We start from the raw sequence: 57,046 nt of genomic DNA, 5'->3' as shown, positions 1-57,046 counted from the left end.
TGGCCGCGGCGCGTCTCGCCCGCCATGCCGGGGTCGGCGGGCCGTCCGGGAGATGCGGCGTCGGCGGCTCGGTCCGGCGGCCGTGCGGCCTCGCGCACCGCGTTGGCGAGGGCTTCCAGGTCGTCGCCGCTGGGGCGGGAGGGGGCTGAGCCGTCCGAGAGGCGTACGACGTCCCAGCCGCGCGGGGCGGTCAGGCGCTCGGAATGTTCGGCGCACAGGTCATAGCAGTGCGGTTCGGCGTAGGTCGCGAGGGGGCCGAGGACTGCGGTCGAGTCGGCATAGACGTACGTCAGTGTTGCGACGGCAGGGCGACCGCACGCGGTGCGCGAACAGCGACGTACAGGGCTCACGACGTTGGACGGTACCGCACTCTTGAGCGGGCCGCGACGACTCTCCAGCAGCTCGCCGCCCCGTGTCGTGGCGCGATCCTTTCCCTGATGAGTCGCGGGATGTGCAGACGGACCCGGTGGGTGCGGGGCGTACCCGGTTCGGCGACGGCTGGTTTCGGTCACCGAGCGGTGCTCGTGGCAGCGCTGGGACAGCTGCCCGACGGTGGGCGGGGTGCCCCTGGTCTTGACGGCGCACCGTACTCCCGGCCCGGACACGGCCGCGGGCACCGCCCTTGTCCCGATCACCGGCGGGCGCACCTGGCGCTACCCTGCGTGGGTGATGGACAGCGCTGTACCGCCTCCCCCGCGCGAACCGCGCCCCCGGCGCCGCGACCGGCACGGCCGCGGGATGCGCGGCCCTGTCGCACCGCCCCAGGTCCCGCTGTCGGCCTCCCGCAGTGAGGTGTTCGGCGATCTCGTCCAGGACTCGGTGGAACGCCTGGAGCGGCGTTGGCCGCAGCTGGCGGACGTGGACTTCGCCGTGCTGGAGGTGCCCCGGGCAGGTGGTGCGCAGAGCGGCTGGAACGACGAGGCCGTGCCGTTGGGGGCACTCATCGTGGCCGGTGAGGGCAACCCGGCGCGGATCGTGGTCTACCGGCGGCCGGTGGAGATCCGCACCAAGAGCCGCGACGAACGGGCCCTGCTGATCCACGAGATCGTGGTGGAACAGGTGGCCGAGCTGCTCGGCCTGGCACCGGAGTCGGTGGACCCGCGGTACGGACAGGACTGATCGGCGCCCCTCACTCGTCCAGCACGGACAGTTCCTCCACGGCCTTGGGCACCGTGACGGTGCCCCGGTCGTCGAGGAGGGTCTGCACGGTGAACATGGGGATGCCCTCGGTCGGCACCTCAAGGGTGCGCGCCGCGTAGACCGGGCCGCCGCCGGTGGTCTCGACGGTCAGCGCGTACGCGCCCTTGAGGCCGGACGGGACCGGTGGTTCGACGGCCTGGGTGGTACCGGCCTTGATGGTGTACGTCTTCGAGACCGCGGTGCCGCCGCCGGTACCGGCGGACGCGGTGACCCGCACGGTGCTGTCCGCTCGGGTGGCCGTCAGCGACAGCGTGGAGCCAGCGGAACGGTTGTCGGCCGCGGTGGCCCGCTCCCCCACCGGCGAGGCGGCCGGAACGAAAGCGAGCTCCTGCTTGGCCCCGCTGCCGCGGGTGATCCGCAGGGCGGCGACCACGGGCGTGGGCTGGCGCGGGTTGGTGGGGGTGAGCAGCAGTGAGCCGGCTTCGCCGCGGGTGACGTCCTTGAGGTCGGCGGTGGCCGTCATCCCCGCCTTGATGTGCAGGTCCTCCGCTTCGGCCGGGGTGAAGGAACTGCTGGGACCGGCGAGTTTGAGCGTGAGGTCGGCGTCCGTCTCGCCGGGGGCGAAGGCGATGAGTCGGACGGAGGTGGCGTCAGCCGGGATGCCCGGCAGGACGAGGCTGTTGGAGGGCGTGGCCGAGGCCGGCAGCCAGTCGGCGCCCACGCCCTCTTCCCGGGCCTGTACGGCGGCGCCGACACGGCCGGAACGTGTGCTGACGTGGACGGTGAGGTCGGCGACCGGGCTGGAGGTGAGGGTGGACAGCAGAACCGGCACCGAGGACATGGCGGGCACCGGGATGCCCTCTCCCGACTCCGACTTGATGACTCCTTCGGGACCGTAGAGCTCCACGTCGACCACGGCCGGGCTGTCGTCCGGATTGGTGATGTGGAGGTAGTCCTGGCGGGACTTGGCGGTGCTGGTGCCGGGGAACCAGAACTCGGTGTCGGGCGGGGTGCAGCTGATCCCGAGGACTCCTCGGGTGGTGCCCGCGGAGATCACCGTGGTCTGCTGGGCAGCCCAGCCCGGTGCCAGTCCGCCTTCGGCCGCGCCCACCAGCGCGGGGGCTTCGGCACCGGTGGCGGTACCGGCCGCGGGCTTCCCGGGTTCGGTGAGGGTGACGACTGCTTTGGGGGCGGCTTTGGTCTTGCTCTTCTGCGGCTCCCCGGTGGAGCCGTCGGGAGCGGGCAGCAAGGTGGCCCTGCCGGCCCTGGGCTTGCCCTTCGCGCCGTCCCCGCCGAGGGGCGTGATGGAGGTGTACGCGGTCTCGGCGAGGTCGGAGCCACTGGGCGCGGGGCACAGCAGCGTCGACCGTTCGACGGGCAGGCGGGCCGCTGCGCCGGCAGCCGCGGCGTCGGGGGCCGCGGGCTTGGTGAAGGTGGCGAGGCCTGCCGTCACGGCGAGGGCCGCGATGCCGGCGGCCAGGGAGAGGGGGGCGCGGTTCACTGCTGGTTGCTCCCGTCGGAACGCTGGTCCTGCTGGCCGTGTCGGTCGTACTGGCCCGGAGGGTACGGCGGTGAGCCGTGGCCGAAGGGGTCGAAGGCGGCGTCCTCATCGACGGTGCCCCCGCCGGATTCGGGGTGGCCGCCACCGTGATGGGTGCCGTTGGTCTGGTAGGTGCCGTGGGCGTCACCGGGGTGGACGGTGCCGTCCTGGTAGGGCTGGGTGCCGGCGGAGTCCGGTTCGGACAGCGGGTGGCCTTGTGCGGTGTAGGGGTCGGAGTAGCCCCCGGGGCCGTTTCCAAAGGACCGCGCGGGGTCGCTCTGCTCGCCGTAGGGGCTGGCGTCCGCGGCGCCGTAGGTAGGACCCGCCCCCTGGTACCCGCCCTGGGCGCCGTCGTACCCGTAGCCGTAGCCGTCCTGGGTGGGATGGGCTTCGGTGGCGTAGGCGGGAGACTCCCATTCGCCGTAATTGGCCTGGTGGGGCACGGCAGTCGCGTACGGGTCGGCCTGGGTCGTGTAGTCCGGCGTCGGGCCGTCCTGCGAGGCGTCCGGTCCCTGGGCCGCCTGCGCTTCGGCGCGCAGCCGGCGAGCTCGCCTGCCCTCGCCGTCCGCGGCCTGCTGCGGCACGGCGACGGGCTCGTCCGGCAGGTCGTCATCGAGCTGGGTGCGGCGACCGGGCAGGGCGAGGACGAGGAGCAGCAGGGCGAGGGCGCCCTGGGTCCAGTTCCAGGCCGTGTGGGAGAGGGGTGCGTCGTAGCCGAGGACCAGCTTGCCGCCTTCGGCGGGCAACGCGAAGCCCTGGGCCCAGCCGTCGACGGTCTTCTTCTTGAGTGGCTGGCCGTCGAGGGTGGCGCGCCAGCCGGCCGCCGCGGTGTCGGCGATGCGCAGGGTCCGACCTGCCGGGCCCGCGGGGACCTCGGTTTCGGCCCCTACTGCTCTTGAGGCGACGGGGATCGGGTCGTCGCCCTCCCGACCGGAGACGATCACCACGCGGGACACCTGACGGTCCACCCGCCACAGGGCGCTGCCTTCGAGCTGACTGAGTCGACTCAGTCCGGGGGTGGCGTCCAGGACCCGGCGCATCTGCTGCGGGGCGCCGTCGCGCACCAGCACGTAGCGGATCGCGAAGGAACCCAGCTGACTGGTCTGATCGGCGCCGGAGCCTGCGACCAGGTTGGAGACCACCTTGTCGAGCCGGGCGTCGTCGCCGGCCGCGGCGGCGAGTTCGGCGTCACCCAGTCGGGCACCGGACCCGCGGACCAGCGCGTAGGAGACCTCGGCCGCGAAGCGGCCACCGAGCACCAGGGTGCGCGCCTGGTCGCGGGTACCACTCTCCTCGGCGACGAAGGCGGGGACCTGGACCGGGTCGCGTCGCTTGATCGGGCCGTCGGCCCCCGAGAGCATCCAGCCGGCCGCGGCCAGCAGCGGGCCTGCGGCGGCGGCGAAGGCGATCAGGGCGGCGAGGGGTTGACGCCAGCCGAAGTTCTGGGCGGCCACCCGTTCACGGGCGCCGTCGGCGCCGAGTACGGCCGCCGCCAGCAGGGCGATCCCGTACACCAAGGTGGCGGGTCCGGCCCAGCCCGTGCGGTTGACGAGTACGGCGCAGAGCAGCCCGGCGACGGCGACCGCCCAGGCGGTACGGATGGCGAACTGCCGCTGCCCTCGCAGGAGGGCGGCGAGGGCGGCGAGGACGATGCCGATCAACAGCACCCCGCCGGCTGCCTGCGGGCCGCCGGGACTGATGCCGATCAGGTCGAGGGCGCCGGCCGGATCAGTCGGGTAGGGCAGTCCGGCCTCGCGCAGCAGTTGCGCGGGGTCGGTGAACAGCGTGAGCGACCAGGGGGCCAGGACCACCAGCGGGGTGGCCAGGACAGCGAGGTAGCGCGGCCCGTAGCTGGTCAGCTCCCGTCGGCGCAGCAGCAGCGCGGTCAGTCCCAGGGCGGCGCTGAGCGGCCACAGGACGGGGGTGAAGGCGGTGGCGACGGTGAGCAGCAGGGTGAAGGTCCACACCGCCCGCCAGGAGCCGAGGCCCTCGTTCGGGGCCACGCCGCCTGAAGCGGGCCGGGTGGCGTCGAAGCCGAAGGCAGCGACACCGGAACGGGCCAGCAGGGGCAGCAGCACGGCCAGCACGGCGGTGCCGATCCGCCCCTGGGCGAGCGCTCCGGTGGCCGCGGGCAGGAAGGCGTAGGCGACTGCGGCCCAGGCGCGCAGCAGCTTGGAGGTGACCAGCGGCCGGGAGGCGAAGTAGGCGCTGAGTCCGGCCAGCGGGACGGAGCAGACCAGCAGCAGGGTGAGGGCGACCTCGGTGGAGCCGAACAGCAAGGTGGCGAGGCCGGCGATCACCGCCAGGTACGGCGGCGCCGACTCGGTGGATCCGGTGCCGACCGGATGCCAGTGGCCGAGGTAGCTGCTCCACAGGGTGGAGGCACTGCCAGGGGCGGGTAGCAGGGCGCCACCGGCGAGGGAACCGCCGGCCAACAGGGCGCGAGAGGCGACCAGCGAGACCAGCAGGAGCAGGGCGAAGAGCACCGGCGCGGGTTTGCGGGCGATTCGCTTCACCCGCGCGAACTGCTCGACTTCCAGGAACTCGACCTCGTCGCCGCCGGGCCCCGTCTCCACCGCTCCGTGGCGGCCGGCGCCGGGCGTGTCGTTGTCGGAGCGCGCGCCGAGGTAGCCGGCGATCTGTTCGATCGCCGCTCGGACGGTCGCTCCGGGCGGGGGGAAGAGCGGGCGCAGTTCGGCGGCGGGGGTGCTCGGCCGGCCGCGCCGGCGGCGGGCGGCGAGGATGCGTCCGGGGCGCAGCAGCGTGGCGACGAGGCCGCGCGCTTCGTCGACGGCCTGGCCGGGGGCCTTCATGACCAGGTAGGCGAGGGTGCGCAGCAGGGTGCCGAGGACGATCCGCAGCAGCGCGTAGGGCAGGGCGGCGGCCCGGGCGTTGACCAGCACGGTGTAGACGGCGCCCGCCTTGTCGACCCGGTGTGGGGAGGCCGCGCGTCGGCCGAAGCCCCCGCTGGAGCGGTTCGGGTCGGTGGGGGTGCGGGAGCCGCGCCCCACACAGTCGATGGGACGGCGTTCGCGGGCCGCGGCCTCGGCGTGGCGGAGCACCGCGTCGGGGGCGATCAGGACGCGGTGGCCAGCGGCGTGGGCGCGCCAGCACAGGTCGACGTCGTCGCGCATCAGGGGCAGTCGGCGGTCGAAGCCGCCGAGGGCCTCGAAGACCTCGCGCCGGATGAGCATGCCCGCGGAGGAGACGGCCAGCACGGGGCGGACCTGGTCGTGTTGGCCCTGGTCCTGTTCGCGGCGGTCGAGGCCGGTCCACCGGCGCCCGCTGCGGGCGATGGAGACGCCTGCTTCGAGGAGTTGCTTGCGGTCGTACCAACCGCGCAGCTTGGGACCGATGATCGCGGCGTCGGGGTTCTGGTCGGCGACGCGCAGGAGTTCGGTGAGTGCGTCGACCGCCGGCGCACTGTCGTCGTGGAGCAGCCACAGCCACTGGACGGGTTCGCCGTGGGGGAGCTCCGGCAGGTCGTAGGCGTCGTCCCGCCAGGTGCGGCTGACGGGGTCCCAACCGCTGGGGCGCTTGAGGTAGGGGAGCTCCTCGGGGGTGAGGACGGCGGCGCCGCGTACGGCCTCTTCGACGGCGGTGCCGAATCCGGTACGGCGTGCGAGGTGCAGGACTCGGTCGTCGCCGAGTGTTTCGGCGAGCAGCCGCGCGGACTCGTCCGCGCTGCCGGTGTCGGCGGCGACGACGTTCTGCACGGGGCGTTCCTGGCCGGTCAGTGCGGCCAGGACGTCGGGCAGCCAACGGCCACCGTCGTGCGCGACCAGTACCGCGGTGACGACATGCCGCGGGAACTCGGGGGTGGCGGTCTCCGCATGGGGGGCCGCCGAGTGGCTGTGCACGGACATCGCGGTAAGGGCCCTCCGGCCGGGGGTCCGGGGAGCTTCCCCGGGAGGCTGCTGGACAGCGCCCCACACTAACCGCTGAGCACAAAGCGGTCCGCCTCCTGCGGGGAAGGTGCAGGAGGCGGACCGTGCCTGAGCTCTACAGCTATCACTATTTGTACTTTTCTGGAAGGAGTTGCAGTTTCGCTCTGTTCTGCGCCGATATGGGGAAGCCCAGTCGATCGACGGTCGGGTACGGCGGCCACCGCGGTGACCACCCCGTCAGGGTGCGACTCTCCCGGCGCTGGCCGGTCACCTCAGATCGCGGCCTTCTTCAGGCGGCGCCGCTCACGCTCGGACAATCCACCCCAGATGCCGAACCGTTCATCGTTGGCAAGGGCGTATTCCAGGCATTCAGAGCGGACTTCGCAGGCGAGGCAGACCTTCTTGGCCTCTCGGGTGGAGCCACCCTTCTCGGGAAAAAAGGACTCCGGATCGGTCTGGGCGCACAGAGCGCGCTCCTGCCATCCGAGTTCCTCGTCCGCCTCCTCGACCAGCAGTTCCTCAAACAGCTCGGTCATGTGCGCCCCTCGTCTGTCTTTTGCGTCCCCGTGATGAGCCGTCACCGGCCAGCAGTCCAGCGGCGGAACGACACGAGTGAAATTACAAGTGTGCGATCCGGGGCAGTCAAGCCGAGATCTGCTATTAGGCCCCTTATTCACTCTGCGGAACCAAGCGTATGCAGTAAGTGTTGATATCGCCAAAAATCGTGACACTTTCCATACACCCGATCCCCCACACTTGGCGTGCGGACGGAGCGCCACATCCCCGCACTCGAAGTGCACAAACCTTTCTCCGATCACAGTAACCGGATGAGGTGAAAGATTTCCCCCAAACCGGACATTGGGTTGACAGTCGCCCCCGTGAGCCGCTCTCCTTGTCTGCATGCCAGCGACCGCAGCACTCCACGCGACCCCCCACCGTGGGTTCCGCAGTGCTGTTCAGGCGCGCTGTTGCTGTTCCAGCTGTTGATGCCCTAGCGCTCCAGCGTCTCCGTGGCCCATGGCTCACGCAGCCTTGCCACCCCCTCGCAACGCCCCCCGCAACAGACCCTTGCGCCCCTTGCGCCCGTCCCTGCCGAGGACCTCCGCACATGAACAGCGACAGCGACCTCCAGATCGCCGGCGATATCCTCGCCGTCCAGCACCTCCTCCAGCCCGCCCGCGAACACCCCTCGACCGTGGCCGAGTTCATCGGTCTCGCGCGGGAGATCGCCACCGACCGCCCCCAGTGGGAACACCTCGTCCAGTACGACGCGACCACCCGCTGGTACCACCGGCTGCGCACCGGTCCCGGCTATGAGGTCTGGCTGCTGAGCTGGCTCCCCGGACAGGGCAGTGGCCGACACGGCCACGGCGCGTCCACCGGCATCATGACCGTGCTCGAAGGCGAGCTGGCCGAACGCACCGACAGCCGACGACGCCCGCTGGTGGCGGGCAGCCAGCAGGTGCTCGCCCCCGGCCACGTCCACCACGTCGTCAACGACTCGATCGAGGGCGCCGTCAGCCTGCACGTCTACTTCCCCGGTCTGACGGAGATGCCCATGCACGCAACGACGGCGGACACCGCCGCCCGGAGCGACACGGCGGACGCCGTACCGGCCTGACCGCCCGGAGCACCGGCCTGACAGACTGCGGTGCATGCGCATTGTTGTACTGGCCGGCGGCATCGGCGGCGCCCGTTTCCTCCGCGGACTGAAGTCGGCCGTGCCCGACGCGGACATCACCGTCATCGGTAACACCGGCGACGACATTCACCTGTTCGGACTCAAGGTCTGCCCGGACCTCGACACCGTGATGTACACCCTCGGCGGGGGCATCAACGAAGAACAAGGCTGGGGGCGGGCCGAGGAGTCCTTCGCGGTCAAGAGCGAACTCGCCGCCTACGGAGTGGGCCCCGAGTGGTTCGGGCTCGGAGACCGGGACTTCGCCACCCACATCGTCCGTACCCAGATGCTTGCCGCCGGCTACCCGCTGAGCGCGGTCACCGAGGCGCTCTGCGACCGCTGGAAGCCTGGCGTCCGACTGCTCCCGATGACCGATGACCGCGTCGAGACCCACATCGCCGTCGATCTGGACGGCCAGCGCCGGGTGATCCACTTCCAGGAGTACTGGGTAAGGCTGCGGGCGTCGGTGGCCGCGCACGCGATCGTGCCGGTCGGAGCCGAAGAGGCCAAGCCCGCGCCCGGGGTCCTGGAGGCCCTCGCCGACGCCGAACTCGTCCTCCTCCCACCGTCCAACCCGATCGTCTCGGTCGGCACCATCCTCGCCGTACCGGGGATCCGCGAGGCGGTGGCCTCGACCAGCGCCCCCGTCATCGGGCTCTCCCCCATCGTCGGCGGCGCCCCCGTACGCGGCATGGCCGACAAGGTGCTGGCGGCCGTGGGTGTCGAAGCAACGGCCGCGGCGGTGGCCGCGCACTACGGAAGTGACCTGTTGGATGGCTGGCTGGTCGACACCGTCGACGCCGACGCGGTCCCGAAGGTGCGGGCCGGCTCCATGGCCTGCCGTGCGGTACCTCTGATGATGACCGACCTCGAAGCGAGCGCCGCCATGGCCAGGGCCGCGCTGGAACTGGCCGGGGAGGTCCGGTGACGACGGCGAACGACTACCCGGAGGGCTCCCTTCATGTCTGGGCCCTGGCGGGGCTGCCCGAGGTCCAGGAGGGGGCGGACCTCGCGAAACTGATCGCCGGGGCCGCTCCCGACCTACGGGACGGGGACATCCTCCTGGTCACCTCGAAGATCGTCTCCAAGGCGGAGGGCAGGGTCGTCACCGCCGACTCCCGGGAGGCGGCCATCGACGCCGAAACGGTGCGGGTGGTGGCCCGCCGCGGCCCGCTGCGCATCGTGGAGAACCGGCAGGGGCTGGTCATGGCGGCGGCGGGAGTGGACGCGTCCAACACCGCCGCCGGCACGGTGCTCCTCCTCCCGCGGGACCCGGACGCCTCGGCTGTCGCCCTGCGTGCGGGTCTGCGCTCACTGCTCGGCATCGAGGTGGGCGTCATCATCACCGACACCTCCGGTCGGCCCTGGCGCAGTGGACTGACCGACATCGCCATCGGAGCCAGCGGGGTGAGGGTCCTCGAAGACCTGCGCGGCGCCACCGACGCCCACGGAAACCCGCTGAACGCCACCGTGGTGGCCACCGCTGACGAGCTCGCCGCCGCCGGCGATCTGGTCAAGGGCAAGGCCGGTGGGCTGCCGGTGGCCGTGGTCCGTGGGCTGTCGGCCGCTCTCGGTGGCGGCTCGGCCCGCGAGTTGATCCGCCCGGCCGCGGACGACATGTTCCGGTTGGGGACCTCCGAGGCGATCCGGGAGGCGGTCGCCCAGCGCCGTACGGTGCGCTCCTTCACGGACGAAGTGGTGGACCCGGGCGCCGTGCGTCGCGCCGTCGCCGCCGCCGTCACCGCTCCGGCCCCGCACCACACCACACCCTGGCGGTTCGTCCTGCTGGAATCGGCCGGCGCCCGCAGGGAACTCCTGGACGCCATGGAGCAGGCCTGGATCGCGGACCTGCGCGAGGACGGCAAGTCTGCGGAGTCCATCGCCCGGCGGGTGAGCCGCGGCGAGGTACTACGCAAGGCCCCTTACCTGGCGGTCCCGTGCCTGGTCATGGACGGCTCGCACCACTACGGGCACCAGCGGCGGGACACCGCCGAGCGCGAGATGTTCGTCGTCGCCACCGGCGCCGGCGTGCAGAACTTCCTGGTTGCCCTCGCGGCCGAGGGCCTCGGATCCGCCTGGGTGTCCTCGACCATGTTCTGCCGCGAGGTGGTGCGCAAGGTGCTGGACCTCCCCGACGACTGGGACCCCATGGGTGCGGTGGCCATCGGCCGTGCCGCGGAGCCCCCCAAGGAGCGACCACCGCGCGAGGCTTCCGCGTTCATCACGGTGCGCTGATCGGACCCGGGCCGATCTCACGCCCCGGGTCAGGCCTCAGATCCGGCCGATGTCGTTGCGGTACATGCGCGGGGCCCGGCGCGGTGGCGCGGAACCGGCCAACAGGATCAGGCGGGCGGCCCGGTGGCGTTGGCCCTGGTAGGGGGCGAGGAGTTCCAGCATCGCCGCGTCGTCGGTGTTCCGCTCGCCGGTCAGCGCGTGGCCGATGATGCGCGGCAGGTGCAGATCACCGGTGGTGACGGCGTCCGGGAACCCGTTGCTGCGCTGGAGGGTTTCCGCCGAGGTCCAGGGCCCGATGCCGGGGATCAGTTCCAGGCGTGCCCGGGCTTCGTGCTCGGGCATCGATGCGGCCTCTTCGAGTCGGGCGGCGGCGCGAACGGCCCGCAGGACGGTGCCGGAGCGCTTCGCGTCGACGCCTGCCTTGTGCCAGTCCCAGGAGGGGATGCGGGCCCAGATCTGCGGGTGCGGCATCGCGAACATGCCAGCCGGGGCCGGCCCGGGGGCCGGCTCGCCGTAGCCGCGTACCAGCAGCCGCCAGGCCCGGTAGGCCTCGTCCGAGGTGACCCTCTGCTCCAGGATCAGCGGGATCAGTGATTCCAGTACCAAGGTGGTGCGGCACAGTCGCAGGCCGGGGCGGCGTCGGTGCGAGGCGTGGACGATGCGGTGGCGGGGGACGAACGCCCCGGGGTCGTCCTGTTCCCCCAGCAGCCCGGGCAGGGTGTCAAGCAGCCAGGCGGCGCCCGGCCCCCACGCCTCGGCCTCGATCCGACCGTCGCGGGCGGCGACCCTGAGCGTGCCGGGGCCGGCCGGCGTGAGGCTGGCCCGCCACACGGAGCCGTCCCCGGTGGTACGGAAGGTGGGGTCGGCCGGACCGCGGCGCAGCGGGCCGAGCACCAGCCCGAGGTCCAGGGGGCCGGGCGGCGTCCACTGACGGATACGCCCGGTGGGGGTGGGGGTGGGGACGGTGCTCGGTCGCACCGCGGTGCGACCGCCGCGTACCGCGGTGCGGTTCATGGGATCGAAGCGGCCGGCCATCCTCCGAGGGTAGCGGCCGGGCCGCTACTGGTCGGAGGAGAAGCGCAGCGCAGCCGGTGGCAGCTCGGCGTCACACCACACCCGGGCGCCGGAGCAGAGTTCGTTGTCGGCGCCGACCCGGGCCCCGTCGCCGATCACAGCGTCACGGACGACGGTACGGGCACCCACCCGGGCGCCGGCTCCGATGAAAGAGTCCCGGAGCACGGCGTCCTCCTCGATGACGGCTCCGTCGAGCACGGCGCTGCCGTGCACGCGTGCACCGGCGCCGATCCGCGCCCCCGCCCCGACGACGGTACCGCCGCTGAGTTTGGCGTCCGCGGCGACGTGCGCGCCGGGCAGGACGAGGGCATCGGCTGTGGTGTCGGGGACCGCGGGTGACGGGGCGAGGCCGAGGACCAGGTCCGCGGAGCCCCGGACGAAGGCCTGCGGAGTGCCGAGGTCCAGCCAGTAGGTGGAATCGACCATGCCGTGCAGATGCCGGCCGGCTGCGAGGAGTCCGGGAAAGGTTTCGCGCTCCACGGAGACCGGGCGGTCCGCGGGTATGGAGTCGATCACCGCGCGGCGGAAGACGTAAGCGCCCGCGTTGATCTGGTCCGTGACGATCTCCTGCGGGGTCTGGGGCTTCTCCAGGAACGCGGTGACCCGGCCGTCGGGGTCGGTGGGTACCAGTCCGAAGGCGCGCGGGTCGGCGACCCGGGTCAGGTGCAAGGTGACGTCGGCGCCGCTGTTCCGGTGCGCTGCGAGGAGTGAGCGGATGTCGAGGCCGGTGAGGATGTCTCCGTTGAAGACCAGGACGGGGTCCTGCGGCGCCGATCGCAGCCGGTCGGCGACGTGCCTGATGGCGCCTCCGGTACCGAGGGGCTCGCGTTCGGTGACGTACTCCAGTTGGAGTCCGAGCCGGGAGCCGTCCCCGAAGTACGGTTCGAAGACCTCGGCGAGGTAGGAGGTGGCGAGCACGATGCGCTCGACACCGGCGGCCCTGGCCCGCTCCAACTGGTGGGTGAGGAAGGGCACGCCGGCCGCCGGGACCATCGGCTTGGGGGTGCGCGCGGTCAGTGGGCGCAACCGCGTTCCCTTGCCGCCGACGAGGAGTATCGCTTCTGTCGCTCGTACCGCTTCGGTCAACGTGCTGTCTCTCTGCTACCGGATGTGGGCTGTCCAGTATGCAGAGGGCCTTTCGAGGTCCGTCACCGTCCCTGGAGCTTGGCCGAGGAGGTGCGGGTGGCACCCAGCTTGCCGTACAGGCGAGTTCCGGGGCATTCCGTGGCAAAACCGTCACGGTGACCGGAGATGACGTTCATTTTGACGCTCTTGCCCTTGGCGTAGCGTCCCCCGCCGGCGGAGACCAGCGTGGTCTTGGCAGCTGGGTTCGCGCCGAACAGGCCCAGCTTCCAGGCCGTCAGTTTCGCGACCGATGTGGTGGCCGCGGCCGAGGGGCTGGTCGAGGTGTACGTGCCGAGCACGACGACGCCCATGCTGTTGCTGTTGAATCCCAAGGTGTGGGCGCCCTGGACTGCCTTGGCCACGCCCCCGGCGCGACCCTCGTAGATATTGCCGCACTTGTCGACCAGGAAGTTGTAGCCGATGTCCCGCCAACCGCTGCTGACCACGTGGTAGCGGTAGATGCTGCGGATCACCGCGGGCGCTTGGGCGCACGTGTAGTTGTTGCCGGTGGCACTGTGGTGGACGAAGGCCGCCTTGACCGAACCGGTGTAGAGGAAGCTGCTCTCGCGGAGTTTCTCGTCGGCCCCCCAGCCCTTGCGGGTGATGATGCGCGGCCGGGGGCCGATGTACGGCTTGGCCCCGAAGGTGACGCTGCCGTCGGCGGCGAAGACCGCGTCCGCGGTGGCGTCCGCCTTGTTCAAGGGCTGGATGGCGTCGGCGCCGAGGGTCGCCAGGGGGAAGTTCGCGGCGGACGCCTCGGCGGCTGCCATGCCGAGGGCCGCGTTGGACGCCTGGTTCTTGCTGTCGTCGGCCGGATCGCCGGCGGGCGGCGGAGTTCCGGCCGGATCGCCTCCGGCCGGGGGCTCGGGTACCGGGCTCTCGCCCGGGTCGATCAGTTCGATGCGCATGCCGGAGGGCAGCCGGCCGGGCCCGGTCTGGTCAGCGGCCTCGGCTTCGGCTTCGGCTTCGACACGCACCTCCACGGCGTCCGACGGCCCGACCCACAGGGGGGCGGTGCTGCCGCGCACCCGACCGCTGGCCCGCTCGACGTCGTCGGGATCCGCGGCGTGCTCCCGGTTGTGGGTCTGCAGTTCCTGCCAGGGGGACCAACCGCCGCTCTCCGCGTCCCGGGTGCGCACGTGCACCTGGCCGTGGAGCTCACTGGCCGCATCGTCCCAGACCACGCCGACCATGGAGAAGGTCTCCACATCGCGGGCGGGCAGGCCCTGGATGTCGGGGGCGGCGAGGTGCCCGCCTCCTGGTGTAGCTGCCATGCCCCGGATGGGGCCGACGAGAGGCGAGAGGGGGACGAGGGGGAGCGATTGGGTAGTACCCCGCACGGCGGAGCCGTGCGGGGACACGGATGCGGCGGGCTTCGCGGGGGCCGCCGGAGCGGCCATGACGGGGGACGCGCACGCGAGCGGAAGGGCCAGTGCGGCCGTGCACACGACGCCGATCGAGGAAGCAAGGAATCCACGCATAATGTGATGTTGAGTAACGTTTCGGCATCCCGCCACTCGAATCTGACGGTCCATCTGTTGACGGAGCGCCACTTCTGCTCCGTCCGGGGGAGCCCCGCACCGCCCGAACGGAGCAGGCACCCGCAGTGGCCCGCGTACCCTAGCGCGGGTGAACTCCAACGACCGCACCCCCGCCGACCTGCTGCGATCCGCGCTGGCCGCGGATCCCGGCCGCCCGCTGGTCACCTTCTACGACGACGCCACGGGCGAACGCGTCGAACTGTCCGTCGCCACCTTCGCCAATTGGGTGGCCAAGACCGCCAACCTCCTCCAGGGAGATCTCGGCGCCGAACCGGGTGACCGGCTCGCGCTCCTGCTGCCCGCCCACTGGCAGAGCGCGGTCTGGTTGCTCGCCTGCGCCTCCACGGGTGTGGTGGCCCAGATCGGCACCGCGCCCGCCGATGCGGACCTGGTGGTCAGCGGTCCGGGCACCCTGGAGGAAGCCCGGTCCTGCACCGGCGAGCGGATCGCGCTCGCCCTGCGTCCGCTGGGCGGACGCTTTCCTTCGCCGCCGGCCGGGTTCCTCGACTACGCAGTCGAAGTGCCCGGCCAAGGAGATCAGTTCGCGCCCTTCACCCCGGTCGACCCGAAGCAGCCCGCCCTGGTCGTGGACGGTGCCGAGCTGACGCATGAGCAACTGGTCGTCCAGGCACGTGCTGACGCCGGCGCACGCGGCCTTGGGCCGGGCTCGCGCATCCTCTCCACACGGGGGTACGACACCTGGCAGGGCGTCAGCGCGGGCCTCTTCGCCCCGCTCGCCTCGGGCGCCTCCGTGGTGCTGTGCCGTCATGCGGACCAGCTCTCGACCGAGTCGCTGGCTCAGCGCACGGCCAGCGAACGGGTGACGCACACCGTGTGAACCGAAGCCGGGCACACGCATGACCGGCCCGCCCGGGCGGGCCGGTCATGCGTGTGCCCGCAAAGCCCCCGGCACAAGGTCAGTTACCGGTGACCGTGACCTTCTGGTCGTTCTGGATCTGCTGGACCAACTGCCGCACCTTGGCCTTGTCCCACAGCAGGTTCCCGCCGCGGCTACCGCTGATCGGAATGTTCATCGAAGTCCCGTCACCGCCGCTGATGCCCTTCATCGCGAAGAACATCTGCCCCAGGTCCCACAGGCCCATGTCCTGGTCGACGATCAGGGTGTCCAGGCCCGCGCCCAAGGTGGGGTACAGGTCGAAAGGGTTCAAGATCGTGCTCGGCGTCGCCGCCTGGTTGGCCAGGGCGGCGAGGAATTTCTGCTGGTTCTTGGTACGCGCCAGGTCGGACTCCGCGAAGGCGTACCGGGTCCGCACGAAGGCCAGCGCCTGCTCACCGTTGAGAGTCTGCTTGCCGGCCTGGAAGTCGGCGCCCGACTTCTTGTCCTTGAAGCCCTTGGGGATGTCGAGTTCGACGCCCCCGAGGGCGTCCACGATGTTCGCGAATCCCGCGAAGCCGATCTCGGCGTAGTGGTCGATGCGCAGGCCGGTGTTGAACTCGACGGTGCGCACCAGCAGCTCCGGGCCGTCCTCGGCGTACGCGGCGTTCAGCTTGGTGTGGCGCCCCTTGGCCGGGAAGGTCTTGCCGGACTCGGAGCCGACGAAGGAAGGGATCTCCACATCGGAGTCACGGGGCAGCGAGACCATGGTGTTCCCACTCCCGCAGGCGGCGAGGATCATCATGGAGTCAGTGCGCTTGCCCTCGGCGGAGCCGGTGTGCAGCTTCTTCTTCTCCTCGGCCGTCATGCCCTCGCGGCTGTCCGATCCAACGATCAGATAGGTCGTGCAGTCGCCTTCCTTGGGCCGTTCGATGACTTTGGAGAGATCGACCTCGCGACGCATCTTGGAATCGGCCCAGAAGTAGGTGCAGATCGTCGTGACCACCAGCGCGGAGGCCAGCACGATGGAACCGATCTTGATCCGGCGCCGCCAGTCCGGGGCCGCCGCCGGACTGCTGCCGGGCCGGGCTGACGGCGGGCCGCCACCGGTGCGGCCCCCGGAGCCGCCCGGACCGCCCGGACCCTGCGGGGAGCCGTAGACCTGACCGGTGTTGTAGCCGCTGTCGTACCCGGGCTGCCCGTACTGTTGCGGAATGCCCGCCGGGGCCTGGGTCGGGCGCGGCGGATGGGAGGGCGGCTGTGCGGGGGCCGGGCCCCTTTGGACGTGCCGCATCGTCCGGGCACCCTCCGGCTGCGCGCCTGCGCTACCGCGTCCGTGCCGGTCGTCGCGGTTGTCGGTCCACCCGTCGGGCCACTCATTCATGCGGACAAGAATGCACGGGCAGTTGGGGCGGGCAACAGAGCGGGGGCTCTTCCGGTGCGGATCCGGTCCACCGCTGTTGCACGGTTGATGCAATGTCGCGGTCTGACCAGCGGCTTAAGGTGGGGAGCATGACAGTTCCCGCGGGCAAGCCCACCTCGGCGTCCCGAACCACCCTGAGCCACATCATGACGGCCAACGACACCAACCTGCTCGGTACGGTGCACGGCGGCGTGATCATGAAACTTGTGGACGATGCGGCCGGAGCGGTCGCCGGCCGGCACTCGGAAGGCCCTGCCGTCACCGCCTCCATGGACGAGATGGCCTTCCTCGCCCCGGTGCGCGTGGGTGATCTCGTCCATGTGAAGGCCCAGGTCAACTGGACGGGCAGGTCCTCCATGGAGATCGGCGTCCGGGTGCTGGCCGAGCGCTGGAACGAATCCACCCCCGCCACCCAGGTCGGCAGCGCGTACCTGGTGTTCGCGGCCGTGGACGCCGACGGAAAGCCCCGTACGGTGCCGCCGGTGACACCGGAGACCGACCGGGACAAGCGGCGCTACCAGGAGGCTCAGATCCGGCGCACCCACCGGCTGGCCCGCCGGCGGGCCATCATGGAGTTGCGCGAGCTGCGGGCCTCCCAGGGCTTCGAAGACGGGGCCTGATCGGGCCCGCCCTCTCACCGGCTCGCCAGCACGGGCGTCAGCCCTTGCCGCAGAGCACCTGATCGCCGGTGACCACCCCGAACTCCCCCTGCTGGGTGTCCTGCGCCCGGACCCGGGTGACCGTACGGAAGTCCGAGCCGGCGGTGACCTGCAAGGTCGGGCCGAGGCCCGCCACCGCACGCAGTTCGCTACCGGGCAGCGCGGTGGCCAGCGTCCGGGCGGAGCGGTCCCAGCGAGGGTCGTAGGAGATGACCGTGCGCTGGACCTTCCGGCTGGCCGCGTTGCCGGGGCTCCCGGTGGTGTTGAACCCGGTCGCCCGCAGCGCCTGGTCCACCCGCCCACCGAGACCGTCGACGGCGGTTCCGTTCTCCACCCGCACCCGAATCTGCTGGGGTGCCACGTCGACCGGAATCTCGGGCTCACGCTCCGCGCGGGGGCGGGCCGGCGCCAGTGGGCGGTCCTCACGAAGGGCCCGGAACAGCTTGGCGGCCTTGGCCTCGTCCCAGCGCACGGTCGATCCGATGCCGCGGACCGGGTAGGCGACGTTGCTCATCGGGACCGAGGCGAATTCCGAGGAGGACGGGCTGAAGCCGCGCATCGCCTGTCCGAGAGCGATCAGCTCCTTGGAGCCGAAGCCCCGATCGGCCCGGACCGAGCTCAGCAGGGTGGAGCTGACCTGCTTGAACTTCACCGGGTTGAGGAGCACCCCCCGCTCGCTCGCCCGCGAGATCAGGGCAGCCAGGAACCTCTGCTGGCGCTGCATCCGGCCGAGGTCGGAGGCGCCGTCGACATGCCTGGAGCGCACGTACTGCAGGGCTTGGCCGCCGGTGAGCCGGTGAGTACCCGCGGTGAGGTCGAGGCCGGTGTAGGTGTCCTTCATCGGTTTGGTGGTGCAGATCTCCACTCCGCCCACGGCGTCCACGGTCTTCATGAAGCTGACGAAGTCGACTTCCAGATAGTGGTCGATCTTGACCTTGGTCATGTTCTCCACCGTCCGCACGGTGAGGTTGGGCCCTCCTTCGGCGTAGGCGGCGTTCAGCTTCACCGGGTGCGGGCCGTGCGAGGTGCCGCTCGCCTGGTCGAAGTGGGCGGGCACCTCGGCGTAGCTGTCCCGTGGGAGGCTCACCACGCTGGCCCTCTCCCGGTCTGCGGAGATGTGCACGAGCATGATCGTGTCCGTGCAGTGGCAGGGTGCCCCGCCCAGCTTGTAGTCCCGCTTGTGGTCCTTGGTGATGCGCTCCCGACCGTCGGTGCCGACCAGGAGGAAGTTCATCCCGTGGCCGGCCTGGGGGCGGTTCTTCATGTCCCTGAAGGGATCGACCCGATCGATGCCGGTGTCGAGGCCGGTCACCACCGCGTGCCCGAACGCCGCCGAGCCCAGGACCAACACGCACAGGGCGGTGGCCGCCCGTCTCCCCCAGCTCGGCCGGCTACCGGGCCGGGCCGGGCCGGTAGGCCCGCCGCGCCGCGGGTTCCGCACGGGCCGGGGAGGGTGGGAACGGTGCGGTTGGGGCACGGGAACCTCCGCTGAGTGGCCTAGGGGGGCCATTCGCACAGTAGGCCCATACGATCAGTGGTCCCGGTTCTCTCCCCACCGGCGCGCTGCCGCATCCCCCGATCGCGGTAACGTGGCCGACAAACCGCCGTTTCCACGAAGGACCACATGCCCGCCCAGCAGCCCGCAGTCTCGGTGATCATGCCGGTGCTCAACGAGGAGCGCTACCTGCGCGACTCCGTCCGGCACATCCTGGGGCAGGAGTACGCAGGCGAGATGGAGGTGGTGATCGCCCTCGGCCCGTCCACGGACCGGACCGACGAGATCGCCGCCGAACTCGTCCGGGAAGACCCGCGCGTCCACACTGTCCCCAACCCCACCGGCCGTACCCCGGCCGCGCTGAACGCCGCCATCAAGGCCTCCCGTCACCCGATCGTGGTGCGGGTCGACGGCCACGGCATGCTCTCCGCCAGCTACATCGCCACCGCCGTCCGGCTCCTTGAGGAGACCGGCGCGCAGAACGTCGGCGGCATCATGCACGCAGAGGGGGAGAACGCCTGGGAGGAAGCGGTGGCCGCCGCCATGACCTCCAAGATCGGCGTCGGCAACGCGGCCTTCCACACCGGCGGACAGGCCGGCCCGGCCGACACCGTCTACCTCGGGGTGTTCCGTCGAGCGGCGCTGGAGCGCCAGGGCGGCTACAACGAGGAGTTCATCCGGGCCCAGGACTGGGAGCTGAACTTCCGCATCCGCGAGGCCGGCGGCCTGATCTGGTTCTCGCCCGAGTTGCGGGTCCAGTACCGGCCGCGCCCCTCGGTACGCGCTCTGGCCAAGCAGTACAAGGACTACGGGCGCTGGCGGCACGTGGTGGCCCGCTACCACCCCGGCTCCATCAACCTGCGCTACCTCGCCCCGCCGACCGCGGTCTGCGCCATCGCCGCCGGCCTGGTCGCCTCGGTGGCCCTGACCCCCTGGACGCTGCTGATCCCCGGTGGCTACCTCGCCGCCATCGCCGCCGGGTCCCTGTCGGCCGGCAAGGGGCTCTCGTGGAAGGCCCGGGCACAGATCCCCGTCGCCCTGGCCACCATGCACATGTCCTGGGGCTACGGCTTCCTCACCAGTCCGCGGGCGCTCGCGAAGAAGGTCATCGCCAGCCGCCGCCCGGCCGTGGTCGAGGCGCCGGCGCAGTGACCGGCTCTCCGGGCGGGCTTCACTCCCTCACCAGGTGAAGCCCGCCTGGACGTCCATGCAGGCCTGATCGTCCGCGCCGTTGAGCGGGCGGGAGGAATCCGGCGCCTTGGACGGCAACGGCACACGCGGCGACGGCGCGCTGCCTTCTCGCCAGTCCGCGCCCACGAAGAGCGTGACGCCCGACACGTCCGTCGAACGTTGAACGGCGCTCGGCGGCAGCCCGAGGGACTTCGCCACGGCACGGGCGTCACCCTCCTGGTCCAGCCCGGCGTAGCGAAGGACGGTGGTGTCCTCCGCAGCCTGCTGGCCGTCCACCCGGGCCGTCGCGAAGCCCTTCTCGTGCAACAGCCCCATGACGGCGGTGGCCCGGCCCCGGACCTCGCCGTCATGGGGGCCCTGGGCAGCCGCACCCGTGCCTCCGGTGGCGTTGCGCACCATCACCGCGATCTCGTCGATCGGCGGAACCGGGTCACCACCGGCCGTGGCACTGGCCGTCGGATCGGGGGCACCGGTGGCAGTGGCGGTCGGCGTCGGCTGCTCGGCCGCGGGCCCCTTGCCGTCCAGCGGAAGGTCCTCCCGGACCATCGCGAACAACGCCTCGGCATCACCCGGTTTGGGCTCCACCTTCCCGGTCAGACCGGGGCGCTGACTGTAGACCCAGGGCATGGTGGTCATCGTGATCCGGCTCGTGGGGATCTTCTTCAGCTCCATGGCGAGGTCGAAGAGCTTGTCGATCCGGTTGAGCCCGGTGTCGACCACCATGGCACGGATCGCGGCCTGCGCCAGGCTGTGCAGTTTGACCGGATTGCTGAGCTTGGCGTTCTTGCGGAACTCGCGCGCCATGGAGTTCATGTACATGTGCTGGGCGTGGGTCCGTGCGAGGTCGGTGCCGTCTTCGAACCCGTAGCGGGTGCGCAGCCATTGCAGGGCCTGCTCGCCCTGGATGACGCTCTGGCCGGCGGGCAGCTTCAGGCCCGAACCCTTGCCGTCGGCGGTCCGGGAGTTGATGTTCTGCCGGACGCAGACCGGAACTCCCCCGATGGCATCGGCCATCGCCACCACCCCGGCGAAGTCGACCATCATGAAGTGATCGATCGGAATGCCGGTGACCTCGTTCCAGGCCGCGACCGTACACCCCGGACCACCGCGCCCCAGGGTCTCGTTGGTCAGGTGTACGCCGGTGGTGGCCGGATAGACGGTGCCCTCCGCGTCGGTGCACTTGGGCAGTTTGATCAGGGTGTCCCGCGGCATGCTGATGACTGACATGTTGCTGCGGTCGGCCGACAGGTGCAGCAGCATCTGCACGTCGGCGAGGGGTGTCCCACCGAAGGTCTCGCGGGCTCCGCCAAGATCCTGGTTCGCCTTGGAGTCCCGGGCGTCGGAGCCGATCAACAGGATGTTCAACGGGGTCAACCCGAAGGCGTTGGGCTGGGACCTGGCGACCTTGTGGTCCCCGAGGTTCAACGGCTCGGCCTGGATGGCGTCGTTGAGGTGGCGAAAGTACAGGTATCCGGCGCCGGCCGTGCCCAGTATGAGCAGCGAAAGTACGGCTGCGATCCAACGCAGTGCACGGCGCCGCCCCCTGCGCCGGGGACCCCCGGGGGCGCCTGTGCCGCCCGGTGTGACGGGTGCGGGCACGCCGATACGACGGCCCGCGCCGGGTATGCCCCGGACGCTGCTCTGGGTCACGCATCCCCCTGGTGATCCTGTGGTGCCGGCCCGCTGCCCGGTCCGGGCCCCGCCTGACGGCTCTGCTGCCCGTACCCGGTTATGTGGACGGGACGCACTGCCCATCCGTTCCCCCTCTGCCGGGCAGGCTGCGCCCGGCCGTCCCTACTGGGCGCACTTGACCTCGTCCGCGCCGACCCGCTGGACGCCTTCCGGCACCTTCTTCGGCGCGTTGATCGGCACTCCGGCCGCCTTGAAGTCCCCGCCGAGGGTGAGCTTCATCGGTGTGCCTTCCGGGGCGTCGGTCGCAGCGGGCTTGAGCGCCTGTGCGGGCAGGCCCATCATGTCGGCCAGCGCCCGGGCCTGGTCGGCCTGGTCGGCCCCGTACTCCAGGACGGTCTTGTCCACCTTCACCGGGGCGTTGCCCAGGTTGCTGGACTTGGCCACGTTCTGACTGTTCTGCAACCAGAGCAGGGTGGACGAGGCGGAACCCTGCGGCCCACCGCCGTTGTAGACGTCGACGCGGACCTCGGAGGCCGGCGCGCGCGTGCCGTCGAGCAGCGCCTCCTGCTTGTCCTTCGCCTCCTTCTTGCTCTTGGCCACCTCGGTCAGCGAGGTGTCCGACCGGAGCATGGCGAGCAGCGGCTGGGCGAGTGCGTCGTCGATGACCACGGTCACCGGGACCCGCTCGGCCGGGTTGTCACGCACCGGCAGCGTGAGGAAGGTGACGTTCTTCGGGTTCACTCCCTTGAGTTCGCTGGCCAGACCCATCAGCTTGGTCAGTCCCCCTATCCCCTTGTCCACGGTCAGCGCCTGGGTGGCCGCCTCGGCCAGCGACAGCAGCTTCTTGGGACTGGTCAGGGTGTCCTTCGACTTCATCTCACGGATCATCGAGCTGAGGAACATCTGCTGGGTCTGGATCCGGCCGAGGTCACTGCGGTTGCCGAAGGCCTTGCGGGTGCGGACGAAGGCGAGGGCCTGTTCGCCCTCCAGCCGGTGCTCGCCCTTGGGGAGTTTCAGCTTCGACTGCCGGTCGTCCACGTCCTTGGCCAGGCAGATGGGCACGCCGCCGACCGCGGTGCTCAACGTCTTCACGGCGTTGAAGTCGGCCATCATGAAGTGGTCGACCTGGAGACCGGTCAGCTCCTGGACGGTACGCATGGTGCAGCCGGGGTCCCGGCCAGCCTGCCCCAGACTCTCGTTGAACCGGGTCTGACGGGTACCGGGGATGGTCTGCGTGGTGCCGTCCTCCTGGACGGTAGGGCAGTCCGGGATGTCCGTGATGAGGTCGCGGGGGATGGACAGCGCCGTCGCGTTGCTCCGGTCCTTGGCCACGTGGAAGAGGATCGTGGTGTCGGCGTGGCCGGCGCTGTTCTTGTCGCCGTAGCCGGCGTTGCCGGCTCCGGTGCGCTTGTCCGTACCGATCACCAGGATGTTGATCGCCTGGTCCTGTTTGAAGCCGCCGCTCCCCGCACCACCGGTGTCAATGGTGGTGATGTTGTCGTCGAGGTGCTTGAGGTAGAGGTACCCAGCGACGGACCCGACGACGAGGAGGAAGGCCACGGAGCCACCGGTGACCAGCAGGGCCTTCTTCTTGCCCGATCGTTCGGGAGCTCGTTTGCGGCCCCTTCGCCCGCCGCCTTCCCCTCCCGCCTCGCCGCGGCGCGGCCCGGGGACCGCGGGCGCCTTGGTGCGGGTGCGGGTTCCTGCGGGGGGAGCCTGCGCGGTCGATCCACGGGGCCGGGAGACCGAAGGCTGCGGTGCGGAGCTGTCCAGTCGCAGCTCGTAGTTACCAGTTTGCGGGTTGAAGACCCATTGGTCGGCGGGGTCGATTTCGTCCGCCCGCCCACGGCCATGCGCATCCACGGTTGCTTGAGTCCTCCGTCGGTGCCAGCGAGGCGCCGTCCCCCAAGGCGCCTGAGTCAACGATCCGGCAGTGTCGGCCCTGCGGGCCGGGGCACCGGGACCGCTCACCCTATCCGGCCAGTTGAGTGTCAAACCATGCTGGTGGCAAACCCCATCACCCTTACAACAGGGCAATCCACCCATCCCGCTCGGTCTGTCACTCGACCTTGGGAATTGCTTTACCGGCAGATAGCCTCATCCGCAGTGGATCCGGTGAAAGTCGGGTCCGGCGAAGCCGAAGATGTGGGGTCGCCAGAAGCTTCTCCGGCATTCCGGCCGCCCTCCTGCTGATCACCCGTGGCGGGGACCACCTCGAACGGTCGATCCATGCGCAGCCGCTGGAACAGCAGGGTCGCATGGGGCTCATTGAGCTCGTCCCGGTTCGCATCGAACGCATACGGTTTACGAGGGACCGTCAAGAAGCGGACGTTCTCGGTCGGCACCTCCCGCATACCGCTCACGAGGTCGTAGAGCCCTCGCAGCGAGGCCAAGCCGGGGTCGGTGGTGACGGCCGAGGTGGCGGCGTCCAGCACCGGGTAGAGCTTCACCGGGTTGAACAGGACCCGACTGCTCTGCACCTTCTTCACCAGCGAGGCCAGAAACTGCTGCTGGCGGTCCATCCGGTCGGTGTCACTGCCATTGCCCAGTGACTGACGGGCCCGCACGAAACCGAGGGCCTGCTCCCCGCGCAGGGTCTGCCGGCCGGCCGGCAGCCGTATCTTGGCTTCGCGGTCGTCGATGGCCTGCGGGAGACACACCTCCACGCCGTCGACCGCGTCGACCATCTTCTTGAAGCCTTGAAAGTCGACGACCATATGGTGATCCACCCGGATGCCGGTGAGATTCTCGACCGTCCGGATGGTGCAGGCCGCCCCACCAAATTCGAAAGCCCAATTGAACTGGGCGAACTGCGCGACACTACGCCCCCCGTCGCTCTGGAGGCAGGCCGGAATCTGCACCATCAGGTCCCGTGGAATCGAAACCGCCGTGGCGCTTCGCCGGTCGGCCGACAGGTGCAGCAGGATCGTGGTGTCGGATCGCTGGGTTCCCTTGTCGCGGCCGTAGCGCGCGTTGCCCGTGCCGGCTCGTGAATCGGACCCGATCAACAGGATGTTCTGCGCGTTGAGCACGGCGAGGGCGGGCCGATCCGTCTCGTAGCGGCGCAGCTCGTCGGCCGCGGCCACGTCCGGTGTGATGTTCCCGTCGAGCTTCTCGTAGAGCCACCAGGCGGCGCCGCCACCAGCCAGCACGATCAGCACGAAGCCGAGCGCCACCCACCGCAGGACGCGCCGCCTGCGCCTGCCCGTGCCCCGTGTGTCCGCACTGCCCGTCACTGGCGTCATCCCCTCACCGGATCAGCGATGTGCTTCTGCGCCTCCTCAGCCGTCGGAATCCTTCGCTGCCACCATCGAGCATGACCCCAGAAGGCCGAACAAGCGCTCGGACCAGCGGACCCATACCGCCGAACGGGTGAGAGTCCGAGATCTTGGGAAGCGCGCCGCAGTACCCGGCCCGCCCCGGCTGATCAGCCCTCTCACGGCCACCGGGCCCGCTGATCCTCCTGCGGCAACGGCGGGGGTCCGTTGGGACAGGGCCCGTTCATCCCGGCAGAGGGCGTGCGACGAGGAGGGCTACATCGTCTTCCTTGGGGTCGCCGGCCAGTCCGGACAGGACAGTGTCGATCAGTTGCTCCAGCCCGAGGGCTGGATCCAGTTCCAGCGCGAGAAGTTCGGCCAGGGAGTCCTCGATGTCCTGACCGCGGCGTTCGACCAGCCCGTCGGTGTACATGAGGAGCGCGGATCCGGGCGGCAGGGCTACCGAGCCGAGCTCGTACTGGCTGGCGGCCACGCCGAGAGGGGGACCGACGGGGATCTCGTCCATCAAACGGCTCGGGTGCCCAGGGGTGACAAGCAGAGCGGGCAGATGTCCGGCGCAGGCGCAGTCGGCCCTCCCGGCAGCGGGGTTGACGAGGACGATCAGGCAGGTGGCGATCCGCTCCAGGTCCAGGACGTGGACGAGGGCATCGGTTTCGGTGAGGATCCGCTCCGGAGACAGGCGCTGGTAGGCGAGAGCACGAACGGTGGCGCGGTATTCGGCCATGGCCGCCGCCGCGTCCATGCCGTGCCCCATCACGTCACCCACAACCAGCAAGGTCGTGCCGTCAGGCAGGGCGATGGTGTCGTACCAGTCACCGCCGACCTCGGCGCCGGCCCCGGACGGCAGGTAACGGCTCGCGCATTCCACATCGGAGTGCGGGGTCGTCGACTTCGACAGCAGGGCCCGCTGGAGCAGGACCGCGGTGTCCCGCTGCTCGGCGTAACGTCGGGCGTTGTCGATGCTGCTTGCCGCTCTGCGGGCCAGTTCTCCGACGAGGGCGAGGTCCTCGTCGGAGAAGGGCGCCGAGTCCTCGCCCCGCCCCAGCGCCACGACCCCGATGGTGTCGTGGGTTGCGGTGAGGGGCACGTAACAGCCCGCGCGAAGTCCAAGCCGGCAGTAGACGGCCCACTCGCTGTCCGCCTCGAAGCCGGGCGTCGATGAGCCGGCCGCGCCGTTGGTCACCACGGGGCGCTGTTCGTCAAGGCAGCGACCGACGGCCGAAGTGGGCGTCACGGAGAGAACCGCACCGGGTGCGCCAAGGTGGTGCCCAACGCGGCGAAGGGCAGCCGTCGAGGTGAGCGCGAGCCGCCGCATCAGCAACGGACCCGCCGGCGAGAACCGCTCCAGCTCCAGGACGTCCACGACCGCGATGTCCGCGAGTTGGGGAACCAGTACCTGGGTGAGCTCTTCACAGGTCCGCTGAACGTCCAGGGTCGTGCCGATATGGAGGGCCGCCTGGTCCAACAGGGCCAGACGGTTACGTTCACGGTCGAGCGAGCGCAGGATCACCCGGTCGGTGGTGATCTCCACGACCACCGCCGCAACGCCCAACGGCTGCCCCTGCGCGTCATCGAGACGGTGATAGGAGTTGTGCCACCAGCGGGGCCCTGCCGGATACGAGGAGCGAGTCGTGCCTCGGACGGTGATCGCTCGGGGCCTGCCGTCCTTGAGAACGGCCGTCAGTGCGGTGTCCGCACTGTCGGAGTTGATGCCGGGAAGGACCTCGGCGACCCTCCTTCCGAGGTGGTCGCCGACAGGGACACCGTTCAGTTCCGCGAGGGTCGCGTTGACGTACCGATAGCGCAGGGTGCGATCCAGGACCGCCACTCCGACATGGGCGCGATCCAGCACCTGGCGCACCAGCCGGTAGTCCGTGACGCAGTCGATCAGCTCGGTGGACACGGCCCCCGAGGGCAGCATGTCGATGCGTGCAAGGGCAGCCAGCGCCTGCGCCTGCGTGAACATCGCCCAGGCGGGTTCCCCGGCGGTGCCCTCCTGTCCCATGCGAACCACCGTTCTCCGGTCCCGAGGCGTCGACCTGTAGTGCCGCGGTACATAGTCCCGCATTCCGTATGAACAGGCTATTTCATATGAAACCCGGCTGGCTTGGGCCCTCGCTTCGCCGGCTCCGTTTCCGCCGGGGCCCGCTGAGCGCCCTCGACGTGCGCCTTCCTCCAAGACCGCGGTGCCGCGAAATGCAGCGGGCGAGCTGGCGCCACCGTCTGACCGAGCCCGAACGACAAGACCCCCGGCGGGATGCCGGGGGTCTTGTCGTTCGGGCAGGTCAAAGCCGGTGCTGACCTCAGCACCGACCCAGGATCTCCCCAGCGTGGCGCCCAGGAACGACCCGGAAGTCGATCACGGCTCCCAGGCCACCCGAAGCGCCACTGACCTGCGAGAACCCTGCTACGGCAGGTTCCTCGCCATGACGATCCGCTGGACCTGGTTCGTTCCCTCGTAAATCTGGGTGATCTTGGCGTCCCGCATCATCCGCTCGACCGGGTAGTCCCGGGTGTAGCCGTATCCGCCGAGCAGTTGCACGGCGTCCGTGGTGACCTCCATGGCCACGTCGGAGGCGAAGCACTTGGCGGCGGCACCGAAGAAGGTGAGGTCTTCCTTCTCGCCTCCGGCAGAAACCCGCTCCGACCGTGCGGCGGCCGAGTAGGTCAGCTGGCGGGCAGCCTCCAGCTTCATCGCCATGTCCGCGAGCATGAACTGCACGCCCTGGAAGTCGGCGATCGGCTTGCCGAACTGCTTGCGTTCCTGGACGTAGCCCTTGGCGTAGTCCAGGGCGCCCTGAGCGATGCCGAGGGCCTGGGCGGCGATGGTGATGCGGGTGTGGTCGAGGGTCTTCATCGCGGTGGCGAAGCCGGTGCCCTCCGCGCCGATCATGCGGTCGGCGGGGATGCGCACGTTGTCGAGGTAGACCTCACGGGTCGGTGAGCCCTTGATGCCGAGCTTCTTCTCCGGGGCACCGAAGGAGACGCCTTCGTCGCCCTTCTCGACCACGAACGCGGAGATGCCCTTGGAGCGCTTCTCCGGGTCGGTGACCGCCATGACCGTGTAGTAGTCGGAGACGCCCGCGTTGGTGATCCAACGCTTGACGCCGTTGAGGACGTAGAAGTCGCCGTCCCGGACGGCACGGGTCTTCATGCCGGCGGCGTCGGAGCCCGCGTCGGGCTCGGAGAGGCAGTAGGAGAACATCGCGTCGCCCTTGGCGAGCGGACCCAGGTACTTCGCCTTGAGTTCTTCGGAGCCGGAGAGGACCACCGGGAGCGAGCCCAGCTTGTTCACGGCCGGGATGAGGGAGGAGGAGGCGCAGACGCGGGCCACCTCTTCGATCACGATCACGGTCGCCAGGGCGTCGGCACCAGCGCCCCCGTAGGTCTCGGGCACGTGTACCGCGTGCAGGTCGTTGGCCACCAGCGCGTCGAGGGCCTCCTGCGGGAACCGGGCCTCCTCGTCCACGGCTGCGGCGAACGGCGCGATCTTCGCCTCGGCGAGCGAGCGGACCGACTCGCGGAGCATCTCGTGCTCCTCGGCCGGGCGGTACAGGTCGAATTCAGCAGAACCCGCCAAGATCTCTCACTCCCCAGTGATGCTAACTACCGTTAAGTAACCCAATCCTAGTTGGGCCGGCCCCCTCAGGGATACGAGAGCCGCACGTGAGCTGTGTGACAGCGGCGCCCATGCTGGGGAAAGTCCCCCCGGACCAGCCCGACTATGCTCGGTGACCGCGATCCGCCCGTCACCACTGGAGCACCCCATGAGCCTCAAGATCACCGTGATCGGCACTGGCTATCTCGGCGCCACTCATGCCGCCGCCATGGCCGAGCTCGGTTTCGAGGTGCTCGGGCTGGACATCGTGCCGGAGAAGGTCCGGATGCTGGCCGAGGGCCGCGTCCCGATGTACGAACCGGGACTGGAAGAGCTGCTGCGGGCGCACGTCGCCGGCTTTGAAGGGTCCACCGGGCGCCTGCGGTTCACCACCTCCTACGAGGAGGTGGGCGACTTCGGCGACGTCCACTTTGTGTGTGTGAACACCCCGCAGAAGCACGGTGAGTACGCCTGCGACATGAGTCATGTCGACGCCGCTTTCGACTCCCTGGCCCCACACCTGAACGGACCGGCGCTGGTGGTGGGCAAGTCCACCGTTCCGGTGGGCTCAGCCGAACGCCTCGCTTCCCGTCTCCGGGATCTGGCGCCGGCGGGCGCCGAGGTGGAACTGGCCTGGAACCCGGAGTTCCTGCGGGAGGGCTTCGCCGTCGCGGACACCCTCCACCCGGACCGGATCGTGGTGGGCGTCCGGGAGCCGGGGGGCCGGGCGGAGAAGCTGCTGCGCGAGGTGTACGCCACCCCGACGGGCGAGGGGTCCCCCCTGGTGGTGACTGACTTCCCCACCGCCGAACTGGTCAAGACGGCCGCGAACTCCTTCCTCGCCACCAAGATCTCCTTCATCAACGCCATGGCCGAAGTCTGCGAGGCGGCCGGCGGCGACGTGGTGAAGCTCGCGGAAGCCATCGGGTACGACGAACGCATCGGAGCGAAGTTCCTGCGCGCCGGGATCGGCTTCGGCGGTGGCTGCCTGCCGAAGGACATCCGGGCGTTCATGGCGCGCGCCGGCGAGTTGGGCGCCGACCAGGCCCTGACCTTCCTGCGCGAGGTCGACTCGATCAACATGCGGCGCCGCGGGCACATGGTGGAACTGGCGCGGGACGCGGTCGGCGGCTCCTTCCTCGGAGTCCGGGTCGCCGTGCTCGGCGCCACCTTCAAGCCGGACTCGGACGACGTACGTGACTCCCCCGCCCTGAACGTCGCCGGGCAGATCCACCTCCAGGGCGGCCAGGTCACGGTGTATGACCCCAAGGGCATGGACAACGCCCGCCGGGTCTTCCCCACGCTCGGTTACGCGGACTCGGCGGTAGCCTCGGCCCGTGGCGCCGACGTGGTACTGCACCTGACCGAATGGCGGGAGTTCCGCGAGTTGGACCCGGCTGTGCTGGGGGGAGCCGTCACCCGCCGGCTGATCCTCGACGGGCGCAACGCCCTGGACGCGGCCCAGTGGCGGGAAGCCGGTTGGACCTACCGTGCGATGGGCCGTCCGCGCGCCTGAAACGGGTCCGGCGCCACCGACGCTCGGGTCAGGTCAACAGACGGTGTTGGGCGGCGCGCGCGGTGAACTCCGCGTCGCGCAGCACCCGCTGGGCGTTGCCCCAGGCGAGCAGTGAGATGTCACGGTCCGGCCAGCCCCGGTCGAGGAGCTCAGCGATCAGCCGCGGGTAGCCCGAAGCGTCCTCCAGCCCCTGCGCTCGTCGCGCCTCGATGCCGTAGGCGCCGCCCAGGCCCACGCACGCCGGGCCCGCCACCTCACGGATGTGGTCGAGGTGGTCCGCCACGTCGTGGATGGTGGCGGGGCTGGCCGAGGACACCTGGACGGCGGTGAAGGTCACCATGCACAGGCCCTTCGCGGCGCGCAGCGCGGTCAGCACCTCGTCAGACACGTTCTCGGGGTGCTCGGTCAGGGCGTTGGCCGCGGTGTGGGAGATCAACACGGGCGCCTTGGACGCGGCGATCAGCTGCTGTGCTTCCGTCGGACCGCAACCGGCCAGGTCGATGAGCATCGCCAGCCGATTGATCTCCTGCACCACTTCCATGCCGAAGGCGGTCATGCCCCGCTCGATCCAGTCGGCGCCGGCCGGGGCCACGCTGCGCACGCCCAACGCGTGGAAGGCCCGCAGGGCACCGAGGGAGTCGGTCAGGGCGCGTCCGGACACCGGGCCGAGGAAGGAGGCGATACGGCCCCGGTTACGGGCGTCGGCCATCTCGTCGACGCAGGTCGACAGCGACAGCCCGTCGGGGTAACGGCGCACGAGGGTGCGCGCGACGTCGATCTGTTCCAGGCTCTCGATGACCAGACGGGCCGGATCTGCGGCGACCGAGTCGGGAACCAGAAGGGACCAGAACTGTGCGCCCACCCCGCCGGCCCGCAGCCGCGGGATGTCGGTGTCCACGGTGTTCTCACAGGTGTCGAGCACGTGCCAGGGGAGTCGGCGCAGGGTCCAGGGCAACGCGTTGTAGCCGTCGGCAATGGGGTGCGCGGCCAACAGCACGGATGCCCGGGTGGGACTGTCCGGGCGGTCTCCGGCGGGGGCAGTCGCCTCTGTCGCGGGCACCGGGTCCAGGGCCCCCACGCCGGGGACGGTGGGTGCGTCGTCCTGTAGGTCGGCCATGGTGTTCGCTCCGTCTCGGCAGCAGCTTGTTGTCCAGCCACCGTGGCACGGGCGAGGTCGGCCTTCGCGGCGGGCGCGGCGTTCGGGCGAAGGCCCGCCTCGGCCGTGGGGGAGTCCCACCCGATCAGGTCGCACCCGGCGGGCCCGGAGGTGCGGGGCGGGGGCGGCCGACCCAGGAGGGCCGGTTGGCCGGCGCCCCCGCGGGCCGGCCAACGGCAGGACCAGCGATCAGATCCGGGCGTTCGAGGGGCCGCGGGTCGCCGAGAGGTCGCGGGCGACCGCCTCAGCGTCGCGCAGCGCCCGGACCGCGTTCGACCAGGTGAGTTTCGCCAGGTCGGCGTGGGACCAGCCGCGCCCGAGGAGTTCCGCCACGAGGTGGGGGTAGCCGGCCACGTCTTCCAACCCCGAGGGGGTGAAGGCGGTGCCGTCGTAGTCACCGCCGATGCCGATGTGGTCGATGCCCGCCACCTGGCGCATGTGGTCGAGGTGGTCGGCCACGGTCGCGGCGGTGGCCCTGGGGCGCGGGTGCGTCTCCTCGAAGGCACGGTGCAGTTCCATGGCCGCCGGGGTGGTGTCCAGGTGGTGGAAGCCGTGTGCGCGCAGGTTCTCGTCGGCGGCCTGCGTCCAGGCCACTGCGGCGGGCAGGATGAACTTCGGCACGAAGGTGGCCATCGCCACACCACCGTTGACCGGCAGTTGCGCCAGTACGTCGTCGGGAACGTTGCGCGGGTGCTCGCAGACCGCGCGGGCCGAGGAGTGCGAGAAGATCACCGGCGCCACCGAGGTGGCCAGGGCGTCCCGCATGGTCGTCGCGGCCACGTGCGAGAGGTCCACGAGCATGCCGATGCGGTTCATCTCCCGCACCACCTCGTGGCCGAACGCGGTGAGGCCACCCGCCCGGGGAACGTCGGTGGCCGAGTCCGCCCAGTCGATGTTGTCGTTGTGGGTGAGCGTCATGTAGCGCACCCCCAGGGCGTACAGGGCGCGCAGCGTGGCGAGCGAGTTGTTGATGGAGTGCCCGCCCTCGGCTCCCATCAGGGAGGCGATGCGCCCCTCGGTGCGCGCCCGCTCCATGTCTTCGGCGGTCAGCGCTCGAACGAGGTCGGCGGGGTAGCGCTCCAGGAGCTGGGCGACGACGTCGATCTGTTCCAGGGTGGCGCTGACGGCGTTGTCGCCCGCGAAGTCGGAACGGACGTAGACGGACCAGAACTGCGCGCCAACCCCGCCGGCCCGCAGCCGCGGGAGGTCGGTGTGCAGGTGCGCGGACTGGTCGGCGGCGATGTCACGCCGGGCGAGGTCGTAGGCGACCTGCTCCCGCAGGGCCCACGGCAGGTCGTTGTGGCCGTCGACGACTGGGTGCCGGGCGAGTAGCCCGCGCGCTTCGTCGAGGCGGGCGCGGGCGTCCTCGGTGCCGGTCGGGTCGGTCTGCGCGGCGGTCATCCGGCGACCTTGTTCCGTAGCCGCTTGCCCTTCTCGGTGGCCTGGTCGTTGAGCTCCTGCTGGAATTCCCGCATCCGGGCCAGCAGCTCGGCATCGTGGGAGGCCAGGATTCGGGCGGCGAGGAGTCCCGCGTTACGCGCGCCGGCCACGGAGACGGTGGCGACCGGCACTCCGGCCGGCATCTGCACGATGGACAGCAGCGAGTCCATGCCGTCGAGGTACTTCAGCGGTACCGGCACGCCGATCACCGGCAAGGGGGTGACGGAGGCGAGCATGCCCGGCAGGTGAGCGGCGCCCCCGGCGCCCGCGATGATCGCCTTGAGTCCTCGGTCGGCGGCCTGCTCTCCGTACGCGACCATCTCGCGGGGCATGCGGTGGGCGGAGACGACATCGACCTCGTAAGGGATCTCGAACTCGTCCAGGGCCTGGGCGGCGGCCTCCATCACGGGCCAGTCGGAGTCCGAGCCCATGACGATGCCGATGAGAGGGGGGTCTGCGGGGGTGGGGATGGCGGTGCTCATTCGGTGATGGATCCTCTGAGGTAGCCGGCTGCGTGGCGGGCGCGCTCCAGCACCTCGTCCAGGTCGTCGCCGTAGGTGTTGACGTGTCCGACCTTGCGGCCGTGCTTGACGTCCTTGCCATACATGTGGATCTTCAGCTGCGGGTCGTGCGCCATGCAGTGCAGGTAGGCCGCGTACATGTCGGGGTAGTCCCCGCCCAGTACGTTCGCCATCACCGTCCAGGGGGCCCGGGGCCGCGGGTCGCCGAGGGGGAGGTCGAGGACGGCCCGCACGTGGTTGGCGAACTGGGAGGTGATGGCCCCGTCCTGGGTCCAGTGCCCCGAGTTGTGGGGGCGCATGGCCAGTTCGTTGACGAGGATGCGACCGTCGGTGGTCTCGAAGAGCTCGACTGCCAGATGGCCGGTCACACCGAGCTCCGAGGCGATCCGTAGGGCCAGGGCCTGGGCTTGACCGGCGAGTTCCTCCGAGAGGCCGGGGGCGGGGGCGATGACCGTGTCACAGACCCCGTCGACCTGGATGGATTCCACGACCGGATAGGCCACCGCCTGACCGTGCGGGGAGCGCACGATGTTCGCGGCGAGCTCGCGGACGAAGTCCACCTTCTCCTCGGCGAGGACCGGCACGCCCGCGAGGAAGGGAGCAGCCGCCCCCTCCTCGTCCCGGACGAACCAGACGCCCTTGCCGTCGTAACCGCCACGCACCGTCTTGAGGATCACGGGGTATCCCCCGACCTCTGCCGCGAAGGCGCTCACGTCCGCCGGACCCGACACGATCCGGTGGCGGGGGCTCGGGGCGCCGATCTCGTCGAGACGGGCGCGCATCACCCCCTTGTCCTGGGCGTGCACCAAAGCCTCGGGCCCTGGCCGGACGGGTACGCCGTCCGCCTCCAGGGCCCGCAGGTGCTCGGTGGGCACGTGCTCGTGGTCGAAGGTGATCACGTCGCAGCCGCGTGCGAAGTCGCGCAGCGTGTCGAGGTCGCGATAGTCGCCGATCACGACATCGCCGACGACCTGCGCCGCGGAGTCCTGCGGAGTGTCACTGAGGAGCTTGAATCTGATGCCGAGGGGGATACCCGCCTCGTGGGTCATGCGGGCGAGCTGACCGCCGCCGACCATGCCGACTACCGGGAACGTCACTCCACCAGGGTATCCGGCGCATGCGGGTGGCCGTCCGGCGCCCGTCGACGGCAGTCGGTCCGGCGGCCACCCGACATTCATCTCCCGAGCCCCGAGCACCGACAGGGGGCGCCGCTTACCATGGCCTGGTTGACGCATTCGAGGACAGGGGCTGAAAGATCACATGAGCGCGTCGAAACCGGGAGCCCTGGTTGCCGGGGCGCGGGGGCTCGCTCGCGAGGTCGCCAAGTTCGGTGCCGTGGGTGGCCTCGGCCTCCTGGTGAACCTCCTCGTCTTCAATCTGCTGCGCCACTTCACCGACCTCCAGGTGGTACGGGCGAGCTTCACGGCCACCGTGGTCGCGATCTTGTGCAACTACGTGGGCTTCCGGTACTTCGCGTACCGGGACCGGGACAAGAACGGACGCACCCGCGAGTTGACGCTGTTCCTGCTGTTCAGCGCGGTGGGGGCGGTGATCGAGAACGGCGTTCTCTATACGGCGACCTACGGTTTCGGCTGGGACGGACCCCTTCAGAACAACTTCTTCAAGTTCTTCGGCATCGGGGTGGCCACCTTGTTCCGTTTCTGGTCGTACCGCACCTGGGTGTTCCGCACCGTGGCGCCGGCGGGTGCCGATTCCGCCCCCGAGCCGGTACCGGTCGGGCGCGGCTGAGCGGCCCGATCGCTCAGCGGACCGTGGGGGGCGCTTCCACCCGTTCGCGGGTGGTGCGGCTCAAGAAGAGCGCGAACACGGGGGGCTGGGCTTGTACCAGCTCAAGCCGCCCACCGTCCGCCTCCGCGAGGTCACGGGCCACCGCGAGGCCGATACCGGTGGAGTTGCGGCCGCTGATGGCCCGCTCGAAGATGCGGTTGCCCAGGTCGGGAGGGACGCCCGGCCCTTCGTCCGTGACCTCGATGACGGCTTGGTTACCGGTGACCCGGGTGCGCAGCGCGACCGTCCCGCCACCGTGCATGAGCGAGTTCTCGATCAGGGCGGCGAGGACCTGGGCGACCGCGCCCGGGGTGCCCACCGCCCGCAGGCCCTGCTTGCCCGACCGTACGATGGCCCGCCCGGCGCTGCGGTACGCCGGCCGCCACTCCTCCACCTGCTGTTTGACCACCTCGTCGAGGTCGAAGGGCACGGCGGATCCGGTACGTGGATCGCGGGAGTTCGTCAGCAGCCGCTCCACCACGTCGGTGAGTCGTTCCACCTGCGTCAACGCGATCGAGGCCTCCTCCTTGACCGTGTCCGGGTCATCGGTGAGGGAGATCTCCTCCAACCGCATCGATAGTGCGGTCAGTGGGGTGCGCAGCTGGTGGGAGGCGTCGGCGGCGAGCCGCCGCTCCGCGGTCAGCATCCGGGCGATCCGCTCGGCGCTGGAATCCAGCACGTCGGCGACCCGGTCGAGCTCGGGCACCCCGTAGCGCTTGTGGCGCGGCCTGGGGTCGCCGGAGCCGAGCCGTTCGGCGGTCTCCGCGAGGTCGGTCAGCGGTGACGCCAGCCGGTTGGCCTGCCGTACCGCGAGGAGCACTGCCGCGACCACCGCGAGCAGGGCCACCGCCCCGACCACGAGCAGGGTGCGACCCACTTCGCTGGTGACGCTCTCCCGGGACTCTTCGACGACGACCAACTCGCCGCGATCGCCTCGGGCCGTGCCCCTGATGACGCTGCCGGAGAGAGGTTGGCCTACGTCCACCGGGCCGTGGCCGGGCAGGGAGATCCGTGCGTGGTGGCCCGGGGCCAGCTGTTCGGCGAGCACCGCCGGGTTGAGGTCCTGCTTCTCCAGGACCCTCGACTCCACGGTTCCCAGGAGGCGCAGCGCCTCGGACTCCACGCTCTCCTGGGCGCTGTTGGTGATCGTCCGGGTTTCGACGATCACCAGCGACACGCCGAAGACGGCGATCACGACGAGCACCACGGCGAGGGTGGAGTTGATCAGGCGGCGGCGCATGGTGCGGGAGGCTCAGCTCTTCTCGAAGCGGAAGCCGACCCCGCGGACGGTGGCGATGTAGCGCGGGTTGGCTGCGTCGTCGCCCAGCTTCTTACGGAGCCAGGAGATGTGCATGTCGAGGGTCTTGGTGGAGGACCACCAGGTGGTGTCCCAGACCTCGCGCATCAGCTGGTCACGGGTGACGACCCGGCCGGCGTCGCGGACCAGGACCCGGAGCAGGTCGAACTCCTTGGCGGTGAGCTGGAGCTCTTCCTCGCCCATCCAGGCCCGGTGGGATTCGACGTCGATGCGCACCCCGTGGGTGGCTGGAGGCTGCGCGGGCTCGGTCGCGCCGCGCCGCAGGAGGGCGCGGACCCGGGCGAGGAGTTCGGCGAGCCTGAAGGGCTTGGTGACGTAGTCGTCGGCGCCGGCGTCGAGCCCGACGACGGTGTCGACCTCGTCGGCCCGTGCGGTCAGGACCAGGATGGGGAAGCCGTGACCTTCGGCGCGTAGCCGACGGGCCACTTCCAGCCCGTCCATCCCGGGCAGTCCTAGGTCCAGGACGACCAGATCGACGCCGCCCTGCAGTCCCGCGTCCAGGGCGGTGGGCCCGTCCTCGCGGACTTCGACCTCGTATCCCTCCCGGCGCAGGGCTCGGGCCAGCGGCTCCGAGATGGATGCGTCGTCCTCGGCGAGCAGTACACGCGTCATGTGGGTGATGGTAGTCCGCGGTGGCGTGAGCCTGTGGTGTGATCGCCAAGCGCTCCGATGCCCCTTGGCATCTATCACCGCCCTCCAGCAGGGATCATGGAATCCATGCAAATGGTTGCAGTTTCACCTGTGATCCATCTCTCAACTCCCTCCAATTCGGGCATTGCTGTGTCGTATGGTGGCGAGACAGCTGATGTACTACTCAAGGGACCTTTGTGCCGTACGAAGCACTAAAGGTCTCTATTTCTGTCCGGGCCCGGCCTGCCGGCCCCGCTGACGGTGAATGACCTGTGGGCCGGGCCCGCCGCGCGTGGATAGCGGGCGGCGGGCGTGGATCCCGGTGGGACCTGCTCGTCCCGCCGCCACCTCGGTGACGGCGGGAGCCCCGTGGAAGGGGGCGCTTGCGTCCCTCCGGTGCCGGCTACCCCCCACCGGGCGCAACCCCGCTCACAAGGCGGAGCGTCCCGAGCAAGCAAGGATCGACCATGGCGTCAAGCCTGACGAAGGACCTGGCCGAAAGTTCCGGCGAGAAGACCTTCTTCGGCCACCCCCGCGGCCTGGCCACACTGTTCATGACCGAGATGTGGGAGCGCTTCTCCTACTACGGCATGCGGGCCCTGCTCGTCCTGTACCTGGTCTCCGGCGGCGTGGACGCCGCGAAGGGCAGCCAGGGCGGCGGTCTCGCGATGTCGATGGCCACGGCCACGGCGATCTACTCGGTGTACGTCGCGATGGTCTACCTGATGGCCATGCCCGGCGGCTGGTTCGGCGACCGGGTCTGGGGCGCCCGAAAGACCGTCACCATCGCGGCCACCGTCATCATGGCCGGCCACCTCGCGCTCGCGCTGCCCGGCCAGGCGATGTTCTTCGTCGGTCTGGCGCTGGTCGCGGTCGGCTCCGGCCTGCTGAAGGCCAACATCTCCACGATGGTCGGCCACCTCTACGACGGCCCCGAAGACAGCCGCCGGGACGGTGGCTTCACCCTCTTCTACGTCGGCATCAACCTCGGCGCCTTCGTCGCCCCGCTCGTCATCGGCACCGTGGGCGAGACGGTCAACTGGCACCTCGGCTTCGCCCTCGCGGCGGCCGGCATGGCGCTGGGTCTGGCCCAGTTCCTCTTCGGCACCCGCCACCTGAGCGCGAAGAGCAGCATCGTCCCGAACCCGCTCAGCGCGGCGGAGCGCACCGGCGTCATCACCAAGGTCCTCGGGATCACCGCTGTCGTGGCGGTCTTCTACGGCGGTGTCGTGGCCCTCGGCATGTTCACCCTGAACTGGGCACTGGTACCGATCGCCCTGGCCGGCCTGATCATCCCGATCGCCGTACTGGCGCGCATCCGGCGCGACAAGGACCTGTCCGGCCCCGAGCAGTCGAAGATGACCGCCTACATCTGGTTCTTCGTCGCCGCAGCCGTGTTCTGGATGATCTACGACCAGGGCGGCTCCACCCTGTCCCTGTTCGCCGATGACAAGACCTCGGACACCGTGCTCGGCCTCGGTTTCCCCGCGACCTGGTACCAGTCGCTGAACCCGCTGTTCGTGATGGCGCTGGCCCCGGTGTTCGCGTGGCTGTGGCTGTGGCTGGCCCGCAAGAACCAGGAGCCCAACACCATCGTGAAGTTCGCGATGGGCCTGGTGCTGGTCGGCGGATCCTTCTTCGTCTTCGTCGTCCCGATGAACATGGCGGGCGACGGCACGCTGGTCTCCCCGATGTGGCTGGTCTCCATCTACATGATCCAGACCATCGGTGAGCTGTGCCTGTCCCCGGTCGGCCTCTCGGTCACCACCAAGATGGCGCCGCAGAAGTACGCCTCCCAGATGATGGGCGTGTGGTTCCTCGCAGTCACCGCCGGCGACTGCACCACCACCCTGCTCGCCCTCGCGGGCGTGGACCTGAACGGCAGCGCGGTGATCGCCCTGGAGGCGACCGCGGCTCTCGTGGCCGGCATCGCGGTCTACGTCTACCGCGGCAAGGTCAAGGCCCTGATGGGCGAGGTGCACTGACACTCCCCCGCTCCACGTCCCTACGCGGCGGCCCGGTACACACCTCGGTGTACCGGGCCGCCACGCATGAACCCGCGTATGACTGCGGGCGCGGGAGGTTCACCGAATACCGCGTGAGCGGTGGCGCGGCCTGAGCACGAGGACCGCTGCGCCAAGCAGTGCGACCGTGCCCGCGACCAGGCCGAGGGCCCGCAGGCCACCGCGACCCGCGGAGCCGGTGTCGGCGAGCCCGCCTGCGGAGCCCGAACTGGCACCGCCCGCCCCCGAGGACCCGCCGTCGGCGCCACCGGAACCACCGCTCGTACCGCCCGGCTGCGCCGCGGTGTCGAGCTCCAGGGAGACCGCACTGGAGACCGCCTCACAGGGGACCTCGATGTCGCCGAGTGTCACCGCGATCGTCAACCGGCCGGGAGACAGGGTGGTCTTGCCGGTGCTGCCCGGCTTGTAGGTGCCGGTCATATCGGCCAGGTTGACCGGCTCCCCGCTTCGGATGGGCTGCTCGTTGGCGGGACCGGTGACCGTGACCGTGCCGCTGTCGGCGCCGCCGAGCTTGATCTCCATGGAGGGTTTGAGGGCGCCTGCGGGCAGGTCGGCGGGGCTGTTCATCACCGCCTTGCCGGTGATGACGGTCAGGTCGAAGGAACCGCCCTCTCGCCGCGCGTTCACCGTCACCGGTGAACTCACCCGATCGGGGACGAAGGGCTTGCAGTCGTAGACGACCGTGACCTGCTCGCCCGGGAACTCGCTCCGCTCCTGACCGGTGGCGCTGGCGGACGGGGTCGTAGGCGGGGCGGTCCTCGAAGGGGTGGCGGAAGAGCCGGGGGAGGAAGTCGCCGAAGCGGTCGCCGAGGGACGGGGCGTGCGGGTCGCCGAAGGGGTCGCACCACCACTGGGCTCGGCGGCGCCGGTCACCTTGATCGTGGCCGCCGCCCGCACCGCCTCCTTGGGAGTGCACACGGTGTCGGTGCTGATGATCTGGCTGACGTTGATCGTGTATCGGTCGGGGGTGAGGGTCACCTCGCCGACCCGGGTCAGCCTCAGCCGACCCGTCATCTCCGAGAGCACCATCGGCCCGCCCTTGGCGATGGGCGGGTTCTTCCGCAGGCCCGTCACGGCCAGTTCACCGCTGGCCGCGCCGTCGAGTTTCAGGAAGCCGGAAGGCTTCACCACATCCCGGTCGAGGTCCAGGATGTCCGGGTTCTTCGAGGCTGCCCTGAGGGTCTTCCAGACCACCTCCACCTCCTCCCCCACCTCAGCGGTGGCCGGTGCGGTGACCTCGACGGTGGTCTCGCCCTGGATCGGCGGCAGCTGGGAGACCGCGGGCGGTACGCACTCGGTGCGAAAGGAGATCCCGCTGGCCCGGGCGGGGCCCGCGGCCAGCAGCACTCCCGTGCCCACGAGCGTGACCGCGGCGACGCCGGCGCTCGTCCTCCATGGGGTGGTCACGGCTGTCCCTTCGTCGTCGGGGAGTTCTCGGGCGCTGCGCCCTGCGGGGTCGAGGGCTCACCCTCGGCCCGTTCCGGCCGGGGCGTGTCCGGCTCCGCCCGCCGTTCGGCGCCCGCCCACGGCCCGGGCCGGTCGGCTGGCGTCGAACCGGGCGGCACGGCCGGTGGCACCTGCCCGTCCGGTCCTCTCGGGCGGTCGGCTTGGTCTTCACGCCCGGCAGTTCCGGGCCCGTCCCCGTCAGCGCGAGGCTCCTCGAACGGCGGTCGGGCCCGCTCCACGACCGCCATGCCGATGCGGAAGGCGGCGGCCGGCACCACCAGGGCGAGCAGGACCCAGAAGAGGGTGACCCCCCAGGGTCGGGTGACTCCCCACGGTTGCAGGGCAAGGACCCTCTCCCCGTGCTTCAGCGAAACCAGGTAGTCCCCGTGGGCGCCAGCCGGCAAGCTGACCTCCAACTCCACCCGGGCCTTCCCACCGGCGGGGATGGTGCCCCGCCACTGCCGTTCCTCCCACACGGGTGCGAACACCCCGCGCGCCGTCCCGATCTGGAAGCGGGGGTCCTCGGCGGGCGCCGAACCGAGGTTGCCGACGGTGAGTTGGAGGCGGCGGGAGGGCGGCGCCCCGAACCAGGTGAGGACGCTGTCCGCGCCGTTCAGGCGGGGGGCGGACAGCAGGGTGAGGCGCGCCGCGCCGGAGGGCGGCGGAAGCGCCGCCACCGCGTGACCGGTGATCTTCACGGGAGCGTCAGCGGTGGCCTGGCTCCCCGTGACCGCGGCCACGTGGACCACACAGGGACAGGGTTTGGGCGGTGCGGCGAGCGGCAGTTGGGCGGCGAAGGCCCCACCGCTCCCGGTACTGACCACGCGCCCCTCGGAGTTGGCGCAGCTGCTGGTCCCACCGATCATGTTCTGTCCGCAGACCAACAGCATCAGCAGGCTCTTGGGGCTCCACCCGGTACCCGAGACGGTGATCTCGGTGTCCTTGGCGGCCTCGACCAGGGAAAGGCTCACGGTGTGCCGAGGTTCCTCGGCGGCCCTGGCCGGCCCGCCGCCCCCCGTGATGAGGACGAGGACGAGGGCGATCACTACGACGACCTGGGTCACCGCGGTCGGTCGGCCGGGGACGAAGGGGGCGGACCCTGGGCGCGAAGCCATCGGTCAGGCTCCGAGACGCTGCCCACGCCGGGTGAGCCAGAGCACTCCGCCGACACCGACCAGCACCACCGTCCCACCCAGCGTGCCAAGGGCCAGCGCCGAGTCCAGGGGGCCGGTCTGCGGCAGGGTGGTGGGCGTTCCACCGCCCCTCCCGGAGTCGGTGGGGGCGGCGCCGGTCGCCGTGACGGCCATCTGGAGTGCCGGGGCGGGGCTGTTGCCCGGGGTGCAGGTGGTCGTGGTCATCATGGCTTTGATCGTGAGCACACCCGGGGTGAAGGTGACCGTGCCGCTCTTGGTGGGCGTGTAGGTACCTGAGAGGTCGCTGATCTTGATGGGGGTCTCGGGCGGGATCGCTTCCGCGTTGGGCGGGCCGGAGACCGCCACCGTGCCGCTGCCGGCTCCACCGACCTCGATGACTGCGCTGGGGCTCATCGCTCCCTTGCCGAGCTCGATGGGGCTGGAGGAGACGCCCTTCTGGAAGGTCATCGTCAAGGTGTAGGAGGAGCCGCTCTTCACGGCCCTGATGTCGATCGGGGAGAGCGCGGACTTGTCTCCGATCGGCGTCTTGCAGTCGTACTGGACGTCGACGACGGTGGCGTGGGCGGCCGGCGCGGCCATCAGCAGCGCCGGGCCGACCAGTGCCGCCGCGCAGGCGAGCACGGCGGAGCGTTTCCGTTTGGACACCGCAGGTTCCCCTCAGGCCAAGATTGCTGACGGCACATCAGATTTGGCGCTCAAGGTACGCCGGGGCCCGTGTCGAGGGAAGAGACGGGACAGGCCGGATCCTGCGCCCGTACGCGCTGGATCCGGCCCGTCTCGCCGAGCGGGTCACCCCGTTCAGGACACCCGCAGCCCCCGCTGCCACACTGCCTCGACCAGCGGAACCCCCGGACGGTAGGCGAGGTGGACGTGACTGGGCGCGTCCAACAACGCCAGGTCGGCGCGGGCGCCCGGGGCGAGCCTGCCCACATCGGTGCGGCGCAGCGCACGGGCGCCACCAGCGGTCGCGGCCCACAGGGCCTCGTCAGGGGTCATCCCCATGTCCCGGACTGCCAGCGCGATACAGAAGGGCATCGAGCTGGTGTAGGAGGACCCGGGGTTGCAGTCAGTGGAGAGCGCCACGGTCGCGCCCGCGTCAAGGATCCGGCGGGCGTCGGGCCACTGCGCCCGGGTGGAGAACTCCGCCCCCGGCAGCAGCGTGGCCACGGTCTCGGAGTTGGCCAGGGCGTCGACGTCGGCATCCGTCAGGTAGGTGCAGTGGTCAGCCGAAGCGGCTTGCAGTTCGACGGCGAGCTGCACCCCCGGACCGAAGCCCAACTGGTTGGCGTGGACCCGCGGAAGCAGACCGCGCGCCTTCCCGGCGGTGAGGATCGCCCTGGCCTGATCGCCGTCAAAGGCCCCCCGTTCGCAGAACACGTCGATCCAGCGGGCGTACGGGGCGCAGGCCTCCAGCATCGGTCCGGTGACGAGGTCCACGTACGCCGCCGGGTCCTCGGCGTAGTCCGGGGAGACGATGTGCGCGCCGAGATAGGTGACCTCCTCGGTGTGCGCCGCCGCGATCCGCAGGGCCCGTGCCTCGTCCTCGACCGTCAGCCCGTAACCGGACTTGGTCTCGAAGGTCGTGGTCCCCTGCCTCCGGGCTTCCGCGAGATGACGCAACAGATTGGCTTCCAGCGCCTCATCCGAGGCGGCTCGGGTGGCGGCGACGGTGGTACGGATGCCACCAGCCGAATAGCTGCGCCCGGACATCCGCGCGTTGAACTCGGCGGTGCGGTCCCCCGCGAACACCAGGTGCGAGTGGGAGTCCACGAACCCCGGGATCACGGCCCGGCCCGCCGCGTCGAAGACCTCGTCGGTGGCCGGCGCCTCGTCGGCCGCGCCGACCCAGGCGATGCGCCCTGCGTCGATGGCGAGGGCCGCGTCCTGGATCAGGCCGAGGGGGGAGCCGTCCCCGAGGGAGGGGTCGTTGGTGACCAGATTCGCGATATGGGTGATGAGAGTGGTCGCGGTGTTCACCGCGGGCGCTTCGGCCATGGTGCGGACTGACTCCTTCAGCGGTGGGCGGCGGCGATCGTCTCGGCAAGGGCTGCGGGCACGTCCGGGACCAACTGGTGGACCCCGTCCCGAACGATGTGGCGGCCCGCCACGACCGTGTGGCGGACATCTGCCGCCGAGGCGGCGAACACCGCGGTCTCGCCACCCCGTTGCGGTGCGGGACCGGCCGTGCGAACCGAGTCCAGGGCGATCGTGGTGAAGTCCGCCGGGGCGCCCGCCGCCAAGGCACCCGCACCGACCCAGCCGAGGGCCGCGTGGCCGGTCGGGCCGGCGGCGCGCAGCAGCGCGCCCGCGTCCCAGTGCCCCCGGGTGCGGCTGCGCAGCCGTTCGTTGAGCTCCATTGCGCGGGCCTCCTCGAAGAGATCGATGACGGCGTGGCTGTCGCTGCCGAGCGACAGAGGACTGCCCGCCCGCTGGAGTTGCAGGGCCGGTCCGATGCCGTCGGCGAGGTCACGCTCGGTGGTGGGGCACATGCAGGTGCCGGTGGCGCTGCCGCCGAGGAGGGAGATGTCCTCGTCGGTCAGGTGGGTGTTGTGCACGCCGGTGGTCCGCGGCCCGAGCACCCCGTGGTCGGCGAGCAACCGGGTGGGGGTGCAACCGTGCGCGGCCAGACAGGCCTCGTTCTCCGCCGGCTGCTCCGAGAGGTGGACGTGCAGCGGGGCACGGCGCGCGGCGGCCCAGGCCGCCACCGTGGGGAGCTGCCCGGCCGGAACGGCCCGGACCGAGTGGACGGCCGCCCCGATCCTGGCGTGCGGGCTCTCCTTGAGCGCGTCCACCCGCTCGGCCCACGCTTCGGCGGTGCCGTCGCAAAAACGCAGCTGATGGGGCTCGGGTGCGGCACCGAAACCGGCGGAGAGGTAGGCGGTGTCGAGCAGGGTGATGCGGATGCCCGCGTCCGCGGCGGCGGCGATCAGGGCTTCGCCCATCGCGTTGGGGTCCTGATAGCGGCGACCGCCGGGCGCGTGATGGAGGTAGTGGAACTCGCCCACGGCCGTGATGCCGGCCAGGGCCATCTCGGCGTACACCGCCCGCGCCAGCGCGTGGTAGCTGTCCGGGGTGAGCGTCTGGGCGACGAAGTACATGGTCTCGCGCCAGGTCCAGAAGGTGCCCGAGCCGGCTTGGACGGTCGAGCGCAGCGCCCGGTGGAAGGCGTGGCTGTGCGCATTGGCCAGGCCCGGCAGTGTCAGGCCTCGCAGTGTCTGGGTGCCGGGCGGGGCACTGGGGTTGTTGGTGTGGACGCCGGTGATCCGGCCGGCGGTGACGTCCAGGACCACGCCCGACTCGACCCGGTCGCCGGACCAGGCGTGCTCCAGCCAGTACCTCGAATCGGGCTCCGGTGGGGTCTCGGTGGGCTCCGGTTGCACGGTCAGCGGCACGCGAGACCTTCCAGTACGTCAGCGAGGGCGAGGACTCCGGCGAGGCAGTCGTCCTCCTCGGCGAACTCGGCCGGGGAGTGCGAAACGCCGGTGGGGTTGCGTACGAACAGCATGGCGGTCGGGATCGATCCGGAGAGGATTCCGGCGTCGTGTCCCGCACCGGTGCCGAGGACCGGGACGCGGCCTCCGAGGATGCGGTTCATCTCGTCGCGCAGCGCGTGCTCGAACTCGATGACGGGGGTGAAGGACTCACGGACGATCTGCAGGTCCACCCCGTCGCGTTCGGCGTGCTCGCGGGCCGCCTTCTCGATGCCGGTGACGACGGCGTCGAGGGAGTCCTGGTCGGCGGCGCGCGAATCGAGCCAGCCACGGACCAGGGAGGGAATGGCGTTGACGCCGTTCGGCTCGACCGCGATCTTGCCGAAGGTGGCGAGCGCCCCGGCGAGGCGGGCCTCCTCGCGGGCGGCGAGGACGGTCTGGGCGTAGGTCAGCATCGGGTCTCGGCGGTCCACCAGCCGGGTGGTGCCCGCGTGGTTGGCCTCGCCGTGGAAGTCGAAGCGCCAGCGGCCGTGCGGCCAGATCGCCGAGGCGATGCCGACGGTGTCGCCCGACAGGTCCAGGGCCCGGCCCTGCTCGACGTGGAGTTCGACGAAGGCACCGATCCCGGCGAGCCGCTCGGGGTCGGGGCCGATGAGGTGCGGATCGTACCCGGCAGCCTCCATGGCCTGCGGGAGGCTGACCCCTTCGGTGTCGCGCAGCTCGTGGGCCTGCTCGCGGGTCAGCGCACCGGAGGTGAGCCGGGAACCAACGCAGGCCAGGCCGAAGCGCGCGCCCTCCTCGTCACCGAAGTTGGTGATGGCCAGGGGCCTGGAGAACTCCGCACCCCTGTGGCGGAGTTCGTCCAGGGCCGCGAAGGAGGACACCACTCCGAGGGGGCCGTCGAAGGCGCCGCCGTCGGGGACGGAGTCCAGGTGCGAGCCGGTGACCACGGCGTCGCCGGCCCCGGGGTCGCCGAGCCAGGCCCACTGGTTGCCGTTGCGGTCGAGTTCGTAGGTGAGGCCGCGGGCCTCGGCCTGGGCCTGGAACCAGGCCCGGCAGTCGGCGTCCGCACCGGTCCAGGCGTACCGGCGGTAGCCACCGCTGTCCGGGTGGCGGCCGAGGGGCCGCAGTTCGGCCCACATCTGGTGGAAGGAGGGGCCGGTACGGCCCTCGGCAGCCGGGTTCACGCGGAGCCCTCCCGCATGGGGACGCGGACGCCGCGCTGGTCGGCGACGGATTCGGCGATGTCGTAGCCCGCGTCGACGTGGCGGATGACTCCCATGCCGGGGTCGTTGGTCAGGACGCGGCGGATCTTCTCTCCGGCCAGCTTGGTCCCGTCGGCGACGGTGACCTGGCCGGCGTGGATGGAGCGTCCCATGCCGACGCCGCCGCCGTGGTGCAGGGAGACCCAGGAGGCGCCGGAGGCGACGTTGACCATGGCGTTGAGCAGCGGCCAGTCGGCGATGGCGTCGGATCCGTCGAGCATGGCCTCGGTCTCGCGGTAGGGCGAGGCGACGGAGCCGCAGTCCAGGTGGTCACGGCCGATGGCGAGCGGCGCGGCGAGTTCACCGGAGGCGACCATGTCGTTGAAGCGCTCGCCCGCCTTGTCGCGTTCGCCGTAGCCGAGCCAGCAGATGCGGGCGGGCAGGCCCTGGAAGTGGACGCGCTCTCCGGCCATCTTGATCCAGCGGTGCAGGGACTCGTTCTCGGGGAAGAGGTCGAGCATCGCCCTGTCGGTCTTGGCGATGTCGGCCGGGTCGCCCGAGAGCGCGGCCCAGCGGAAGGGGCCCTTGCCCTCGCAGAACAGGGGGCGGATGTAGGCGGGAACGAAGCCGGGGAAGGCGAAGGCCCGTTCGTAGCCGGCCAGCTGTGCCTCGCCGCGGATGGAGTTGCCGTAGTCGAAGACCTCGGCGCCGGCGTCCATGAAGCCGACCATGGCCTCGACGTGTCGGGCCATGGACTCGCGGGCCCGCTGGGTGAAGTCGGCGGGCTTCTCGGCCGCGTAGGTGGCCATGTCCTCGAAGGGGACGCCGACGGGCAGGTAGGCGAGGGGGTCGTGGGCGGAGGTCTGGTCGGTGACGATGTCGATCGGCGCGTTCATCGCCAGCAGCTGCGGGAGGAGTTCGGCCGCGTTGCCGAGGAGGCCGATGGAGAGCGGCTTGCGCTGATCGCGGGCCGCGGTGGCCAGCTGGAGGGCGTGGTCGAGGTTGTCGGCGCGCACGTCGAGGTAGCGGTGCTCGATGCGGCGTTCGATCGCCCGCGGGTCGCAGTCGATGCAGAGGGCCACGCCGTCGTTCATCGTGACGGCGAGCGGCTGGGCGCCTCCCATGCCGCCGAGTCCGGCGGTCAGGGTGATGGTTCCGGCCAGGGTGCCGTTGAACTTCTTCGCGGCGACGGCGGCGAAGGTCTCGTAGGTGCCTTGGAGAATGCCCTGGGTGCCGATGTAGATCCAGGAACCGGCCGTCATCTGGCCGTACATGGTCAGGCCAAGAGCCTCCAGACGCCGGAACTCCTCCCAGTTGGCCCAGTCGCCGACCAGGTTGGAGTTGGCGATCAGGACGCGGGGGGCCCACTCGTGGGTCTGCATCACGCCGACCGGGCGGCCGGACTGGACGAGCATCGTCTCGTCCTGCTTGAGGGTCTGCAGGGTGCGGACCATGGCGTCGTAGGACCGCCAGTCGCGGGCGGCCTTGCCGGTGCCGCCGTAGACGACGAGCTTGTCTGGGTGCTCGGCGACCTCGGGGTCGAGGTTGTTCTGGAGCATCCGGAGGGCGGCTTCCTGCTGCCATCCCAGGGCGCTGAGTTCGGTACCGCGCGAGGCCCGTACGGGGCGGGGTCCTGACATGGCTGTGCCTCCTCCGATGTTGGTCAATCCATTCACATAGTCGCCCCCTGAATAGATCCAGTCAACAGCTGCGGGTCCGCCCACCGGATGATTGGCTGAGTACATGGCCACCGAGGGGCTAGCCGCAGACACCACCGAGGATGGCTCGCGGGCCCGCGCCGCGCGCCGGGACCGAGCCGTACGGGCCGCCGTGGCCCACCACCTGGTGGGCGGCGAACCCACGGCCGAACCACTCGTGTGCCTGCTGGACCTGGCGGGCATCCGGGCTTCCGTCGCCGCCCTGCACACCGCCTTCGCACAGGCGCTCGTGGCGGATACACCCGTGCTGCACGCCTTCGCGGTGAAAGCGGCTCCGCTGGTCCCGGTCCTGCGACTGCTCGCGGACGCCGGCATGGGCTGCGAGGTCGCCAGCGCGGGAGAACTCGCACTGTCCGGGGCCGCCGGAGTGCCCCCCGGGCGAACCGTGCTGGACTCCCCCGCCAAGACCACCGCCGAACTGCGCGAGGCCCTCGCCCTCGGAATCGCCGTCAACGCGGACAACCACCAGGAACTGGAGCGGCTCGACGCCCTCGTGGCCAGCGCGCCCACCCGTTCCCCCCTCGGCCTGCGCGTCAACCCGCAGATCGGCGCGGGCACCATCGCCGCCACCTCCACCGCCACACCCACCTCGAAGTTCGGTGTGGCGTTGCGCGACGGGGACGCCCGCGCCCGGGTGCTGCACGCCTACCGCGAGCGCCCTCGGCTGAGCCGCCTGCACACCCACTCCGGATCCCAGGGCGTACCCCTGGCGCTGCTGGCCGAAGGCGTCCGGGAGGCGTACGAGCTGGCCGAGGAGATCAACGCGGCGGCCGGACGGCGCCAGGTCGACACCCTGGACATCGGCGGCGGGCTACCGGTCGACTTCCACTCGGACGAACACCAACCGAGCTTCGACGCCTACGTGCACGCCCTGCGCAAGGCGGTCCCCGGGCTCTTCGCCGGCGGCTACGGGCTGGTCACCGAATTCGGCCGGTCCCTGCTGGCCAAGCACGGTCTGGTGCTCGCCCGGGTGGAGTACACCAAATCCGCCGGCGGACGCCCCATCGCACTGACTCATGCGGGTGTTCAGCTGGCCACCCGCACCGTCTACGCACCGACCGCCTGGCCACTGCGGGTCCTGGTCTACGACGGCTCCGGCCTGCCACGCGGAGGCCGGCCACTGGTCCAGGACGTGGCGGGGCCGGCGTGCTTCTCTGGCGATCTGATCGCCAGAGAACGGGCCCTGCCCGCGCTGGCGCCGGGCGACCTGGTGGCGCTCTTGGACACCGGTGCGTACTTCTTCACAACCCCGTACGGCTACAACAGCCTCCCCCGGCCGGCGGTGTACGGCTTCGACCTCACGGCGGACGGCGAGGTGCACTTCAAACCGGCTAGGGCCGCGCAGTCGACGGCGCAGATCGTCGCCGAAGCCGGCGGGGACCTACGCGACGCCCTACTGGGCCCCTGATCTCAAGGCACCACGGCACGAGGCGCCCCGGTCGGGGCTTCGCCGTGGTTCGAACGCGAACTGCCGCGGAGCCAGCGGGCCAGCCCGCGGCGCCCGTACTCGACACCGTCACACGCCCCTCGAAGACACGGGGCACCCCGGAGGCTTCGCTGGCCGAGCGGGACTTCCCCATCGCGGCTCAGTCCACGAACAGGCCGCGGGCAGCCGCCTTGGCGTCGAACTCCTCCAGGCGCGCCTGGGCGTCCGGCAGCCCGTCCGCCATCGCCTCCAGCAGGACCCGCCCCAGCAGCATGGGGGCGCAGGCCGTGTCGAAGGCCAGGCCGGTGCCCACGGCCGCTGGGATCAGCAGGTCACTGTGGCGGGCCACCGGCGCGAAGGCGGAGTCGGCGACCGTGACGACCTTCAACCCGCCGCCCCTCGCGTACTCCAGGGCGTCGAGGACCTCGCGGGGGTGACGGGGCAACGCGAAGCAGAGCAGGGCGGACGCACCGGCGCTGCGGGCCGCGTCCAGCCGGTCCGCCAACAGCGAACCGCCCTCGTCCAGGAGGCGGACGTCCGGGTGGACCTTGGCGGCGAAGTAGGAGAAGCCGCGGGCCTGGGAGGACGCCGCCCGCAAGCCCAGCACGGGCAGCGGACGAGAGGCGGCCAGCAGTCGCCCAGCCTCCTCGACCGGGGCGGGGTCCGCCAACATCGCCGAGAGGTGGCGCAGGTTCTCGATCTCGGCCTGGACCGCCTGCTGGTAGGAGTTGTACGGAGTGTCGCCCTCGTCCCGCTCGGCCGGAGCGACTTCTCGCAGGTAGCGGCGTAGGGCCGGGTAGCCGTCGAACCCGAGGGCGACCGCGAAGCGGGTCACCGAGGGTTGACTGACACCGGCGAGCTCCGCGAGTTCGACACTGGAGAGGAAGGCGACGTCAGAGGCGCCGCGCACCATGCAGTGGGCGATGCGCCGCTGGGTCGGGGTCAGCCGGTGCCCCTCGAACAGCTTCTGCAACCGTGCGGCCGGGCTGTCGCTCATGTCCGTCCCCCTGATCCTGACTCCGTATTCACTCAGGAGCACTCTGCATGCCGGTATGCAAGACGGCAAGCGGGGTCCGCCGGGTCCGGGCCACCCCCACCACTGATGCGGGGGATAGCCCCACTGTCCCGGCCGGCTCGCGCTCCGTACCGTAGGGGCATGGATGCTCCCCGCACAGGCCTGGACAAGGTCGAGCTGGACAAGATCGAGCTGGGTCAGGAACTCGATGCGGCCGTCAAGGCCCGCCGCGACTTGGGCCCGGAGTACGAGAGCGCCCTGGTGGACTCGTTCATGGAGAAGCTGGAGGCCCGCCTCGATGGTGCGGCGGACCGCCACGTGCGACGCCGGCTTGCCGAGCAGCAATTGGCCGCGACCCGTAGCGGACGCCACCTGGCGGGCACTCGATCCGGTCTCACTGATCGCTTCGGCTTTGCGGTCGGTGCGCTGGTCCTCGCCATCCCGCTGTCCGCGATCGGCGCCGCCCATGCCGGCGGCTGGGGCCTGCTGGTGGTGTGGACCGGGATCTTGGGCGTGAGCTTCTCCCAAGGCTTCCGGCTGCGCCGGCGCGGCGACTCGGGCTGACCTGCCGGGGACCGCCGTCACCGCCCGTACAGCCGGGTCACCGCGGGTGGGGTGGGGACCGCCGCACCCCCGGTGACCCGGGGGGCGGGACGACGGCGGTCCCCACCCAAGGACGCGGACCGGGTCAGGGCCGGTCTCACGCGTCCGCGGCGCTACGGGAGTCCGGGAGCCGCTCCGGAGCGTCCTTGACGCCGTTCCTGGTGCCGCGAAGGGGATCCGCCTAGAACTCCCCCCCGCCGACACCCCCACTGTGCGGGACGCGTGTTAAGGCGGTGCTGCCACCACGTGTCGGTCCCGTACCCGTTGCGCAAACCCGGGGGCGCGGCCAGCCACCAGGACGGCCGCGCCCCCGCGCCGGGCTTGCCGAAGATCAGGCGCCGCGGGCCAGGAAGGCGAGCAGGTCCTGGCGGCTGACCACACCGGTCGGCTTGCCCTCGACCAGCACGATCGCCGCGTCCGCCGCGCCGAGCACCTTCATCAGATCGCCCACCGACTCACCTGAACCGACCTGCGGGAGCGGCGCGCTCATGTGCTTCTCCAGGGGGTCGCTGAGCGAGGCGCGCTGCGCGAACAGCGCGTCCAGCAGCTCGCGCTCCACCACCGAGCCGACGACCTCAGCGGCCATCACGTCCGGGTGTCCGGCCCCCGGCTTGACGATGGGCATCTGAGAGACGCCGTACTCGCGCAGCACGTCGATGGCCTGGCCGACCGTCTCTTCGGGGTGCATGTGGACCAGCGAGGGCATGGTGCCCTGCTTGTCGGCGAGGACCTCGCCGATCCGGGCGGAGGTGCCGGCCTCCTCCAGGAAGCCGTGGCCGGCCATCCACTCGTCACTGAAGATCTTGCTCAGGTAGCCGCGTCCGCTGTCCGGGAGCAGGACCACCACGACGTCATCCGGTCCGAGCGGCTCCGCCGCGCGCAGGGCGGCGACGACGGCCATGCCGCAGGATCCGCCGACCAGCAGGCCCTCCTCCTTCGCCAGGCGACGGGTCATCTGGAAGGAGTCCTTGTCGGACACCGCGATGATCTCGTCGGTGACATCGGCGGCGTAGGCGCTGGGCCAGAAGTCCTCGCCGACCCCCTCCACGAGGTACGGACGGCCGGAGCCACCGGAGTAGACGGAGCCCTCCGGGTCAGCACCGATGATCTTCACGGCACCGTCCGAGACCTCCTTCAGGTACCGGCCGGTGCCGGAGATGGTGCCGCCGGTGCCGACGCCGGCGACGAAGTGCGTGATCTTCCCCTCGGTCTGCTCCCACAGCTCGGGGCCGGTGGTCTCGTAGTGCGAACGGGGGTTGTTCGGGTTGCTGTACTGGTCCGGCTTCCAGGCGCCCGGCGTCTCGCGGACCAGCCGGTCGGAGACGTTGTAGTAGGACTCGGGGTGCTCGGGGTCGACGGCGGTAGGGCAGACCACGACCTCGGCGCCGTAGGCCCGCAACACGTTGATCTTGTCGAGCGAGACCTTGTCGGGGCAGACGAAAATGCACTTGTAGCCCTTCTGCTGGGCCACGATGGCGAGTCCGACTCCGGTATTTCCGCTGGTCGGCTCGACGATCGTGCCCCCGGGCTGGAGAGCGCCGCTCTGCTCGGCGGCCTCGACCATCCGCATGGCGATCCGGTCCTTCACAGAACCGCCCGGGTTGAAGTACTCGACCTTCGCGAGCACCGTGGCCTGGATGCCTTCAGTCACGTGGTTGAGCTTCACCAACGGGGTGTTGCCGATGAGGCTGATCATCGAGTCGTGGAATTGCACCATGTTCTCCAAGGACAGGACTCCACGGGTTCTCCGGGAGGTGCGGCCAGCGTATGTCGAAAGCGATTGGCCGGCGGTCCCCACGGGGCAGTTAGCCCTTGTAAGGGCGGCCGGGCGGCCGGCGCTACCGTGGCGAGAGGCCTGACGAGGAGGTGGCGAAGACGGTGTCCAGAGCGAGGACGGCGCGTCGGATTGCGGCAGGCGCAGCCTTCGGCGGCGGTGGGATCGGGCTGCTGGGTGCTGCCACGGTGGGGGTGCTGCTGGCGGAGGTCCAGCTGGCGAAGCGGACCGTGGGGACGGTGACCACCGACCGGACCTCACCACCGAGCGCCGATGGCATGTACGGCACGGAGTTCGCCAGGCCGGGCCAACCCGCGCTCCGCATGGCGATGCTCGGCGACTCCACGGCCGCGGGGCTGGGAGTCCACCGGGCCCGGCATACCCCGGCGGCGTTGCTCGCCTCCGGGCTCGCCTCGGTCGCGGAGCGGCCGGTGCTGCTCCGCGGGGTCGCCCTCTCGGGTGCGATGTCGAACGATCTGGACCGGCAGGTGCGGTTGCTGCTCGCGGACGGGGCACAGCCGCCGGACGTGTGCGTGATCATGATCGGCGCCAATGACGTCACCCACCGGATGCCCCCGACCCAGTCGGTCCGGCTGCTGACCGACGCGGTCCGACGGCTGCGCACGGCGGGGGCCGAGGTCATCGTCGGGACCTGCCCGGACCTGGGCACCATCGAACCGGTCTACCAGCCGCTGCGCTGGCTGGCCCGGCGGGTGTCGAGGCAGCTGGCAGCGGCTCAGACCATCGGGGTGGTCGAGCAAGGCGGGCGTACCGTCTCGCTCGGCGACCTGCTGGGGCCGGAGTTCGCGGCCCGTCCCCGCGAGCTGTTCGGGCCGGACGCGTACCACCCCTCGGTGGAGGGTTACGCGACCGCGGCGATGGCCGTGCTGCCGACGCTGTGCGCCGCGCTCGGGCTGTGGCCCGAGGCGGACCGCCTGGACGCCTCCCGCAACGAAGACATGCTGCCGGTCGCGAAGGCCGCCTCGGCGGCTGCCGGCGAGGCCGGTACGGAGGTCCTCGCGGGCCGTGCCCCCTGGGCCCTGCTCAAGCACCGCCGGCGGCAGCGGCTCGCCGGGGCCGACCCGGTGGACGCCTCGGGGGCGGAGCCGGTACTGCCGGAGCCGGCGCCCTGAACACCCTCGGCGGCGGCATCCGTGTCCGCCGGGAGTCCGCGCGCCCCACCCGGGCGACTGAGCGTACGCTTAAGGGCTCCCACGGGGTGGGGTTCGGCCGGGGGCGACGCGCATCACATCCTCCCGGCGATGACCTTGCCCCTACGGGCCGGTAACTTCACCTTCGGTCCTGCCGTCCACCCGCACTCCTGGAGCCGTGATGCCCGAAGCAGTCATCGTTTCCGCCGCCCGCTCGCCGATCGGCCGCGCCTTCAAGGGCTCCCTCAAGGACGTCCGCCCGGACGACCTGACGGCCACGATCATCCAGGCCGCCCTGGAGAAGATCCCTTCGCTCGACCCCCGCGAGATCGACGACCTGATGCTGGGCTGCGGCCTGCCGGGCGGTGAGCAGGGGCACAACCTCGGCCGCATCGTCGCCGTCCAGATGGGCATGGACCACCTGCCGGGCTGCACCATCACCCGCTACTGCTCCTCCTCCCTGCAGACCTCCCGGATGGCGCTGCACGCCATCAAGGCAGGCGAGGGCGACGTCTTCATCTCCGCGGGCGTGGAGATGGTCTCGCGCAGCACCAAGGGAAGCTCCGACGGCCTGCCGGACACCCATAACCCGCTCTTCGCCGAGGCCGAAGCGCGCACCGCACAGGTCGCCCAGAGCGAGGGCGCCGACTGGCACGACCCGCGTGCGGACGGCCTGCTGCCGGACGCGTACATCGCGATGGGCCAGACTGCCGAGAACCTGGCCCGACTCAAGGGCGTCACCCGCCAGGAGATGGACGAGTTCGGCGTCCGCTCTCAGAACCTGGCCGAGGAAGCCATCAAGAAGGGCTTCTGGGAGCGCGAGATCACCCCGGTGACCACCCCGGACGGAACCGTGGTGTCCACCGACGACGGTCCGCGGGCCGGAGTCACCCTGGAGGGCGTCCAGGGCCTCAAGCCCGTCTTCCGCCCCGACGGCCTGGTCACCGCCGGCAACTGCTGCCCGCTGAACGACGGAGCCGCCGCCCTGGTGATCATGAGTGACACCAAGGCGCGGGAGCTGGGACTGACCCCGCTGGCCCGGATCGTCTCGACGGGCGTTTCCGGCCTTTCTCCGGAGATCATGGGCTACGGGCCCGTGGAGGCCTCCAAGCAGGCCCTGGGCCGCGCCGGACTGACCGTGGCGGACATCGACCTCTTCGAGATCAACGAGGCCTTCGCCGCCCAGGTCATCCCCTCCTACCGCGACCTGGGCATTCCGCTGGACAAGCTCAATGTCAACGGCGGCGCGATCGCGGTTGGCCACCCCTTCGGCATGACCGGGGCCCGGATCACCGGCACGTTGATCAACAGCCTGCAGTTCCACGACAAGCAGTTCGGTCTGGAAACCATGTGTGTCGGCGGCGGCCAGGGAATGGCCATGGTCATCGAACGTCTGAGCTGAGAGCCGGCATCTTCGCTGGCCGGAAGCGGGGTCGTACGTATTACCGACAAAGGGACGAATCCTCCCGCGCTCCGGCTGTGACCTAATCGCCCCCAGGATGTGACCTACGTCCTGGGGGTTTGCCGAAACCACAGGTCACTATGGTTCGAGCCGATCCCGACAGGCCCAAAGGCCTGTCCATTTCATGACGTATTGCACTGCCCGCCATTCCCAGGCGAGGACAAGCTGATGTAGGAAGTCGGGGGATCGAAACCACAGGAGTTAGCCAGTGAGCGCCATGTCTCTTGCCCTGCTGCTGACCGCAGCCGCTGCCACGGCCGCGGGCGCTGCCGCCCTGTATGCCGTACACGGACTGCGGCGTCAGGTCCGCGCCCTGCGCGGCGAACTGGCGGCGTCCAACCACCCGAGCACCCTGGTACCGCACGCCCGCACCGGCACCGAGACGTCCTCCGCGGAAATACGGGCCGCCGTGGCCGAGGCGCTAGCGGAGGAGCGGGAGCGCGAGCTGGCCGAGGCCCGCGCGTTCTGGGCCGCCCAGGAGGCCAGGGACGCCGCCGACGCCCCCTCGCTCCTGGGGGGGCTGCCCGGACTCGGCGAGGACGCCCCGCCGCTCTACCTACCGCGCCAGGCCGACCTGGTGGGCCTCGACCTCGACCTGGACCCGCTGCTCCCCGAAGAGGCGGACCACGACGAGCACCCGGCGGAGGACTCCCCCGAGCTGGCCGCGGCCCGTCGACGCCACCCCTCCCACCCCGACTTCGTCCCGGTCCAGAGCACGCCGAGCGGCGACCACGAGCGCACCGTCAGCCGCCTCGAACAGCTGGCGCAGTCCCGCACCGCCCTGGTCGACGTCCGCCCCGGCCCCCTGGGCACCCTGGACGTGTACGTCTTCACCGACGGCACCACGCTGTGCATGACCCCGGGCCACCGGGAGACCGCGGAACGCCTCGCCGAGGCCCTGCGCACCGGTGACACCCCGGTGCTCCTCGGCGGCTCCGGCATCTCCGGCGCATACGCCCTCACCTTCTCCTGCGGCGAAGACGCCGAGGACAACGTCTACATCCTCGCGGACCGCGTCATCGCCTCCCTCTGACCGCCCCACCGCAGGGCGGCCACACGCCCGGCTGGCCCGGCTCCTCAGCCGAACGCCCGCTCGCGCGCCGCTTCCACGAGTCCCACGGCTTCCACCACGGCCCCGTCCGTCTCGGTCGGGGCACTCGGGCCCGCGCCGACGGCCGGGCCCTCGGCGCCGTGCGCCCGCAGTGCCTCGGCCAGGTCCGCGCCGGCCACGCAGAGCTGGTCGGCCACGATGAAGATCCCGGCGTCCGGCATCACCCGGGGCTCACGCTCCGGCTCAGCGAGCCGCTGGGCACGGACGGAGAGCTCTCGGGCGAGCGCGAGCCCCTCGGCCGCGGCGCCCCGGCGCAGCCGGCTCTGCGGGGCGGCCCTGAGTCGGTCGGCGAATCGTTCCACGGCTGCGGTAAGCGACGAGATATCGGACACGCCGCGACCCTACGCGCCCGTCCGGCACTGTTGCCAACGGACCGACGTTCCGGCACCGTTGCGTGAAGGACCAGCACACGGCACGTCCCCCGGAGGCGCCCATGTCCGTAGAGTTCTCGGAGATCACCCACCGGAACATGCTCGCCAGAATCCCCGAGACCACCGGTCGTGAAGTATCCGACTGGCTCCGCGCGGTCGAGGAGGGCCCCTCCCTCGTCCGCTTCGAGGAAAAGGTCAGCTGGCTGCGCGGCGAACACCCCCTGTCCTACGGGCAGGCGAAAGCGATCATCCACGAGTTCGACCTACGCCGAGCCGCGCGCAAGCGCGGCTGACGTCAGGCCCCCACCCGTTCTGGAAACGAGGGGGGGGGGGGGGGGGGGGGGGGGGGGGGGGGGGGGGGCGGGGGGGCGCGGCGGCGGGGGGGGGGGGGGCGCGGGGGGGGGGTGGGGGCGCCACAGCACACCGCAGCGAACGGACACCCACCACGCCCA

General features: G+C 70.9%; 46 protein-coding genes (1 of these 46 running past the window's edge). 16 read left to right on the top strand and 30 right to left on the bottom strand.

Annotated features, from left to right (window positions below; translation table 11 throughout):
* Positions 1-398: the 5' portion of a DUF3499 domain-containing protein gene (locus tag ACFYMC_RS18600; RefSeq protein ID WP_388526139.1), read on the bottom strand. It extends 31 nt beyond the left edge of the window; 398 of the gene's 429 nt are visible here — the first part of the coding sequence; it begins with the start codon at positions 396-398; the stop codon falls past the left edge of the window.
* Between the two features lie 271 nt (positions 399-669).
* Between ACFYMC_RS18600 and ACFYMC_RS18595 the strand changes: the two genes are divergently transcribed.
* Positions 670-1,119 carry a metallopeptidase family protein gene (locus tag ACFYMC_RS18595; protein WP_388526137.1) on the top strand — a complete coding sequence of 150 codons (450 nt, stop codon included), beginning with the start codon at positions 670-672 and terminating at the stop codon, positions 1,117-1,119.
* Between the two features lie 10 nt (positions 1,120-1,129).
* Here ACFYMC_RS18595 and ACFYMC_RS18590 read toward each other — a convergent pair whose 3' ends face one another.
* The 3 genes from ACFYMC_RS18590 to ACFYMC_RS18580 form a co-directional block, all read right to left on the bottom strand.
* Positions 1,130-2,641: a DUF5719 family protein gene (locus ACFYMC_RS18590; RefSeq protein ID WP_388526095.1), complete on the bottom strand. Its 1,512-nt coding sequence runs from the start codon at positions 2,639-2,641 to the stop codon at positions 1,130-1,132.
* Positions 2,638-6,546, bottom strand: coding sequence for a glycosyltransferase family 2 protein (locus tag ACFYMC_RS18585; RefSeq protein WP_388526092.1), 3,909 nt, complete (start codon positions 6,544-6,546; stop codon positions 2,638-2,640). Before ACFYMC_RS18585 ends, ACFYMC_RS18590 begins: the two co-directional genes overlap by 4 nt.
* Before the next feature lie 293 nt (positions 6,547-6,839).
* Entirely contained in the window at positions 6,840-7,103 is a 264-nt protein-coding gene (locus tag ACFYMC_RS18580) for a WhiB family transcriptional regulator (RefSeq protein WP_388526089.1), read from the bottom strand.
* Positions 7,104-7,675: 572 nt separating this feature from the next.
* Here ACFYMC_RS18580 and ACFYMC_RS18575 point away from each other — a divergent pair.
* Genes ACFYMC_RS18575 through ACFYMC_RS18565 form a run of 3 tightly spaced genes read left to right on the top strand, consistent with a single transcriptional unit; the run spans position 7,676 to position 10,483 of the window.
* Positions 7,676-8,188, top strand: coding sequence for a cysteine dioxygenase (locus ACFYMC_RS18575; protein WP_388526086.1), 513 nt, complete (start codon positions 7,676-7,678; stop codon positions 8,186-8,188).
* Positions 8,189-8,222: 34 nt separating this feature from the next.
* Complete coding sequence (gene cofD / locus ACFYMC_RS18570) at positions 8,223-9,176, top strand: 2-phospho-L-lactate transferase (RefSeq protein WP_388526083.1); 954 nt, start codon at positions 8,223-8,225, stop codon at positions 9,174-9,176.
* Positions 9,173-10,483, top strand: coding sequence for a coenzyme F420-0:L-glutamate ligase (locus ACFYMC_RS18565; RefSeq protein ID WP_388526080.1), 1,311 nt, complete (start codon positions 9,173-9,175; stop codon positions 10,481-10,483). Before cofD ends, ACFYMC_RS18565 begins: the two co-directional genes overlap by 4 nt.
* A gap of 36 nt (positions 10,484-10,519) precedes the next feature.
* On the opposite strand, the gene ACFYMC_RS18560 is transcribed toward ACFYMC_RS18565, so the two are convergent.
* The 3 genes from ACFYMC_RS18560 to ACFYMC_RS18550 all read right to left on the bottom strand — a co-directional run bounded on the left by ACFYMC_RS18560 (position 10,520) and on the right by ACFYMC_RS18550 (position 14,163).
* Positions 10,520-11,518 (bottom strand): DNA-3-methyladenine glycosylase family protein, encoded by a 999-nt coding sequence (locus ACFYMC_RS18560; RefSeq protein WP_388526077.1) that lies wholly within the window; start codon positions 11,516-11,518, stop codon positions 10,520-10,522.
* 24 nt (positions 11,519-11,542) lie between these two features.
* Positions 11,543-12,643, bottom strand: coding sequence for a sugar phosphate nucleotidyltransferase (locus ACFYMC_RS18555; RefSeq protein ID WP_388526075.1), 1,101 nt, complete (start codon positions 12,641-12,643; stop codon positions 11,543-11,545).
* A gap of 62 nt (positions 12,644-12,705) precedes the next feature.
* Positions 12,706-14,163, bottom strand: coding sequence for a peptidoglycan recognition protein (locus tag ACFYMC_RS18550; protein ID WP_388526072.1), 1,458 nt, complete (start codon positions 14,161-14,163; stop codon positions 12,706-12,708).
* Between the two features lie 148 nt (positions 14,164-14,311).
* Here ACFYMC_RS18550 and ACFYMC_RS18545 point away from each other — a divergent pair, with 148 nt between their 5' ends.
* Positions 14,312-15,061, top strand: coding sequence for a TIGR03089 family protein (locus tag ACFYMC_RS18545; protein ID WP_388526069.1), 750 nt, complete (start codon positions 14,312-14,314; stop codon positions 15,059-15,061).
* A 79-nt stretch (positions 15,062-15,140) separates the two neighbouring features.
* Here ACFYMC_RS18545 and ACFYMC_RS18540 read toward each other — a convergent pair whose 3' ends face one another.
* The gene (locus ACFYMC_RS18540) at positions 15,141-16,442 is read right to left on the bottom strand and encodes an LCP family protein (RefSeq protein ID WP_388526066.1); all 1,302 of its coding nucleotides are present in this window, start codon (positions 16,440-16,442) and stop codon (positions 15,141-15,143) included.
* A 128-nt stretch (positions 16,443-16,570) separates the two neighbouring features.
* On the opposite strand from ACFYMC_RS18540, the gene ACFYMC_RS18535 reads away from it, so the two are divergent.
* Positions 16,571-17,101 (top strand): acyl-CoA thioesterase, encoded by a 531-nt coding sequence (locus tag ACFYMC_RS18535; protein WP_388526063.1) that lies wholly within the window; start codon positions 16,571-16,573, stop codon positions 17,099-17,101.
* A gap of 37 nt (positions 17,102-17,138) precedes the next feature.
* Here ACFYMC_RS18535 and ACFYMC_RS18530 read toward each other — a convergent pair whose 3' ends face one another.
* Positions 17,139-18,650 (bottom strand): LCP family protein, encoded by a 1,512-nt coding sequence (locus tag ACFYMC_RS18530; protein ID WP_388526060.1) that lies wholly within the window; start codon positions 18,648-18,650, stop codon positions 17,139-17,141.
* 114 nt (positions 18,651-18,764) lie between these two features.
* Here ACFYMC_RS18530 and ACFYMC_RS18525 point away from each other — a divergent pair, with 114 nt between their 5' ends.
* Positions 18,765-19,787: a glycosyltransferase family 2 protein gene (locus ACFYMC_RS18525; RefSeq protein WP_388526057.1), complete on the top strand. Its 1,023-nt coding sequence runs from the start codon at positions 18,765-18,767 to the stop codon at positions 19,785-19,787.
* A 27-nt stretch (positions 19,788-19,814) separates the two neighbouring features.
* Here ACFYMC_RS18525 and ACFYMC_RS18520 read toward each other — a convergent pair whose 3' ends face one another.
* The 5 genes from ACFYMC_RS18520 to ACFYMC_RS18500 all read right to left on the bottom strand — a co-directional run bounded on the left by ACFYMC_RS18520 (position 19,815) and on the right by ACFYMC_RS18500 (position 28,316).
* Entirely contained in the window at positions 19,815-21,581 is a 1,767-nt protein-coding gene (locus ACFYMC_RS18520) for an LCP family protein (protein WP_388526054.1), read from the bottom strand.
* A gap of 39 nt (positions 21,582-21,620) precedes the next feature.
* Positions 21,621-23,321 (bottom strand): LCP family protein, encoded by a 1,701-nt coding sequence (locus tag ACFYMC_RS18515; protein WP_388526051.1) that lies wholly within the window; start codon positions 23,319-23,321, stop codon positions 21,621-21,623.
* 218 nt (positions 23,322-23,539) lie between these two features.
* Positions 23,540-24,703, bottom strand: coding sequence for an LCP family protein (locus ACFYMC_RS18510; protein WP_388526048.1), 1,164 nt, complete (start codon positions 24,701-24,703; stop codon positions 23,540-23,542).
* A gap of 256 nt (positions 24,704-24,959) precedes the next feature.
* Positions 24,960-26,741, bottom strand: coding sequence for a SpoIIE family protein phosphatase (locus tag ACFYMC_RS18505; protein ID WP_388526045.1), 1,782 nt, complete (start codon positions 26,739-26,741; stop codon positions 24,960-24,962).
* 402 nt (positions 26,742-27,143) lie between these two features.
* Complete coding sequence (locus ACFYMC_RS18500) at positions 27,144-28,316, bottom strand: acyl-CoA dehydrogenase family protein (RefSeq protein ID WP_388526042.1); 1,173 nt, start codon at positions 28,314-28,316, stop codon at positions 27,144-27,146.
* Positions 28,317-28,503: 187 nt separating this feature from the next.
* On the opposite strand from ACFYMC_RS18500, the gene ACFYMC_RS18495 reads away from it, so the two are divergent.
* Positions 28,504-29,850, top strand: a complete 1,347-nt coding sequence (locus ACFYMC_RS18495) for a UDP-glucose dehydrogenase family protein (RefSeq protein WP_388526039.1) — start codon at positions 28,504-28,506, stop codon at positions 29,848-29,850.
* Positions 29,851-29,878: 28 nt separating this feature from the next.
* Here ACFYMC_RS18495 and ACFYMC_RS18490 read toward each other — a convergent pair whose 3' ends face one another.
* The 4 genes from ACFYMC_RS18490 to ACFYMC_RS18475 all read right to left on the bottom strand — a co-directional run bounded on the left by ACFYMC_RS18490 (position 29,879) and on the right by ACFYMC_RS18475 (position 34,043).
* Positions 29,879-30,967 carry a dipeptidase gene (locus tag ACFYMC_RS18490; protein ID WP_388526037.1) on the bottom strand — a complete coding sequence of 363 codons (1,089 nt, stop codon included), beginning with the start codon at positions 30,965-30,967 and terminating at the stop codon, positions 29,879-29,881.
* Positions 30,968-31,195: 228 nt separating this feature from the next.
* Positions 31,196-32,407 (bottom strand): dipeptidase, encoded by a 1,212-nt coding sequence (locus tag ACFYMC_RS18485; protein WP_388526034.1) that lies wholly within the window; start codon positions 32,405-32,407, stop codon positions 31,196-31,198.
* Positions 32,404-32,928: a 5-(carboxyamino)imidazole ribonucleotide mutase gene (gene purE, locus ACFYMC_RS18480; RefSeq protein WP_388526031.1), complete on the bottom strand. Its 525-nt coding sequence runs from the start codon at positions 32,926-32,928 to the stop codon at positions 32,404-32,406. Before purE ends, ACFYMC_RS18485 begins: the two co-directional genes overlap by 4 nt.
* Positions 32,925-34,043: a 5-(carboxyamino)imidazole ribonucleotide synthase gene (locus ACFYMC_RS18475; protein ID WP_388526135.1), complete on the bottom strand. Its 1,119-nt coding sequence runs from the start codon at positions 34,041-34,043 to the stop codon at positions 32,925-32,927. Before ACFYMC_RS18475 ends, purE begins: the two co-directional genes overlap by 4 nt.
* Before the next feature lie 184 nt (positions 34,044-34,227).
* Between ACFYMC_RS18475 and ACFYMC_RS18470 the strand changes: the two genes are divergently transcribed.
* Positions 34,228-34,716, top strand: coding sequence for a GtrA family protein (locus ACFYMC_RS18470; protein ID WP_388526028.1), 489 nt, complete (start codon positions 34,228-34,230; stop codon positions 34,714-34,716).
* 13 nt (positions 34,717-34,729) lie between these two features.
* On the opposite strand, the gene ACFYMC_RS18465 is transcribed toward ACFYMC_RS18470, so the two are convergent.
* A complete protein-coding gene (locus tag ACFYMC_RS18465; protein ID WP_388526025.1) occupies positions 34,730-35,995 on the bottom strand; it encodes an ATP-binding protein in 1,266 nt (421 codons plus the stop codon).
* 12 nt (positions 35,996-36,007) lie between these two features.
* On the bottom strand, positions 36,008-36,685 hold the full coding sequence (locus ACFYMC_RS18460; RefSeq protein WP_226734440.1) for a response regulator transcription factor: 678 nt from the start codon (positions 36,683-36,685) through the stop codon (positions 36,008-36,010).
* 485 nt (positions 36,686-37,170) lie between these two features.
* Here ACFYMC_RS18460 and ACFYMC_RS18455 point away from each other — a divergent pair, with 485 nt between their 5' ends.
* Positions 37,171-38,688, top strand: a complete 1,518-nt coding sequence (locus ACFYMC_RS18455) for a peptide MFS transporter (RefSeq protein ID WP_388526022.1) — start codon at positions 37,171-37,173, stop codon at positions 38,686-38,688.
* Between the two features lie 99 nt (positions 38,689-38,787).
* Here the strand turns inward: ACFYMC_RS18455 and ACFYMC_RS18450 are convergent, their stop codons facing one another.
* The 7 genes from ACFYMC_RS18450 to hutU form a co-directional block, all read right to left on the bottom strand.
* Positions 38,788-40,134: a hypothetical protein gene (locus ACFYMC_RS18450; protein WP_388526020.1), complete on the bottom strand. Its 1,347-nt coding sequence runs from the start codon at positions 40,132-40,134 to the stop codon at positions 38,788-38,790.
* Complete coding sequence (locus ACFYMC_RS18445; protein WP_388526017.1) at positions 40,131-41,288, bottom strand: hypothetical protein; 1,158 nt, start codon at positions 41,286-41,288, stop codon at positions 40,131-40,133. Before ACFYMC_RS18445 ends, ACFYMC_RS18450 begins: the two co-directional genes overlap by 4 nt.
* Positions 41,289-41,291: 3 nt before the next feature.
* Positions 41,292-41,972 carry a peptidase gene (locus tag ACFYMC_RS18440; RefSeq protein WP_388526014.1) on the bottom strand — a complete coding sequence of 227 codons (681 nt, stop codon included), beginning with the start codon at positions 41,970-41,972 and terminating at the stop codon, positions 41,292-41,294.
* A 153-nt stretch (positions 41,973-42,125) separates the two neighbouring features.
* On the bottom strand, positions 42,126-43,322 hold the full coding sequence (hutI, locus tag ACFYMC_RS18435) for an imidazolonepropionase (protein ID WP_388526011.1): 1,197 nt from the start codon (positions 43,320-43,322) through the stop codon (positions 42,126-42,128).
* Positions 43,323-43,339: 17 nt separating this feature from the next.
* On the bottom strand, positions 43,340-44,719 hold the full coding sequence (locus ACFYMC_RS18430; RefSeq protein WP_388526008.1) for a formimidoylglutamate deiminase: 1,380 nt from the start codon (positions 44,717-44,719) through the stop codon (positions 43,340-43,342).
* Positions 44,710-45,900, bottom strand: coding sequence for an allantoate amidohydrolase (locus ACFYMC_RS18425; RefSeq protein WP_388526133.1), 1,191 nt, complete (start codon positions 45,898-45,900; stop codon positions 44,710-44,712). The genes ACFYMC_RS18430 and ACFYMC_RS18425 overlap by 10 nt, the downstream gene beginning before the upstream one ends.
* Positions 45,901-45,941: 41 nt before the next feature.
* Positions 45,942-47,603, bottom strand: coding sequence for a urocanate hydratase (gene hutU, locus ACFYMC_RS18420; protein ID WP_388526005.1), 1,662 nt, complete (start codon positions 47,601-47,603; stop codon positions 45,942-45,944).
* Positions 47,604-47,706: 103 nt separating this feature from the next.
* Between hutU and ACFYMC_RS18415 the strand changes: the two genes are divergently transcribed.
* The gene (locus ACFYMC_RS18415; RefSeq protein WP_388526002.1) at positions 47,707-49,089 is read left to right on the top strand and encodes a diaminopimelate decarboxylase; all 1,383 of its coding nucleotides are present in this window, start codon (positions 47,707-47,709) and stop codon (positions 49,087-49,089) included.
* Between the two features lie 178 nt (positions 49,090-49,267).
* Here the strand turns inward: ACFYMC_RS18415 and ACFYMC_RS18410 are convergent, their stop codons facing one another.
* Positions 49,268-50,104, bottom strand: a complete 837-nt coding sequence (locus ACFYMC_RS18410) for a MurR/RpiR family transcriptional regulator (protein ID WP_388525999.1) — start codon at positions 50,102-50,104, stop codon at positions 49,268-49,270.
* 159 nt (positions 50,105-50,263) lie between these two features.
* On the opposite strand from ACFYMC_RS18410, the gene ACFYMC_RS18405 reads away from it, so the two are divergent.
* Entirely contained in the window at positions 50,264-50,686 is a 423-nt protein-coding gene (locus ACFYMC_RS18405; protein WP_388525996.1) for a hypothetical protein, read from the top strand.
* A gap of 370 nt (positions 50,687-51,056) precedes the next feature.
* Here ACFYMC_RS18405 and ACFYMC_RS18400 read toward each other — a convergent pair whose 3' ends face one another.
* A complete protein-coding gene (locus ACFYMC_RS18400; protein WP_388526131.1) occupies positions 51,057-52,439 on the bottom strand; it encodes a cystathionine beta-synthase in 1,383 nt (460 codons plus the stop codon).
* A gap of 164 nt (positions 52,440-52,603) precedes the next feature.
* Between ACFYMC_RS18400 and ACFYMC_RS18395 the strand changes: the two genes are divergently transcribed.
* The 3 genes from ACFYMC_RS18395 (at position 52,604) to ACFYMC_RS18385 (ending at position 56,145) form a co-directional block, all read left to right on the top strand.
* Positions 52,604-53,632 (top strand): SGNH/GDSL hydrolase family protein, encoded by a 1,029-nt coding sequence (locus ACFYMC_RS18395; RefSeq protein ID WP_388525993.1) that lies wholly within the window; start codon positions 52,604-52,606, stop codon positions 53,630-53,632.
* A 199-nt stretch (positions 53,633-53,831) separates the two neighbouring features.
* Positions 53,832-55,052, top strand: coding sequence for an acetyl-CoA C-acetyltransferase (locus tag ACFYMC_RS18390; RefSeq protein ID WP_388525991.1), 1,221 nt, complete (start codon positions 53,832-53,834; stop codon positions 55,050-55,052).
* A 277-nt stretch (positions 55,053-55,329) separates the two neighbouring features.
* The gene (locus tag ACFYMC_RS18385; RefSeq protein WP_388526128.1) at positions 55,330-56,145 is read left to right on the top strand and encodes a hypothetical protein; all 816 of its coding nucleotides are present in this window, start codon (positions 55,330-55,332) and stop codon (positions 56,143-56,145) included.
* 44 nt (positions 56,146-56,189) lie between these two features.
* Here ACFYMC_RS18385 and ACFYMC_RS18380 read toward each other — a convergent pair whose 3' ends face one another.
* Positions 56,190-56,555 (bottom strand): hypothetical protein, encoded by a 366-nt coding sequence (locus tag ACFYMC_RS18380; RefSeq protein WP_388525988.1) that lies wholly within the window; start codon positions 56,553-56,555, stop codon positions 56,190-56,192.
* Positions 56,556-56,656: 101 nt separating this feature from the next.
* Here ACFYMC_RS18380 and ACFYMC_RS18375 point away from each other — a divergent pair, with 101 nt between their 5' ends.
* Entirely contained in the window at positions 56,657-56,887 is a 231-nt protein-coding gene (locus ACFYMC_RS18375; RefSeq protein WP_388525985.1) for a DUF4287 domain-containing protein, read from the top strand.
* The last annotated feature ends 159 nt before the right edge of the window (positions 56,888-57,046 follow it).

Source organism: Streptomyces sp. NPDC006879, from assembly GCF_042869595.1.
GTDB lineage: Bacteria > Actinomycetota > Actinomycetes > Streptomycetales > Streptomycetaceae > Streptomyces.
The sequence above is the reverse complement of the archived record's forward strand: the minus strand, read 5'-3'. Positions and strand labels throughout refer to the sequence as shown.

Excerpts from the sequence above, each read along its gene's own strand:
- ACFYMC_RS18595 (WP_388526137.1), top strand. The coding sequence starts at position 670 with ATGGACAGCGCTGTACCGCCTCCCCCGCGCGAACCGCGCCCCCGGCGC.
- ACFYMC_RS18585 (WP_388526092.1), bottom strand. The coding sequence starts at position 6,546 with ATGTCCGTGCACAGCCACTCGGCGGCCCCCCATGCGGAGACCGCCACC.
- ACFYMC_RS18580 (WP_388526089.1), bottom strand. The coding sequence starts at position 7,103 with ATGACCGAGCTGTTTGAGGAACTGCTGGTCGAGGAGGCGGACGAGGAA.
- ACFYMC_RS18575 (WP_388526086.1), top strand. The coding sequence starts at position 7,676 with ATGAACAGCGACAGCGACCTCCAGATCGCCGGCGATATCCTCGCCGTC.
- cofD (WP_388526083.1), top strand. The coding sequence starts at position 8,223 with ATGCGCATTGTTGTACTGGCCGGCGGCATCGGCGGCGCCCGTTTCCTC.
- ACFYMC_RS18560 (WP_388526077.1), bottom strand. The coding sequence starts at position 11,518 with ATGGCCGGCCGCTTCGATCCCATGAACCGCACCGCGGTACGCGGCGGT.
- ACFYMC_RS18550 (WP_388526072.1), bottom strand. The coding sequence starts at position 14,163 with ATGCGTGGATTCCTTGCTTCCTCGATCGGCGTCGTGTGCACGGCCGCA.
- ACFYMC_RS18540 (WP_388526066.1), bottom strand. The coding sequence starts at position 16,442 with ATGAATGAGTGGCCCGACGGGTGGACCGACAACCGCGACGACCGGCAC.
- ACFYMC_RS18535 (WP_388526063.1), top strand. The coding sequence starts at position 16,571 with ATGACAGTTCCCGCGGGCAAGCCCACCTCGGCGTCCCGAACCACCCTG.
- ACFYMC_RS18530 (WP_388526060.1), bottom strand. The coding sequence starts at position 18,650 with ATGGCCCCCCTAGGCCACTCAGCGGAGGTTCCCGTGCCCCAACCGCAC.
- ACFYMC_RS18525 (WP_388526057.1), top strand. The coding sequence starts at position 18,765 with ATGCCCGCCCAGCAGCCCGCAGTCTCGGTGATCATGCCGGTGCTCAAC.
- ACFYMC_RS18520 (WP_388526054.1), bottom strand. The coding sequence starts at position 21,581 with ATGGGCAGTGCGTCCCGTCCACATAACCGGGTACGGGCAGCAGAGCCG.
- ACFYMC_RS18510 (WP_388526048.1), bottom strand. The coding sequence starts at position 24,703 with ATGACGCCAGTGACGGGCAGTGCGGACACACGGGGCACGGGCAGGCGC.
- ACFYMC_RS18505 (WP_388526045.1), bottom strand. The coding sequence starts at position 26,741 with ATGGGACAGGAGGGCACCGCCGGGGAACCCGCCTGGGCGATGTTCACG.
- ACFYMC_RS18495 (WP_388526039.1), top strand. The coding sequence starts at position 28,504 with ATGAGCCTCAAGATCACCGTGATCGGCACTGGCTATCTCGGCGCCACT.
- ACFYMC_RS18490 (WP_388526037.1), bottom strand. The coding sequence starts at position 30,967 with ATGGCCGACCTACAGGACGACGCACCCACCGTCCCCGGCGTGGGGGCC.
- ACFYMC_RS18485 (WP_388526034.1), bottom strand. The coding sequence starts at position 32,407 with ATGACCGCCGCGCAGACCGACCCGACCGGCACCGAGGACGCCCGCGCC.
- purE (WP_388526031.1), bottom strand. The coding sequence starts at position 32,928 with ATGAGCACCGCCATCCCCACCCCCGCAGACCCCCCTCTCATCGGCATC.
- ACFYMC_RS18475 (WP_388526135.1), bottom strand. The coding sequence starts at position 34,043 with ATGGTCGGCGGCGGTCAGCTCGCCCGCATGACCCACGAGGCGGGTATC.
- ACFYMC_RS18470 (WP_388526028.1), top strand. The coding sequence starts at position 34,228 with ATGAGCGCGTCGAAACCGGGAGCCCTGGTTGCCGGGGCGCGGGGGCTC.
- ACFYMC_RS18465 (WP_388526025.1), bottom strand. The coding sequence starts at position 35,995 with ATGCGCCGCCGCCTGATCAACTCCACCCTCGCCGTGGTGCTCGTCGTG.
- ACFYMC_RS18460 (WP_226734440.1), bottom strand. The coding sequence starts at position 36,685 with ATGACGCGTGTACTGCTCGCCGAGGACGACGCATCCATCTCGGAGCCG.
- ACFYMC_RS18455 (WP_388526022.1), top strand. The coding sequence starts at position 37,171 with ATGGCGTCAAGCCTGACGAAGGACCTGGCCGAAAGTTCCGGCGAGAAG.
- ACFYMC_RS18445 (WP_388526017.1), bottom strand. The coding sequence starts at position 41,288 with ATGGCTTCGCGCCCAGGGTCCGCCCCCTTCGTCCCCGGCCGACCGACC.
- hutI (WP_388526011.1), bottom strand. The coding sequence starts at position 43,322 with ATGGCCGAAGCGCCCGCGGTGAACACCGCGACCACTCTCATCACCCAT.
- ACFYMC_RS18425 (WP_388526133.1), bottom strand. The coding sequence starts at position 45,900 with ATGTGGGCCGAACTGCGGCCCCTCGGCCGCCACCCGGACAGCGGTGGC.
- hutU (WP_388526005.1), bottom strand. The coding sequence starts at position 47,603 with ATGTCAGGACCCCGCCCCGTACGGGCCTCGCGCGGTACCGAACTCAGC.
- ACFYMC_RS18415 (WP_388526002.1), top strand. The coding sequence starts at position 47,707 with ATGGCCACCGAGGGGCTAGCCGCAGACACCACCGAGGATGGCTCGCGG.
- ACFYMC_RS18410 (WP_388525999.1), bottom strand. The coding sequence starts at position 50,104 with ATGAGCGACAGCCCGGCCGCACGGTTGCAGAAGCTGTTCGAGGGGCAC.
- ACFYMC_RS18405 (WP_388525996.1), top strand. The coding sequence starts at position 50,264 with ATGGATGCTCCCCGCACAGGCCTGGACAAGGTCGAGCTGGACAAGATC.
- ACFYMC_RS18390 (WP_388525991.1), top strand. The coding sequence starts at position 53,832 with ATGCCCGAAGCAGTCATCGTTTCCGCCGCCCGCTCGCCGATCGGCCGC.
- ACFYMC_RS18385 (WP_388526128.1), top strand. The coding sequence starts at position 55,330 with ATGTCTCTTGCCCTGCTGCTGACCGCAGCCGCTGCCACGGCCGCGGGC.
- ACFYMC_RS18375 (WP_388525985.1), top strand. The coding sequence starts at position 56,657 with ATGTCCGTAGAGTTCTCGGAGATCACCCACCGGAACATGCTCGCCAGA.